Source organism: Nocardia arseniciresistens (assembly GCF_046764875.1).
In the GTDB taxonomy this organism is placed as follows: Bacteria; Actinomycetota; Actinomycetes; order Mycobacteriales; family Mycobacteriaceae; genus Nocardia; species Nocardia arseniciresistens.
Genome location: NZ_JBKORD010000023.1, coordinates 57,672 through 115,342 on the forward strand (window position 1 = coordinate 57,672; position 57,671 = coordinate 115,342).

Genomic DNA, 57,671 nt, shown 5'->3' on the forward strand with positions numbered 1-57,671 from the left:
GTCGTTAGGATCTTGCGGTGACCGCGCTTGGCGACATCTTCGAGCCTGGATCGCCGGACGGCCGAACCTATGCCGTGCTGGTGCATCATCCGCGATCGAGCCTGTCCGATATCGCGAGCTATCTGGGTGTGCCCGCCGATGTGGCCGAAGCCTCGCTGAAGGTGCTCGCCGACCTCGACGCCGCCGAATACCTCATCGGCTCCGACGGGGAACCACTGTGGGATGCGCACGCCCCGGAGTCGTTGTCGGAGGCCGAGGCTCGACGCAGGCAGCAGGACATCAACCACATGCACGCTGCCGCATCGCGCCTGAGCGAAACCTTCCGGTCGGTGCGGCGCTCGCCCCGCGCCAACGGTTCGGTTGTGCCGGTATTCGAGCGGCTGGAGATGCTTGCCGACTTCGAGGAGATGCAGAGCGCGGCGCGCAGTAGCGTGAAGGTGATCGAGCGCGGCCCCTATCTCAGTGACATGGAACGCGAGCAGCAGCTGTTCCAGCTCAAGCGGGCCAGGATGGGCGAGGGCATCCGCTACCAAACCCTGTACCAGGACACCATCTATCAGGATTCGGAGCGGCTGCGGCACGCGCTGACAACCAATGCCAGTGGGGCGCAGGCGCGGACGCTGCCCGAGCCGCCGTTCAAACTGATCATCAGCGATGACGAACGCGCCAGCCTGGTGCTGCACGCCGACGAGCGGCGACCGGACCCGATGGGTTTGCGCATCACCGGCTCCGCGGCATTGCGGATGGCGATCAAGACATTCGATGTGCTGTGGTCACTGGCCGCGCCGATCTCGGTGAACCCGGCCGCCGATGAACTCGACGAAAAGGACAAGGCGATCCTGACCCTGATGGGCCTCGGCGCGACCGACGACACCATCGCGCGCAGGCTCGGAATGTCGCGGCGTACCGTGGTGCGCCGCACCGCCCGATTGCTGGAGCGGCTCGGTGCGAGCACGCGTTTTCAGGCCGGTGTTCAGGCGACCCGTCGCGGCTGGCTGTGAAGTGACAGTCTGCGGCGCGCGCCTACACTTGTTGCGTTGCTCGGGCGCACTCGCCCGGAACGACGACCTCGAACTGGGCTTTGGAGATAGTTGGGCCGTATGGCCCAGCTTGACGCGATAGGTGAATGCACTCGAATGGATACTGCTCGGCGTTCTGTTCGTGGAAACCGCCGCCGGAGGTCGGGGGCGTCGCTTTTCGGGCAGCTGCTGACAGCGGCGGTCGAGTCGGCGGCGGACTCGGTGGCGATCCGATTCAATCCGACCGGTGATCCGGCCGACCAGCGCGAGCTCACCTACCGTGAGCTGGACCATGAGTCCTCGCGGCTGGCACGTGAATTGATCGATCGCGGTGCCGGTCCAGGGGATCTGGTGGCCATCGCGATCACTCGCTGCGTGGAATCGGTGCTCGCGGTGTGGGCCGTCGCCAAGACCGGCGCGGCCTATGTGCCTATCGATCCGGCGTATCCGGCGGACCGGATCGCGCACATATTGTCCGACTCCCAGGTCGTTTTCGGGCTCACTACCCAGGCGCATCGCGCGGGCCTCGGGCGATCGGTCTACTGGATCGAACTCGACGATCCTGTGGTCGCCGAACGGTTCGCCGTCCGGCCCGAGCACCCGATCTCCTACGCCGAACGGGTCCGGCCACTCGTCGAAACGCATCCCGCCTACGTCATCTACACCTCGGGCTCGACCGGGCTGCCGAAGGGCGTGGTTGTCACCCACACCGGTCTGTCCGGGTTGGTCTCCGCGCAGTGTGAGCGTTACGGGGTGACCGAGGAGTCCCGTGTCGCCCAGCTGAGCTCGCCGAGCTTCGATTTTTCCCTGATGGAGATGCTGTTCGCCTTCTCATCGGGGGCCACCCTCGTCATCGTGCCTCCGAAGGTGTTCGGCGGCACCGAGCTTGCCGATTCGGTCCGCCGCGAGCGCATCACCCATCTGTTGATCGCACCGGCCGCGCTGGAGTCGGTCGAGCCGACCGACCTCGATGATCTGCGGTTTGTCGTAGTCGGCGGCGAGGAGGTCGATCCCGACCTCGTCGGCCGCTGGGCCACCGGCGACCGTGAAATATTGAATGCTTACGGCCCCACCGAGGCCACGCTCATGATCGCCACCACCGAGCCGATGCGGCCACGAGCCGACGTCACCATCGGTGCGGCCATTCCCGGGGTGGACGCGTTCGTGCTGGATTCGCTACTGCGCCCGGTCCCCTCAGGCGCGGTCGGTGAGCTGTACCTTTCCGGGGCTGCGCTGGCGCAGGGCTATCTCGGGCGGCAAGGGCTGACCGCGGAACGTTTCGTCGCGAGCCCTTTCTCCGCGGATACCGGTCACGCGGGCGGTCGGCTCTATCGCACCGGCGACCTGGTCCGGTGGGACGACTCCGACGATGTCTTCGTTCTCGACGAAATTCCGCTCACCCCGGTGGGGGAGCTGGACGGAGACGTGTGGCCGGAAACGGTGTCCGCGGCCGAACAGTTCCGCGCACCGGACACTCGGGCTACGGGACCAGTGATCGGCTCGCTGCCGCGTCCCGATCGGATCCCGTTGTCGTATGCGCAGCAAAGGATGTGGTTCCTGAACCGCTTCGATCCGGCGAGTGCGGTCGACAACATCCCGGTCGCGGTGCGACTGTCGGGCAGGCTCGATATCGACGCGCTGCGTGCCGCGGTGGGCGATCTCGTCGAACGGCACGAGTCGCTGCGCACGATCTATCCCGATGTCGACGGTGCAGGCTCACAGGTCGTGCTGCCGGTCGAGGATGCGCGGGCGACCCCGGAACTCGTTGTCCAGCAGGTCGCCGGGTTCGATCTGCCCCGCTCCGTCACCGAGGCCGTAGTCGATAGCTTCGATGTGACCACCGCGCCGCCGGTGCGGCTGCGGCTGTTCCAGAGCGGCGAATCCGAGCACGTGCTGGTGTGCGTTGTCCACCACATCGCGGGCGACGGGTTCTCGATGCGGCCGTTGACCAGGGACCTGATGGCCGCGTACGCGATTCGGACGCAAGGCGGCGATCCGGACCGGCCGCCGCTGGCAGCGCAGTACGCCGACTACACGATCTGGCAACGGACGGTCCTCGGCAGCGAGGACGACGCGAATTCCCTGCTGGCCGCGCAGATCGCGTACTGGCAGCACGAATTGGACGCGCTGCCGGACCAACTGGACTTGCCGGTGGACCGGCCGCGCCCGGTGGTCGCCACCAACAGCGGCGCCGTCCTCGCCTTCGAAATCGATGCCGAGGTGCACGAGTCACTGCGCGTCCTTGCGCAACAGCACAATTCGACGTTGTTCATGGTGGTGCATGCCGCGCTGGCGGTGCTGTTGGCGCGGCTGTCCGGTACCAGGGACATTGCGATCGGTACACCGGTCGGCGGGCGTGGTGAGCCCGCTCTCGATGACTTGGTCGGCCTGTTCGCCAATACCGTTGTGCTGCGCGCCGATATCAACCCCGACAGCAGCTTCGATCAAGTGCTTCGCGAGGTCCGGCACACCGATGTGCAGAGCTTCGGCCATGCCGATGTGCCGTTCGAACGACTGGTGGAGTTGCTCGACCCGATTCGATCCACCGCGCGTCATCCGCTGTTCCAGGTGATGCTCACCTTCCAGGACCTGGAGTGGCCGACGCTGGAGCTGCCCGGCCTCACCGTGTCGGGCATGGAGCTGGCGATACCGCGCGCGAAGTTCGACCTACAGCTGGAAGTGGTCGAGGACCTCGACCTCGACGGCGTCGCGCAGGGCATTTCGGCGCTGTTCACTTATGCGACGGACCTGTTCGACGCGGCGACGGTGCAGGACTTCGCCGACCGCTTCCGCAAGATCCTCGCCGCGGTGGCCGCCGATTCCGCCACGATCGTCGGCGATATCGACGTGTACGCGCCGGGCGAACACCAACTGGTACTGCACGAGTGGAATACCCTCGGCGTGCGGGTGCCCGAGGTGACGCTGGTCGATCTCATCGCCATGCAGGTACGGCAGCGGCCGAACGCCGTCGCCGTGCGTTTCGGTGAAACCACGCTCACCTTCGGTGAGTTGCAACGCCGCGCGAACCGGGTGGCGCGGGCATTGATCGCCCGCGGCGCAGGGCCGGAATCGCTGGTGGCCGTTGCGGTTGGGCGGACCGAAGACCTACCGGTCGCCCTGCTCGCCGTGCTTACCAGCGGCGCGGGGTACCTGCCCATCGATACCACCTATCCGGTGCGGCGGCTGGAGTTCATGCTCGCCGACGCGGCACCGGTGTGCGTGCTCAGCACCGCGAGCGAGTGGGAGGCCTTGCCCCCCGTTGACATTCCGGTCGTGCTGTTGGACGAGGCCGCCGAATTCTCCGACACCAGAATCACCGATGCCGCTCGGCTCGCGCCGCTGCGCCCCGACAATCTGGCCTACGTCATCTACACCTCCGGCTCGACGGGCGAGCCGAAGGGCGTCGGTGTCGCGCACCGCAACGTCCTGGAACTGTTCGCCAACACACAGCTGCTTTTCGAGTTCGACGAGACCGACGTATGGACGCTGTTGCACTCCTTCGCCTTCGACTTCTCGGTGTGGGAGCTGTGGTGCGCGTTGGCCAATGGCGGCTCGGTGGTGGTGGTCGACGACTTCACCTCGCGTGCTCCGCAACAGTTCCGCGAGTTGCTTATGCGCGAACGTGTCACCGTGCTCAACCAGACGCCCTCGGCGTTCTATCAGCTCGTCGAGGCCGATCGCGCCGCGCACGCCGCCGACGCGGGCAAGCTGGCGCTGCGCTATGTGGTATTCGGCGGCGAGGCACTGGATCTGCGCCAGCTGCAACCTTGGTACGAGCGGCACTCGATGAACGAGCCGTGGTTGGTGAACATGTACGGCATCACCGAAACCACGGTGCATGTGTCGTTCCTGTCGCTCGATGAGCAGCTCGTCGACAACGCCGCGAGTGTGATCGGGCGCGCGCTGCCCGGCCTGGACGCCTACGTCCTCGACAGCCGGTTGCACCCCGCGCCGGTCGGAGTGGCCGGGGAAATCTATGTGGCGGGCGCTCAGCTGTCGCGGGGATATCTAGCCAGGCCGGGGCTAGCGGCGACCCGATTCGTCGCGAATCCGTTCGGCGCGCCCGGATCTCGGATGTATCGCAGTGGCGATATCGGCCGCTGGGTCGGCTTCGGCGGCGCGGCGAGCCTGGAGTACGTGGGGCGCGGTGATCAGCAGGTGCAGTTGGGCGGGTTGCGCATCGAGCTCGGCGAGATCGAATCCGCGCTGCTGCGCTGTACGGGAGTGAGTCAGGCCGCTGTGCTCGTGCACTCCGACGAGCACACGGGTGATCGGCTCATCGGATACGTCGTGCCCGCGTCGTCCGAGGACGGCGACACGGTGCTCGATCCGGTCGGGCTACGCACTCAGGTCGCCGAATTCCTCACCGGCTATATGGTTCCCGACGCGTTCGAGATCATCGAGGCGCTGCCGCTCACACCCAATGGCAAGCTCGACCGCAAGGCACTGCACGCGAGCACCGCCGGCACGCTCGCGGCCCGCATCGTGCCCGGCGCCGAGGCGGACAGCGCGGCAAGGCCGCCACTGGGGCGCGCGGCAAGGCCCGACCGTATTCCGCTGTCGCTGGCGCAGCAGCGGATGTGGGCCCTGAATCGGGTCGATCCGAACTCGCTCGCCTACAACATCCCGATGGCGATCAGGTTGACCGGTGCGCTGGATGTTTCCGCGCTGCGCTACGCCATCGGCGACGTGCTCGAGCGGCACGAGTCGCTGCGTACCCGCTACCCGGCGGATGGTCCCGGTGGGGCGGCCTATCAGGAGATCTTGCCTGTCGACCAGGTGCTGCCCGGTGGCCTCGCGGTAGAGGTCACCGCAGACCCGGTCGCCAGGCTCACCGAAATGATGTCCACCGGATTCGATGTGACAGAGCAGGTTCCGGTGCGGGCACTGCTGCTGAATGTCACCGCCGCGGTCCGCCGCGCCGGTTCCGCGGAGGTACATCTACTCGTCCTTGTCGTGCACAACATCACCGCCGATGGCGCATCGATGGCGCCACTGTCGCGGGATCTGATGATTGCCTATCTCGCACGCATTCACGGCAATTCGCCGAGCTGGCGACCGCTGGAGGTGCACTACGCGGACTTCGCGATCTGGCAGCGCGCGGTCATCGGCGACGATGACGACGAGAACTCGATCGCCGCAAAGCAATTGGCGTACTGGCGCGAACAGCTCGACGGATTGTCCGGCGAATCGGTACTGCCGCTGGACCGTCCGAGGTCTGCCGCGCCGTCCACGCGGGGCGCGTCGACCGCGATCCGGGTGCCCGCTGTCGTACACGAAGGTCTCGTGCGCATTGCGCGAGAACAGCATTCGACATTGTTCATGGTCGTGCACGCGGCGCTGGCCGTGCTGCTCGCGCGATTGTCCGGAGGCTCCGATGTCACGGTCGGCACGCCGTTCGCCGGACGGGCCGAACGCGCACTCGACGATCTGGTCGGCACGTTCGTCAATTCGTTGACACTGCGCGCGGCCGTGCCGTCCGGTATCGGTTTCGCCGATCTTGTCGAGCAGGTCAGGGAGACCGATCTTTCGGCGTTCGCCAACGCGGACATCCCGTTCGAACGGGTCATCGAGGAGACCGTTCGCGAGCGCGCCGCGGGACATCCTCCGCTGTTCCAGGTGGCGCTGTCGTTCGAGGACACCGAGCCGCCGACGCTGGAACTGCCGGGGTTGACGGTGACGGGGTTGGACGCGGGCACGGTGACCGCGAAGTTCGATCTCCAGCTCATCGTCGAACCGCGCCATGGCGGCGACGGATCTCCGGAGGAGATTGTCGCGGTATTCGCCTATGCGACAGATATTTTCGACCACGCCACGGTGCAGGCCTTCGGGCGGCGCTTCGAACGCATCCTCGCCGCCGTCGTGGCCGACCCGCAGGTATGCGTCGGCGATATCGACATTCTCGACGCGCAGGAGCGTCACCGGGTGCAGGCGGGTCCCGCCGTGACCGATGGCGAAGGCGCCGAGAATTCCGCGTCGACCGCGCGGATAGCCCCGACCCAATTGCTGGCCGTCGCGGTGGAATCCGATCCGTTCGGGCCCGCGGTGGTATCCGGCGAGGCCGAACTGTCCTACCAGGACCTCGATGCCCGCTCTTCCCGACTGGCCAGGATATTGATCGGGCACGGCTGCGGACCTGGCTCGGGAGTCGCGGTGCGCCTCGACCGAGGTAGCGCCGCCGCGACCACCATCTGGGCGGTGTTGAAGGTGGGTGCCGCACTGGTCCCGCTGGGGGCGACGGATTCGGCGCTGCCGGACGAGCCGGTGCTGAAGGTGGGCATCTGTGCGGCCAGCGAGGTCGAGCCCGGGGATGTCGCGCCGAGCGGTGCCATCGACTGGCTGCTGCTCGACGACCCGGGCGTCGCCGCGCAAATCGGCCTCCAATCAGCCAAACCCGTGACCTATGCGAACCGGACGAGGACACTGCGCGGTGACGATCCCGCGATCGTGCTCCCCGACACCGGCGAGACACTGACCTACGACGAACTGGCGATCGCGGCGGAACGGCTGGTCGCCCGCGCCGGGCTCACCTTCGAATCGCGTACCTTCCGGCACGGCCGCCAGGAATCGATGGCCGCGCTGCTCGAACTGGTTGCCACGGGCGCGGTCGGCGCCTCGGTGGTTGTCGCAGCCGAGACAGCGCAGCTCGAGTTGCCCGCCCTGTTGGCCGAGGAATGGGTCACGCACCTGTTCACCGACACCGCGGGGATCGCCGCCGTGGAGCTGGTCGAACCGGGAGACCTGCAGGTCGTGGTGCTCGACGACGGTGCGGCTCGCACGATGCTCGTCGCGGACAAGTCGGTCGAGGTGCTCGCTTTGCCCGATCTGCTCCGGTAGTCGGCCCGAATTTTCCTCCGCGACCCCATAATGTAGCGGTGTTATTTCGAGTGACCTGCGAGCAGCCGCAAGAGAGTCGTTATTTCGGGCGACCTGCAAGCAGTCGCTAGTGCGTCCCCTACGGCAGCGGTTGCCTGGCCCGTCGAGAGCTCAGGCGAGGTAGCGGTTGCCGTGCCCCCGGCGATGTCTCGGCAGGCGCTGTGGCGGGGAGGCATGTTCGTGTGAATAGGTAAGGTGAGCTGCTTCATGTTTCGCGTGGTCGGACAACATCGCAACGAGACATGGACAGCGGTGCACGTATGACGCGCACCGCCAGAGTCCGGCCCGCAAGGACCAGCAGGGCGCGCGCCACCACGTTGCCGCAGTTGATCGCGGCTGCGGTGGAAGCGAATCCGGCGGGCACCGCCATCGTGTGCGCCGACGCGACCAGCAGATCCGTCGCGCTGAGCTACGCGGAACTCGACGAGCGCTCGACCAGGCTCGCGCGGCTGCTCATCGAGCGGGGTATCGGCCCAGAAGACCTGGTCGCGATCGCCATGGCGCGGTCATTGCATTCGGTGCTCGCGGTGTGGGCGGTCGCCAAGACCGGAGCCGGATTCGTTCCGGTTGACCCGAACTATTCGGCGGAGTGGGTAGCGCACCTGGTCGGCGATTGCGGTGTGAGCTTCGGGCTGACCGTTGCCTCGGTCGGCGACGACTTGCCCAACCTGGCCGAGTGGCTGGTGCTCGACACACCGAGCACGGCACGGCTGTTGGAGGAGTATCCGGCGGACCTGATCACCTATCAGGATCGGGTGCGCCCGCTGCATCCGGAACATCCCGCGTATGTCATCTACACCTCGGGTGCCACCGGCACACCGAAGGGCGTTGTCGTCACACACGCCGGTCTCGGGCTCCTCTGCGATGAGCAGCGCGCCCGCTATCGCGTCACGCGCACCGCGCGCACCCTGCATTTCGCGTCCCCGTCGTTCGACGCGTCGGTACTCGAGCTGCTGCTGGCACTCGGCGGCGCCGCGACCATGGTGGTGGTTGCGCCGACGGTTCTCGGCGGCGCGGACCTGGCGACCGTGCTGCGCAGAGAAGCTGTGACCCACGCGTTCGTCACGCCCGCGGCATTGGACTCGGTAGATCCAGCGGGCCTCGACGAACTGGCCGTGGTGATCGTCGGCGGCGACGTCTGTCCGCAGGAGCTGGTGCGGCGCTGGGTGGTTCCGGTCGGCAACGACGGTGCGGTGCGGGAGTTCTTCAATGCCTACGGTCTCACCGAAGCCACGGTGGCGGCCACTATCAGCGAGCCACTGCTGCCGGATGTGCCGGTAACTGTTGGTGCGCCGATCCGCGGCGTCACCGCCTATGTGCTCAACGATCGGCTACAGCCGGTGCCCGATCGGGTGATCGGCGAACTGTATATCGCGGGAGCGCAATTGGCTCGCGGCTACCACGACCGGCCCGCGCTCACCGCCGCACGCTTCGTGGCCAATCCGTTCGACCCCGGCGGCGGCAGGCTCTACCGCACCGGCGATCTGGTGCGCCGTACACCCACCGGTGAGCTGGAGTACTCGGGTCGCAACGACCCCCACGGGGTCGCGCGGGTCGGTCTGGACGACGACGTCTTCGTTCTCGGCGACAATTCCCTGCTCGCCACCGAGGTGACTACGGGATCGGCCGCCGAGGTGGAGCAGCATGGCGATGTCGGCGTGCAATACGCGGACACCAGTATCCGGCAGCGCGAGCTGCTCGGCGCGGAAACCGATTCGGACAGTGCGATTTCGGCGCAGGCCGGATACTGGCGCGGCGCCCTGGCCGGGCTGCCCGCCGAGTTGAACCTGCCCGCCGACCGCGCCCGTCCCTCGGTGCGGACCTTCGCGGGCGGCACCACGGATTTCGCGGTCGACGCGCAGGTATACGCCGGATTGCTCCAGCTCGCCAGCGAACACGATGCGACCATGTTCATGGTGGTGCACGCCGCGCTCGCGGTGTTGCTCGCCAGGCTGTCGGGCACCGACGACATCGCCATCGGCACCACGGTGGCGGGGCGCGGCGAGGCCGAACTCGACGACATGATCGGCATGTTCGTCAATACGCTGGTGCTGCGTACGCAGGTGCTGGGCGAGCTCACCTTCGGTGAGCTGCTCGTGCGGACCAAAGACACCGACCTGGAAGCGTTCGCGCACGCCGACCTGCCTTTCGAGCGTCTGGTCGAGCTGCTCGACCCGCCGCGCTCGACCGCGCGCCATCCGCTGTTCCAGGTGGCCCTGTCGTTCCTCGATGGTCCGGACAGCAGCTTCGAACTGCCGGGACTGAGCATCCAGCCTGTCGATTCCGACATGACCACGGCGTCCTATGATCTGTCGCTGAGCATCGGGGCGGTGGGTGAGGTCGCCGAAGGCGCCGGTTTGCGTGGCGAATTCGCCTTCGCGCGTGATCTTTTCGACGACGCGACGGTGCGCGTATTCGCCAAGCGCTTCACCCGGTTGCTCGCCGCGATCGCCACCACGCCGCAGATCCCGGTCGGCGACCTGCCGCTGCTCGACGCCGCCGAAAGCGCGCTGCTGACCGGTCAGCGCCGGGACCAGGTGATGGCCACCGGTCTGCTGCCCGACTTGCTGACGCGTACCGTTCGCGCCGATCAGGACGCCATCGCCGTTCGGCACGATGGTCGCTCGGTGACCTATCGCGAACTCGACGAATACTCTTCGCGGCTGGCGCGGGTGCTGATCGATCGCGGTGTCGGCCCGGAGAAACTTGTCGCGCTGGCCTTCCCGCGTTCCTACGACATGATCGCCATGGTCTGGGCGGTGGCCAAAGCCGGCGGCGCGTATGTGCCGATCGACCCGAGCTATCCCGAGGAACAGATTCGGCACATGGTGACCGACTCCGGTGCGCTCGTCGGCTTCACCGCCGCGCGGTACGCCGATGAGCTGCCCGGTCGCGGTTGGCTGGTGCTCGACGATCCCGGCACCCAGGCGGTGGTGTCCGCGTACGCGTCCGATCCGGTCACCGACTCCGACCGGCTCGCGTCGTTGCTGCCGCGGCATCCGGCCTACGTCATCTACACCTCGGGCTCGACCGGTATGCCCAAGGGGGTCACCGTCACCCACGCCGGGCTCGGCGGTCTGATCGACTACGCCACGGAGATATTCGAGGTCGCACCGCAGCACCGGTTCCTGCACCTGTGCTCGCCGAGCTTCGACCCCTCGATACTGGAATGGCTGTGCGCCTTCCACACCGGCGCGACGCTGGTAATCGTGCCGCCGACGGTCGTCGCGGGCCAGGAGCTCACCGAACTGCTGCGCGCCGAACGGGTCACCCACGCGATATTCACGCCCGCGCTGCTGGGGACGGTCGATCCCGCGGGGTTGTCCGAGCTCGAATTCCTGTGCGTCGGTGGCGATGTGACCACACCGGAACTGGTGGCCGAGTGGCAGCCGGGGCGTCGGTATATCAATGGATACGGGCCGCTCGAGGCGACGGTCGCGGTGTCCTACGGCGATCTGAACCCGCAGCGGCACATCACGATCGGCAAACCGGTCCACGGAATGTCGCTGCTGGTGCTGGATTCGCGTTTGAATCCGGTGCCGCCCGGTGTGGCCGGTGAGCTGTATGTGGCCGGTGACGCGCTGGCCCGCGGCTACCACAACCGCACCGGGTTGACGGCGGATCGCTTCGTCGCCGATCCATGGGGCGCTCCTGGTGCGCGGATGTACCGCACCGGGGATGTGGTGCGGTGGTATGCCGAACCGGGGCAGCGGGCGGGCAATGCCGCTGTGCCATCGGTGGATTGGGAACTCGACTTGGTCGGGCGCTCGGACTTCCGCATCCTGCCGCCGAACATGGTGCCCTCGGCGATCGTGGTGCTCGACGCGATTGCGCCGACCCCGGTCGGCGAGCTCGACCGCGACGCGCTGCCCGAGCCCGAATACCGTGCGCCCTCGACCCCGCGGGAAGAGATTGTCGCCGACCCCTCGGTCGAGGTGCCGGAAGTGGCTGTCGCACCGGCGGTCCCGCCGATGCACCGGGTCGATGAGGCGTCGGAGGATATCGCGGCGCTCGAGGACGAAGTTCCCGAAGTCGGCGTCGCGCCCGTAGTTATGACAGCGCCCGGTCCGGAGCAGGCCCCGGAAGCACGTGCCGCAGCCGAGTTCGAAGGGTCGGAAATTGTCGTTGCGCAGGTGCCTACGGCCGCGCCGCGTGTCGAACAGGCACCGTATACGGCAGCCGCGCCCGCATACGTGGTGCCGCCACCGCAGCCCGCGGACGAGCCAGACTACGCGGCGGGTCCGCTGCCGTTGACCCCGAATGCGGTGCGGTTGCTGGAGGCCGGGGTCGAGGTGCGGGCGATTGTGATCGACGTACCGTCGACTTGTCCCGCGGAGGCCGTGCAGGCGGCGGTCGACACTGTGCTCGAACAGCATCCGATGCTGTGGGTCCGGCTGCACAAGGGTGAGCGGTCCGGCGCGCCGGTATTCGAGATACCGGCCGCGACCGAGCGGTACGACGAGGCGTTCCTACAGTTGGATCGGACGAACGCGGAGACGGCGCCGCCATTGGACGACGTCGTGCGCGAAGTAGCCACGGAGTTGGATCCCGCGCTCGGCCGCAATATTCGTTTCGTCCTGGTACGTGGGCCGGACGCCGCGACGCTGGTGGTGGTGGCCAATGGTCTTGTGGTGGACGACGCTTCATGGCGCACCATCATCGACAAGCTGTCGGCCGCGTGGTGGCGTGGCAGGCACGCCACCCCGGCGGTGCCGGAGTCGGGTCTGCGCGAGCTGCTCGACGCGCTGTCACGACGTTCCGAGGGCATGCATGTCATCGATGAAATGACCTGGTGGCAGGACACTTTGGGGGCGGTGCCCGCCACCCTCAATCCCGCGGGCGGCTCGAATCCGGGATCGCGACGCCGGGTATCACTGACCATCACGGCCGAGGGCACCGCGGCCGTCGCCGCGGCTGCGGCGGCATATCAGGCCGGGGTCGACGAGGTGCTGCTGACCGCGGTGGCTCTCGCGCTTGTCACCGCCGCCGGTGAAACGGTCACTCGCACCATCGGCCCGGTGATCAGGCTGGCGGCCGACGCGCGCTGGGTGACTCCCACAGACACCATCGTCGGCGGCTTCACCACGGACTACCCGCTCCCGCTGCGGCTGGACGGTATCGACGTGGCGGACGCGCTCGTCGGCGGACCGGCAGCGGGCGTCGCGATCGCACAGATCAGCGAACTGTGCAGGTCGGCGCCCGCGCGCGGCGTCGGCTACGGAGTACTGCGCTACCTGAACGCCCAAACCGGCGCTCGTCTGCGCGGGCTGCCCAGGGGCCGTTTCGCACTCCGATATCGCGATCTTCGCCCGGCAAGAGTGCATAGCGAGGCGCCGGCAGGTGACCTACTGCTCGACCTCACCGCCGACGCGACCGCCGAAGGCCTACTGATCCGGTTCGACTACGCCGCCGACGTGTTCGGTGGTGACGAGGTGAAGACCTTCGCCGAGCACTGGATCCGCGCGTTGGGCGGGCTGGCCGAGCACGGACAGCAGCTGCTCGGTGGGTGAATAGAGCCTGCGTCGGCCGGTCCGGGATGAGCATGATTGGCCAGGTCAGGCATGATGGGGCAACATTGCAGTAACGATGGCCCTGTTGTCACGACTACATGGGCCGTATGGTCGGCGTGGTGCCGAACCGTGGATACCTGGCGGCCTGGGGAAAGCCCAACCGCAATCTCGATACGAAGTGAAGGTGTGAAATTGATCCGTCGACATTCCCGGCGCCGCGGTACGCGGGCCGCCGCGATGATCGCGGCAACCGCTGTTCTCGCGGGTGCCATGTCCGGATTCGGCACATCCACAGCGACGGCTGACCCGATCATGGATTCGAAGGCGCTGCTCGGCAACCCGATCGCGCCGGACGGCTCGAAGATCACGAAGGCCGAATACAAGGACGAGCGCAGCATTCGCTTGACCGTGTACTCGGCGGCGATGGACCGGAGCTTCCCGGTCGACGTGCAGCGCCCCGCAGATGCCTCGGTGCCTCGGCCGACCCTGTATCTACTCAACGGCGCCGGTGCCGGTGAGGACGACGCGTCGTGGGTCGCCCAGACCGACGCACTGCAGTTCCTCAGCGACAAGAACGTCAACGTCGTGCAGCCCATCGGTGGCAAGTGGAGCTACTACACGGATTGGATCAATGACGACCCGGCGCTCGGCCGTAACAAGTGGAAGACCTTCTTCACCGAGGAGCTGCCGCCGCTGATCGACGGCGCGCTGGGTGCCAACGGTGTCAATGCCATTGCGGGCCTATCGACTTCGGGTACCACCGTGCTGGCACTTCCGATCGCGAAGCCGGGTCTGTTCAAGGCCGCCGCCGCCTATAGCGGTTGCGCGCAGACCAGCGACCCGGTCGGCTCGGAGTTCGTGAAGCTGACCGTGGAGACCTGGGGCGGCGCCGATGTCGAAAACATGTGGGGCCCGATTGGCTCGCCGGAGTGGACGGCCAACGACCCGTATGTGAACGCGGCGGGTCTGCGCGGTGTCGACCTCTACATCTCGACCGGCAACGGCCTGCCCGGCCAGTACGACCAGCTGAACAACCCGTACGCGCTGCCGGGTTCCTTCGGTCTCGCCAACCAGATCCTCATCGGCGGCGTGATCGAGGCGGGCACCAACTACTGCACGCACAATCTCCAGGGCAGGCTGCACGAGCTGGGTATCCCCGCGACGTTCAACTTCCGTAACTCCGGCACCCACTCGTGGGGCTACTGGAACGACGAACTGCACGCATCCTGGCCGACCCTGGCCAAGGGCCTCGGCATCTAAAGCTCACTGACCTGGTCTGATTCCTATCGACCGCCCTGTTGCACCTCCGGTGCGACCAGGGCGGTCGAATTTTTTTATATGCAGACCAACGAAAAAGTTCGGTTACCCGTAAAATTCTGTTCTGTGAGTACAACCCTGGCCGAATCGGCGCGCAACGCGTCGAGTCGGGCGAGATCTGTCAGTGTCTTGCTCGGTCCGGCATTCGTAGCTGCCATCGCCTATGTCGACCCCGGCAATGTGGCGTCGAATATCAGCGCGGGCGCGCAATTCGGATACCTACTCGTCTGGGTCATCGTCATGGCCAACGTGATGGCGGGGCTGGTGCAGTTCCTGTCCGCGAAGCTGGGGTTGGTCACCGGCATGTCGCTACCCGAAGCCGTGCGGGAGAAGGCGAGTCGCCCGGTGCGGCTCGCGTATTGGGGCCAGGCGGAGACCGTCGCGATGGCAACCGACCTCGCCGAGGTCGTCGGCGGCGCGATCGCGCTGAAGTTGCTGTTCGGGCTGCCGCTCGTGGTCGGTGGCGTGATTACCGGTGTGGTCTCGATGGGTCTGCTGCTTGTCCAGGACCGTCGCGGGCAGAAGCCGTTCGAGCGGGTCATCACCGGTCTGCTCGCCATCATCGCCATCGGCTTCCTTGCCAGCGTGGTGATCTCGCCGCCGTCGGTGTCAGGCACGGTCGGTGGCCTGCTGCCGCGCTTCCAGGGCAGCGAGAGCGTGCTGCTCGCGGCGGCCATGATCGGTGCGACGGTGATGCCGCACGCGGTGTACCTGCATTCCGGGCTGGCCAGGGACCGGCACGGTCACCCGGAACCCGGCCCGTTTCGGGTCCGCCTGTTGCGCGTCACCAAGTACGACGTCGGACTCGCCATGGTGCTTGCGGGCACCGTCAACCTGGCGATGCTGCTGATGGCCGCGAATACCCTGCGTGGTCGCGAGAATGTCGACACCCTGGAGGGCGCTCACGCCGCCGTCGGTGACGCGCTCGGTCCCGTCGCCGCACTGCTGCTCGCGATCGGCCTGCTGGCCTCTGGCCTCGCCTCGACGTCCGTCGGCGCCTACGCGGGCGCGATGATCATGGAAGGGCTATTGCGCCGCAAGATTCCGCTGCTGGCCCGTCGCGTTGTCACCTTGATCCCCGCGATCACCATCCTCGCGGTAGGTGTCGACCCCACTCGCGCCCTGATCATCTCGCAGGTGGTGCTTTCCTTCGGTATTCCGTTCGCGCTGATCCCTCTGGTCCGCTTCACCAGCGACCGCATCCTCATGGGCGCGGATGTCAACCATCGGGTGACGACATCACTCGCCTGGCTGGTCGCGATCATCATCAGCCTTCTCAACGTGGCGCTGATCTATCTGACCATCACCGGGTAGCCAGCGGCTTATGCCCAATTCTCGATCCAGTACTTCCAGATCAGCGGCGCGTAGGCGGCCAGCGGCGGCACCTTGATTTCGCTTCCGCTCAGCGCCGATGTGGTGCGACGGCAGTCGAACCAGCTGGCGAATTCGCTGTGCTCCAACATATCTCGTGGAACGCCGACGTGGGGGAGCAGCCAGCTCGCGCCAGGAACCCGCAGCACCATGTCCAATGTGCGTTTGGGCATCACTTCGACCAGGTGGGGCGCGCCGGCCTCGTCGGCGAACAGGTTGAGCGCCTCGACGGCACTCTGTCTGCGCGGATCGACGAGGTGATAGGTCGTCGTTGTCGAACCAGGCTGGTGGGCGAGGTAATCCAGGGCGCGAGCGACGAAGTCCACCGGCACCATATTGGTTTCGCCCAGCTTCGGCACCAGCACCGGCAGGATCCTCGGCAGCTGCCCGGCCATTCTGAGCAGCCGGAAGAAGTAATAGGGCCCGTCGATCCGGTCGATCTCGCCGGTTTGGGAGTGGCCGAGCACGATCGGCGGCCGATAGATCCGCCAGTTCAGTGCGGACTCGCGCACGATCCGCTCGGCCTCGAACTTGGCCCGCTGCAGCGGCGTCGTCAGCACCTGGCCCTCGTCGAACATGTCCTCGGTGAAAAGGCCCTCGAACGAGCCTGCCACCTCTACCGTCGAGACATGATGCAGCAGACCGACTTTCAAGTCCTCCGCGACATCGACCAGGTGCCGGGTACCGTCGCCGCGCTCGGTCACGTCGTAGCTGGAGGCCAGGTGGAAGACCTGGTCGATCGTTCCGCGATGCTCGCCGAGCCACGTCGGGTCGATACCGAGCCCGTCGGCGCCGAGGTCGCCGCGGACCGGCCGCACCCGATCCCCACCGTCCCACTGGCGGGCACAGCAGGCGTACCGGGCGGCCGAGTCGTCGCCCGGCCGGACCAACACATGGATATCGCCCTCGCGTTCGAGCAGTTCGGGGATCAGAAACCTACCGATGAACCCCGTTGCCCCGGTGACCAGGTAAGCCATAGCCGATGAACATATCTTATGCGCTCAAACGCCGAAGACCGGCTTGCGTTTTGTGAGCATGGCGGTTGCGCCTTCGATGAAATCGAGAGATTGCAGCAGCTCGGTCTGGCCGGACTTTTCGGCTGCCAGCGAGGCGTCGAGCTGGGTCAGCGTGGCCGCGTTGAGTGCCTTCTTGGTGAGTTCGAGCGCGCGGCGCGGACCTGCGGCGATCTTCGCCGCCGCGGCCTCGACCTTCGCGTCCAGTTCGTCCTCGGCGACCACCGCGGTGAACAGTCCGGCAGCCTTGGCCTGCGGGGCGGGCAGCCGTTCGCCGAGCAGTGCCATCTCCGCCGCGAGCGGGCGTCCCGCGGCCGCGGCGACCATCGTTGCGGCGCCGCCGTCGGGCATCAGGCCGATATTGATGAAGGCGAGCAGCAGGTAGGACTCGGTGCTCGCATAGACGAGGTCGGCGGCGAGCGCGATGCCGACACCGACCCCCGCGGCCGCGCCCTTGACCCGTGCGATGACCGGAATCGGCGCGTCCACAATGGCTTTCACGAGTCGATTGGCCGCGTCCATCACCTGGTCGGAGGTGATGCCGCGCTGCGCCTCCGCGGCGGTCGCCGCCAGATCAGCGCCGGTGCAGAAGTCGGATCCCTCGCCGGTCAGTACGATTACTCGCACCGAGGAATCCTCGGCGGCGGCGAGGAAGGTATCGCCGAGGGCGACCATCGTGTCGTAGTCGACGGCGTTCTTGCGCTTGGGCTTGGTGATGGTGACCCGGAGCACCCTGCCGTCGTTGACGGCGGAGAAGCCCGCGGGAGTAGTCGCGGAATCGGGGTTGCTCATGTGGTGCTCCTCTTTCGAGCGATCTGCTACGGGGTGCCACGAATAATGGTTAACTTTGCGAATTGTGGTTAACTTAGGTTGATTTGTCCGGCGCTGTCAACCAGCAGCGCCGCCCGAGAACGGAGAGGTCCATGGTCGCGGAACGCAGCGAGGTCGAACTCGCTCCCGCGCCACCCGATGCCGGCAAGTCGGTGCGGCGGCGTCCGAAGGATCGCAAGGTGCAGATCATCCGGGCGGCCGCGCGCGCGTTCAGCGACCGCGGGTACTACCCGGTCGGTGTCGACGAGATCGCGGCCGAGGTCGGGATCTCGGGGCCCGCGCTGTATCGACATTTCCGCAACAAGTACGCGCTGCTCGTCGCGGCCGCGGAGGAAGGCGCACGGCACCTGCTGAACGTCGCCCTGGCCGCGGACGATCCACAGCTCGATCCCGCACAGCGGCTGGACGCCTTGATCAGGGCGATGAGCGAGCACACCATCGAGATTCGGCGCGAGGCCGGACTGTATCGCTGGGAGCGCCGCTACCTGGAGCGTGCGGATCGGATCCGGATTCGGAAGATCTACGACGACCTCAACGCGACGGTCGCGGCGCCGATCGCGCAACTGCGGCCGAGCGCGCCACCGGAGGATGTGGCGATGCTCGCGGCAGCCGTGCTCAGCGCGATCGCCAGCGTCTCCGCGCACCGCACCGCGTTGTCCACCACACGACTGCTGCCGCTGCTGCACGACATGTGCTGGTCGATCCTGCGCGCCGAGCTGCCACCCGCGCCGGGGCAGCCCGATCCGGGGCCGGTCACCCGAGGCCTTCCCGTCACTTCGAAACGTGAACAGCTGCTCACCGAGGCGATCCGGATCTTCGGCAGACAGGGCTACCACGAGGCCAGTATCGAGGAGATCGGCGCGGCCGTCGGTATCAACGCCTCCAGTGTGTACCGGTACTTCACCAGCAAGGCCGACCTGCTGGCCGCGGCCTTCCATCGCACCGGTGACCGGGTCGCCATCGCGATCACCGAGGCGCTCGCCGAGGCGACAAGCCGACCTGACGCGGTCCGACGCATCGCATACCGCCAGGCTCGGCTCACCTTCTCGATGCCGGAGATCATGCCGGTCTACTACGCCGAGTTCAGTAATCTGCCGCAGGCCGAGCAGCACAAGCTGCGGGCCATTCAGCGCCAGAACGTCCTCGAATGGGCCAATCTACTCGACGGTGACGCGGTCGAGGCCCGCTTCCGGGTACACGCCGCCATCGGCCAGGTGATCGATGTCGGCAGGCTGACCAAGTTCGACTCCCGTCCCGAACAACTGGCCCGGGTCTGCGCGCTGATGGAAGCGGTGCTCCTCGGCGCGAGCTGACTCGACCCCATCAGCCGCGAGCTGAGTCAGCCCATCCTGCGGTGGCGCAGTCGGAAGATGGCCTTGGCCAGGCGTAGATCGCGAGGATGGCGGTCGAAGGTGGACAGGTTCACCGGTGCTCGGTAGCGCTTGGTGGCGACCGCCAACGTCCTGCTGAACTCGCGCAGCCCCTGGTCGCCGTGATGGTGGCCCTGGCCGTATTCCCCGACTCCGCCGATCGGCAGCGCGGGGATCGCGCCGTAGGTGGTCGAAGAATTGATAGTCACAACGCCGACCCGCAGTTGTTCGGCGAACGCCTCGACGCCGTGCACGTCGCGAGTGAACATCGAGACCGCGACACCGTTGCCGACCGCGTTTATCCGCCGCACGGCCTCGTCGACATTCGCCACCTTGTTCACGATCAGTACCGGCCCGATGCCTTCGCTGGTGATCGCGACGCTCTCCTCCGGCACGTCGGTGAGCACGATGGGCTCGATGTAGGGCTCTCGGATGGAGTCCATCCCGCCGACCACTGCCTTGCCGCCGCGAGCGAGCGCGTCACGAACCTGTTTGCGCACCACATCGACCTGGGACTCCAGAATCATCGGGCCGTAGGACGCGCGCTTGTCCGCGCCGGGTCGCAACCGCCGCGCCTGATCGGCCACCAGCTCGAGGAACCGGTCATAGACCGAGCTCGCGACATAGGCACGTTGAATACCAGTGGCATTCTGGCCCGCGTTGGCCATGGCGCCGAATACCGCCGCCTCCGCGGCGTCCTCCAGCTTCGCGTCGACGTGGACGATCATGGCGCCCTTGCCGTTCCGCTCGACGACGACCGGCGTCATCGTCTGCGCGCAGAGCGAGATCACCTCACGCGCACCCGCGTCCGAGCCCGCGTAGGCGATCTTGTCCACCTTCGTTCGACACAGCGCGGCCGCGGTCCCGTGGTCGCCGGTGACCACTTGCAGCACAGGTTGATTCGGTGCGAGCCGCGACCAACTCTCGGCCAGCCAGACGCCGACGCCGGTGGTGAGCTCGTTCGGTTTGAACACCACGGTGTTGCCCGCGGCCATCGCGTAGGCGATCGAGCCCATCGGGGTGAGCACCGGGTTGTTCCATGGTCCGAGCACACCGACGACGCCGAGCGGCAGGTAACCGACCGACGCGCGCTGGTTGCGGGTCAGCCAGGTGGATCCGAGCCGATGCCTGCCGAGCACGCGGGTGGCATTGCGTGCCGCCCAATCCAGATTCTCGATGGCGAGCATCACCTCGATCGCGGCGTCCGCCTCCGGTTTTCCGGTCTCCTCGCACAGGATCTCGACCAATTCGCCTGCCCGCCTGGCGATGCTGCGTTTCCAATCGAGCAGCCAGCGTTTACGTCCGCTGAATCCCAGTTCGGCCCACCATTTTTCGGCTGAGCGCGCGGCGCGCACAGTGCGGTTCAACTCGCCAGGGCTCATTACGGCGTAGTTGCCGACGACTTCGCCGGTGCGCGGGTCGAAGGATGTCAGCACGTTCGATCGGCCCGATCGCTGCGCGGTCTCGGCCATGGTCAACTCCCGCGGTCGCAAGCGGTCCGGCACAGACGCTTTGGGGAGAAGCTGCGCTGCCGCCGGTGAAAAAGTTCGTAATGTGTTCCCCCGATTAGCAGACTATGGTCGCCGCGGCGGCCCGACAAGGCGTTACCGCCGCCCCAGCACTGCCCAAGACGGCCTGGACCGGCATCGCTCCAGCGTTGAGCCGATCGGCCAGCGCGAATGTGAGCAAGCACACACTTCGATGCGCCGGCCTGTTGGGACCGCGCTGGCGACCGTTCGCGGATCGACCTGCCGGTAACATCACGCCAGGCGGTACGGATCACCAACCCGGACGTACTTATGCGTGCGCCTGGCGACCTGGTCGCCCCCGGCCGATAGTGGAGAGTTGATGCCGAGCTTGAACCAAGCAGATTCACACCCTGACGATGCCGTGTCCGGCACCAGCGAGGTCCGCGACGTCGAGTACGCGGTCATCGTGGACGATGTCCGGAAATCGTTCGGTGAGGTGCACGCGCTGCAAGGTGTCAGCTTCCGCGCCGAGCAGGGGAGCGTTCTCGGCATTCTCGGTCCGAACGGCGCGGGCAAGACCACCGCGGTGAAGATCTTGTCCACGCTGCTGCGCCCGGACTCCGGCACGGCGACCATCGCGGGGTACGACGTCCGCAAGGACCCGGCCGGGGTGCGCCGATCGATCATGATGACCGGTCAATACGCCGCGCTCGACGAAAACCTGTCCGGCCGCGAGAACCTCGAACTGTTCGGCCGCCTGATGGGGCTGGGCAAAGCGGCCGCCCGCAAGCGCGCCGACGTGCTGCTGGAGGAATTCGACCTGGTCGGTGCGGGCCGCAGGCCGGTACACGGCTATTCCGGCGGTATGCGTCGCCGGGTCGACATCGCCTGCGGTCTTGTGGTGCGGCCGGAGGTGGTGTTCCTCGACGAGCCGACCACCGGCCTCGACCCGCGCAGCCGCCAGGGTGTCTGGGATCTGGTGACCGCGCTACAGAACCAGGGCATCACGGTGCTGCTGACCACCCAGTACCTCGAGGAAGCCGATGTGCTCAGCGACAACATCATCGTCATCGACAAGGGCATGGTGATCGCCGAGGGCACCGCCGACGAGCTCAAGGCGAAGACCGGCGGCAGTTACTGCGAGGTCGTTCCTCTCGACCCGAAGCGGCTGAACAACGCCGCTGTCGCGCTCGGTGATCTGGTTCCCGCCACAGTGCTCGCCGAAATCAACGGCGGCGACCGGATCTCCATTCCGGCGCCCGAAGGCGCTGCCACCCTCACCGAGGCGCTGCGCAGGCTCGACTCCGCGGGGATCGAGCTGGCCGACATCGCGCTGCGGCGGCCCTCCCTCGATGACGTCTTCCTCTCCATCACCGGCCACACGGGTGGTGCGGCGTGACCGCTTCCACCGCCGAGCGCGCCCTCGACATCGACGCGGCGGCGCTGTTCGCCGAGCTACCCACGGCACGGCGGTCGTCGTTCGGGCAGTGGCGTTCGCTGACCGGCCGGATCGTCAAGACGATGGCAACAAAGGGTGAGTTGATCGTCGCGATCATCACCCCGCTGGTATTCACCATCGGTTTCTATCTGCCGCTGCGCTACGTGATGAAGTTCCAGGGCATCGACTACGCGCAGTTCGTGATGCCGATCATCGTGTTGCAGACCATGGCATTCACCATGATGTCGAACGCGCAGCTCGCCGCATTCGAGTCGTTGACCGGATTCACCACTCGGTTGCAAACCATGCCGATCGGCAAGCTTGTCCCGTTGACGGCGCGGATCTGCGCGGGGATGGTCCGTTCGGTCACCTCGTTGACCGCGGCGCTGATCTTCGGTCACATCATCGGCTTCCGTTTCGTCGCAGGCTTCGGCCAGGCCGTGCTGTTCTGTGTGTTCTCGCTGGCGATCGGGACCGTGCTCGCGATCGGCGCGGACACGCTCGGCATCCTCACCAAGAACCCGGAATCGCTGAGCCAGGCACTGACACTGCCGACCCTGATCTTCGGCATGCTCTCGTGCGGGTTCGTCCCGGAACGCAGCTTCCCGGAGTGGATTCAGCCGTTCGTGCGCAACCAGCCGATCTCCCAGTTCTCCTTCGCGCTGCGCGATATGGCCCATGGCGGGGTCACCTGGCAGGTGCTGTGGGTGCCATTGGCCTGGGTGAGCGGGCTGGCGATCGCGTTCGTCCCATTGGCGGTCTGGGCGAGTGTGAGGCGGCCATGAGTTCAGCAGAGGCAACCATGACCCATCCCGTCACCGAGGACATCGAACCGGCGGGCAACTCCCCGCTTCCCGTGGTGACCGCGCAATCCGAACGCGCGTTGAGCACCTGGCTGGCTCACAGCGTGATCCAGTGCAAGCGATTGCTGCTGACCTGGGTGCGTGACCCGTCGACGACCATTCAGACGCTGCTCTATCCGGCGCTGACGCTGCTGATGTTCCGTGTCGTGCTCGGTAATTCGATCACCGCGGCCACCGGTATTCCGAGCATCTACGGTCAGGTCGCGATGATCACACTGATCGCGGCGATGACCGGCGCCGTTGTCAGCGCGCTCGGCGTCAAGCGGGAAAAGGCGACCGGCCTGCTCGGTCGCTTCTGGACCATGCCGGTGCACCGGGCGGCGGGGCTGACCGGTCGGATCCTCGCCGAGGCCGTCCGCATCTTCTTCAGCACCCTGTTCGTGATCGCGGTCGGCTTCGCCATCGGCTTCCGCTTCGGACAGGGTCCGCTCGCGGCCATCGCACTGATCAGCATTCCGGTGCTGTTCGGTATCGGGTTCGCCGTCCTGGTCACCGCGCTGGCGACGATCACCGAAGGCACCTTGCTCATCAGCCTCATCGGCATCTTCAATACCCTGCTGATGTTCTTCAACACCGGCTTCGTCCCGGTCTTCGCCTACCCGGTCTGGCTACAGAGCACGGTCGAGAATCAGCCCATGAGCTGTGCCGTCGATGCGATGCGCGGCCTCTCCTATGGCGGGCCGGTGGCCGAACCCCTCACGAAGAGCCTCGCCTGGACCATCGGCCTTATCGTGGTCTTCGCCTACCCCGCCATTCGCGGTTACCGCCGCGCCGCCGAAACCGGTCGCTGATCCAGCAAGCAGTCGCTAGCTGATCCTTTCGAGCGACCTGCAAGCAGTCGCTAGCTGATCCTTTCGAGCGACCTGCAAGCAGTCGCTAGCGGATCCTTTCGAGCGACCTGCAAGCAGTCGCTAGCGGATCCTTTCGAGCGACCTGCAAGCAGTCGCTAGCGGCGCACATGCCGTTCTGCACCTCGCGGCGACTCGGTGAATGGGTACTCGACCCAGCGGTTTCGATGGGTCCACCCCACCAGGTCGTAGCGCCAGTGGAAGGGCCAGGTGTGCGCGACGGTGTTGAACAGGACGGCGCCGAGCGCGGTGTAGTCGGCGTGCGCCGAGAGCAGCGCGCGTTGGCCGCGTGGTGCCGCGGTGAAGAAGGCGTCGAACATGGAGATGGACTGTTCGGTGCTCAGGCGGCCGAGGCCGAATAGTCCGCGCGTGCGCATCCAGTAGGTCAGGCGGGCCTGCCACGGCCATAGCGCGGCGATGGGGTCGCGGCCCTGCTGGAGTGCGGCTATCGCGGTGTCGACGAGGGCAAGGGAGTCGGCGACGCTGTAACCGGTGCACGGGTGCATCATGCCGCCACGGGAACCGAACGGGATCGCTTGCGCCGTACCCTTTTTCGGCGGCGGCCGCTGATCGAGCGGGTAATGCGCGGCCTCGTTCGGCTCGGTGCCGGTGAGCGTGATGCCGTGCGCGGCAAGCCGGTTCAGCGTGCGCTTGCGCAATTCATGCTGTGGCATACCGCCGCGCAGGCCGAGGCTGGTTTCCTCGAAGATCACGGTGCCGTCGCCGAGCGGGACGGCATAGAGGAACGACGGCGGCTCGTCGGGGCTCGCGCCGTTCTCCGGCCGCCAATCCAGCAGCAGCCCTTCGCCTTCGGCGACCATCGGCGCCGCGGTCTCGGCGTCGACGAAGATGCCGTGCGCGCTCGCGGCCCGGCGCCGCCCGAGCGCGGGCAGCCCACGCGTGTCGAAAACCGTTGCTGCCCTGAGGATTGTGCCGTCGGCGAGCTCGACCTCATGTGCGTCGAGCCTGGTGGCTCGTGCCGCGATCACGGTGGCGTCGTCGAGCGGCAGTGCGTCGCGCAGTCCGGTTTTGGACAACACGCAGTAGGGGCGTTCGATGCGATGCTCGGTGCTGGTCCATACGGTCGGCGCGGCGATCCTGGTGGCAATCGCGCTCGGGGGCAGCCAGTCCGGCAGTTCATCGACCCAGCAGGAGTAGGTGGGCATCCACAGCCGGTCGGGCCGCGGATCGACCGCGGTGACCCGCAGTCCGGCCAACATCGCCCGGTGTGCCAGTGCGCGGCCGGTCGGGCCGAGCCCGACAACGCAGAGATCGACTTCCTGGACCGCGCTGACACTCATACCGGCATTCAAACCCCGGGACCACGCCGATGCAACTGTCTGCGACACCGGTCACCGTACTTTTTCGAGGCGGCCGCCACCGCCGGCCGCACCTGCTACTTCGGGGTGATCCAGGTGGTGATGTCGGCGTGTACGACCTCGAGGCCGTTCTTGTCGTAGATCGACACGGGCACGATCAGGTCCTGCCCCTCGGTGATCGTGGCGAAGTCCGGGAGTTCGGGGAGCTTCGCGACCGCGCGCAAGCCGGTCTCGGCCTTGGCCAGATACTGCACGTTCATCGCCTTCGGGATCCAGCGGTGGGTGCCCGGCACCGTCGCCTCGCTCAGCATTCCCATCGCCACCTCGGCCAGGTTGCACGCCGCGATGGCGTGGTAGGTGCCGAGGTGGTTGTGGATGCCGAACCACTTCGGCGAGGTCACCTCGCACAGGCCCGGCTCCAGCCGCACCACGCTCGGCAGCACTGTGCCGAAGTACGGCACCCTTGCGACCATGCCGAGGGAGAACAGGGCGTGGCCCAGCCGGTTGTCGGGTAGTTTCTTCCAGCCGCGGTAGGTGGCGGTCTCTTTCGTCATACCCACATCTTACTCATAAGTAAGTTCTATCGCGGTAGCGTGCCGAGCTGCCGTTTTGGTGGCGCGATTGCCGCGGGGGCGCGCCCGGGATCCTGGCTCTGACCTGCGTTGGGGGCGGGCGAAGCCGTCGAGCGGGGGGTGGATTTGAAGTCGAAGGGGGCATCGGGCATACTGTTCGGGTTGCCTTGCACCGGGCCATCCCTGCTCTACGGGTTGTGGCGGGTGGCAAGGCGTGTAGTACCCAATCGTGTACCTCGCTGGCTTCCAGCGTGGGTACGTCCGGGACACTGTTCCGAAGCCTGAGGCGAATTTCGATTCCTGGGCAGAAGAATGAGCGGATGGGCGACACGCCCGACCGCGTGGACCGGAGAACCATGACAGATGAACAGCGGCGAGGACCGGGCGTGGCTCGGTCGTGTTCTCTTGCGGGACGTCTTCGTGTGTTCGGGCTGTGCAAATTGAGGGTGGTACGGAAGCCAGCTTCCGGATCACGAAGGAAAAGCGGAGAAAAGGACACTTAGCGTGGCGGGACAGAAGATCCGCATCAGGCTCAAGGCCTACGACCACGAAGCGATCGACGCGTCAGCGCGCAAGATCGTGGAAACGGTGACCCGCACCGGGGCCCGTGTCGTCGGGCCGGTGCCGTTGCCGACCGAGAAGAACGTGTACTGCGTCATCCGTTCGCCGCACAAGTACAAGGACTCGCGCGAGCACTTCGAGATGCGTACGCACAAGCGACTGATCGACATCCTCGACCCGACGCCGAAGACGGTTGACGCGCTTATGCGCATCGACCTGCCGGCCAGCGTCGACGTCAACATTCAGTGACGGGGACTCGAGACATGACTGATAACAAGAACAGGCCAGCGGCCGGCATCCTGGGCACCAAGCTCGGTATGACCCAGGTGTTCGACGACAAGAACCGCGTCGTTCCCGTGACCGTCATCAAGGCCGGACCGAACGTCATCACCCAGATTCGCACCGTGGAGCGGGACGGCTACAGCGCCGTCCAGGTCGCCTTCGGCGCCATCGACCCGCGCAAGGTGAACAAGCCGGTCTCCGGTCAGTTCGCCAAGGCCGGTGTCACCCCGCGTCGCCACGTCGCCGAAATCCGCGTTGCGGATGCTTCCACCTTCGAGGTCGGCCAGGAGCTGACTGCCGAGGTGTTCGAAGAGGGCGCGTACGTGGACGTGACCGGCACCAGCAAGGGCAAGGGCTTCGCGGGCACCATGAAGCGTCACGGCTTCGCCGGTCAGGGCGCCTCGCACGGCGCGCAGGCCGTGCACCGCCGCCCTGGCTCCATCGGTGGTTGCGCGACCCCTGGTCGCGTGTTCAAGGGCATGCGGATGTCGGGCCGGATGGGCAATGACCGCGTCACCACGCAGAACCTTTCGGTTCACAAGGTGGACGCCGAGAACGGCCTGCTGCTGATCAAGGGAGCGATCCCGGGTCGTCGCGGCAACGTTGTCGTCGTCAAGAGCGCCGTGAAGGGTGGTGCACACGCATGACCAGCCTCGAAAAGAAGGCCAACCTCACGCTGCCGGTGAAAGAACTGGGCGGCAAGACAAATGGCACCGTCGAGCTCCCCGCGGAGATCTTCGACGCGACCGCCAACATCTCGCTGATGCACCAGGTCGTCGTCGCGCAGCTTGCCGCGGCCCGTCAGGGCACGCACTCCACCAAGACCCGCGGTGAAGTCCGCGGCGGTGGCAAGAAGCCGTACCGGCAGAAGGGCACCGGCCGCGCCCGTCAGGGCTCGACCCGCGCGCCTCAGTTCGTCGGTGGTGGCGTCGTGCACGGCCCGCAGCCGCGCGACTACAGCCAGCGCACCCCCAAGAAGATGATCCGCGCAGCACTGCGTGGCGCACTTTCGGACCGGGCGCGTAACGAGCGCATCCACGTGATCACCGAGCTGGTTACCGGGCAGGCCCCGTCGACCAAGGTGGCCAAGAGCTTCCTCGCGGAGATCTCGGACCGCAAGAAGTTCCTCCTCGTCCTCGGACGTGAGGATCTCGCGGCTTGGAAGAGTGTGCAAAACCTGGAGTTCGTGCACCCGATCGCGCCGGATCAGCTCAACACCTACGACGTGCTGGAAAGTGACGAAGTGGTGTTCAGCGTCGAGGCCTTGAATGCCTTCGTGCATGGCCCGGCCGAAGCCGAACAGGATGCACAGGAGGAGAGCAAGTGACCACCATCGCCGACCCCCGCGACATCCTGCTGGCGCCGGTCATCTCGGAGAAGTCCTACGGACTTATCGAGGAAGGCACCTACACCTTCATCGTGCACCCGGACTCCAACAAGACGCAGATCAAGATTGCCGTCGAGAAGGTCTTCGGTGTCACGGTCACGAGCGTCAACACCGCCAACCGTCAGGGCAAGCGCAAGCGGACCCGCTTCGGTTACGGCAAGCGCAAGAACACCAAGCGCGCGCTCGTGACCATCTCGGCCGACAGCAAGCCCATCGAGATCTTCGGAGGCCCGGTCGCGTAAGCGCCTGGGACTCCAGAAAGAAGAGAAGAACTCATGGCAATCCGTAAATACAAGCCGACAACACCCGGTCGCCGTGGCTCGTCCGTCTCGGACTTCGCCGAAATCACTCGGTCGACCCCTGAGAAGTCGCTGATTCGCCCGCTGCACAGCAAGGGTGGTCGTAATGCGCACGGTCGCATCACCACTCGGCACCGCGGTGGCGGCCACAAGCGCGCCTACCGTCTGATCGACTTCCGTCGACTGGACAAGGACGGCGTGCCGGCGAAGGTCGCTCACATCGAGTACGACCCGAACCGGACCGCCAACATCGCGCTGCTGCACTACGCGGACGGCGAGAAGCGCTACATCCTGGCGCCGAAGGGCATCGCGCAGGGCACCCCGATCGAGTCCGGCCCCACCGCCGACATCAAGCCGGGTAACAACCTGCCGTTGCGCAACATCCCGACCGGTACCACGATTCACAACGTGGAACTGCGTCCGGGCGGCGGCGCCAAGATGGCTCGCTCGGCCGGTGCCAGCATCCAGCTGCTCGGTAAGGAAGGCCCCTACGCCACGCTGCGTATGCCCTCCGGTGAAATCCGTCGCGTCGACGTGCGCTGCCGCGCATCGGTCGGCGAGGTCGGCAACGCCGAGCAGTCGAACATCAACTGGGGCAAGGCCGGCCGTATGCGCTGGAAGGGTCGCCGCCCAACCGTCCGTGGTGTCGTCATGAACCCGGTCGACCACCCACACGGTGGTGGTGAGGGTAAGACCTCCGGTGGTCGCCACCCGGTCAGCCCGTGGGGACAGCCGGAAGGCCGCACCCGCAAGCCCAACCGTCCGAGCGACAAGCTCATCGTCCGCCGCCGCCGCACCGGCAAGAACAAGCGATAACCAGGAGGGAGTAGAAGATGCCACGCAGTCTTAAGAAGGGCCCGTTCGTCGACGATCACCTCCTCGCGAAGGTGGACGTTCAGAACGAGAAGGGCACGAAGCAGGTCATCAAGACCTGGTCGCGTCGCTCCACGATCATCCCCGATTTCATCGGCCACACTTTCGCCGTCCACGACGGTCGCAAGCATGTCCCGGTGTTCGTATCGGACAACATGGTCGGGCACAAGCTCGGTGAGTTTGCGCCGACGCGCACGTTCAGGAGCCACGTCAAGGACGACCGGAAGAGCAAGCGGCGATGACCACTGAGACTCAGAATCCGACGGCTCGCGCGACCGCTAAGCACGTTCGCGTGACCCCGATGAAGGCTCGTCGCGTTGTGGACCTGGTCCGCGGCAAGCGAGTCGAGGACGCACTGGCGATCCTGAAGTTCGCGCCGCAAGCCGCGAGCGAGCCGGTTGCCAAGGTCGTGGCGAGTGCCGCGGCGAATGCCGAGAACAACCTCGGCCTCAACCCGGCCACGCTCGTTATCTCGACGGCTTTCGTCGACGAGGGCGCGACCATGAAGCGGTTCCAGCCGCGTGCACAGGGTCGGGCCTTCCGGATCCGGAAGCGCACCAGCCACATCACCATCGAGGTCGAGAGCGTTCCCACCGCCGGTGGATCCACTCGTAACCGCCGGAAGGGAGGGGCAAAGTAAATGGGACAGAAAATTAACCCCCATGGCTTCCGCCTCGGCATTACCACCGACTGGAAGTCGCGTTGGTACGCGGACAAGCAGTACGCGGAATACGTGAAGGAAGACGTCCAGATCCGCAAGCTCCTCGCCACTGGCATGGAGCGGGCAGGTATCTCGAAGGTGGAGATCGAGCGCACCCGTGACCGGGTTCGCGTCGACATCCACACCGCGCGTCCAGGCATCGTCATCGGTCGCCGCGGCGCCGAGGCCGACCGCATCCGTGCGGAGCTGGAGAAGCTCACCAAGAAGCAGGTGCAGCTGAACATCCTCGAGGTGAAGAACGCCGAGTCGGATGCGCAGCTCGTTGCCCAGGGTGTGGCCGAGCAGCTGTCCAACCGTGTGGCGTTCCGTCGTGCGATGCGCAAGGCCATCCAGTCGGCCATGCGTTCGCCGAACGTCAAGGGCATCCGTGTGCAGTGCTCGGGCCGCCTCGGTGGCGCCGAAATGTCGCGCTCGGAGTTCTACCGTGAGGGTCGGGTTCCGCTGCACACGCTGCGTGCGGACATCGACTACGGCCTGTACGAGGCCAAGACCACCTTCGGTCGCATCGGTGTGAAGGTCTGGATCTACAAGGGCGACATCGTCGGTGGCAAGCGTGAGGTCACGGCTTCGGCCGCGCCCGCAGCCGGTGACCGCCGCGAGCGTCGTGAGCGGCCGAGCCGCCCGCGTCGTTCCGGTTCCGCCGGCACCACCGCGACCAGCACTGAGGCCGGGCGTGCAGCCACCGCCACTGCGGTTGCGGACGCTCCGGCAGAAAAGCAGGAGGGCTGACGCATGTTGATGCCTCGGAAGGTCAAGCACCGGAAGCAGCATCACCCGGGTCGTTCCGGAATGGCAAAGGGCGGCACCTCGGTCGCGTTCGGTGAATACGGCATCCAGGCTCTCGAGCCCGCCTACGTCACCAACCGGCAGATCGAGTCGGCTCGTATCGCGATGACCCGCCACATCAAGCGTGGCGGCAAGATCTGGATCAACATCTACCCGGATCGCCCACTCACCAAGAAGCCTGCCGAGACCCGCATGGGTTCCGGTAAGGGTTCGCCGGAGTGGTGGATCGCGAACGTCAAGCCCGGTCGCGTGATGTTCGAAATGAGTTACCCCAACGAGGAGACCGCTCGCGAGGCCCTGCGCCGCGCGATGCACAAGCTCCCGATGAAGTGCAGGATCGTCACGAGGGAGGAGCAGTTCTGATGGCTACCGGAACACCGGCCGCAGAGCTCCGCGAGCTCACTGAAGAGGAGCTTGTCGCCCGCCTGCGTGAGTCGAAGGAAGAGCTGTTCAACCTGCGCTTCCAGATGGCGACGGGTCAGCTCGACAACAACCGTCGGCTGCGCGTCGTTCGTCACGAGATCGCGCGCGTCTACACGGTCATGCGTGAGCGCGAGCTCGGCCTGGCCACGGCACCCGCTGGCAAGGGAGATGCGGCATGAGTGAGAACACGGAAGAGCGCAACAGCCGCAAGGTACGTAGTGGCTACGTTGTGTCGGACAAGATGAACAAGACGATTGTCGTCGAGCTGGAAGACCGTCACCGGCACAAGCTCTACGGCAAGATCATTCGCACCACCTCCAAGGTGAAGGCGCATGACGAGAACGAGACCGCCGCTGTCGGCGATCACGTTCAGCTGATGGAGACCCGTCCGCTGTCGGCCACCAAGCGCTGGCGTCTGGTCGAGGTCCTCGAGAAGGCCAAGTAACCGTAAGGTCAGCCTCATCTCGAAAAACTGAGTTCACAAAGTCGAAGGCCCGCTTCCCTTTTGGGAGGCGGGCCTTCGTCGTTTGTCCGGAGTCGCGTATATCCGTCCGACGACAGCGGAAGTTCATGTTAGGACTTGCGTTATACGTATACATCTACTTATAGTGAGTCCCGACGCGATGTAGTCGGCAACTGGGTCGGCATCGTCGGGGAAAGCGGTAGATCAACCAGCGGCGGGCCGACGGGGGCCGTGGCCAGTGCTTCGATGCATATTTGCGCATCCATTGATGAATTGAGGAACCATGTCCACCGATGAACGCGAGCTGATCAGCGACGAGAGTGCTTCAAGCGCCGAGCGTCCGGCGGAAACCGGCATCGACATGAGCAAGGGCGCTTCGGGGGAGTTTCACGAGGTACTTGTGAAGGTCGGCCCGGGCGGAGTTCGCAGGCAGCGGTTCTTCGGCAGGGCCATCGGTGAATCGCGGCAGTTCACCAAGGTCGGCATCCAGACCGTTCGGGTTTGGGTGAGTCGCAAGGGCAAGTTCGTGGTGCAAGTGCGGCGGTCGGAGTGGGCAGACCTCAGCGAGATGACGAACCTGATCAAGGACTGGAAGAACTGGCGTACCACGCTCGGCACCGACGATTTCGGCTGGGGTGACTACACCGTAGACGTGCTGGATTCGGTCGAGGAGTTGCGCGACCGGGTGCCCGAGCGGATCTATCGCGCACTTGCCGACGCCGCGGGCAAACCGTACACCGAGGACATCAACGCCTGAGCCTGGAATTCGTTCCTCGCCTGGCTCTTCCTATTACGAAAGGCATTCTCTCCCATGTTCGCTCGACTGGGGCGCGTTGTCGTCCACAACCCGTGGAAGGTGATCGGCGCCTGGCTGCTCATCGCGATCGCGGTGGTGCTCTCGGCGCCGAAACTCACCTCGACCACCGATCAATCGGCGTTCCTGCCATCGCATTACGAGTCGATCCAGGCGATGGAATTGCAGCAGAAAGCATTTCCGCAGAGCGCGGCGCCCGCGGCGATCATCGTCTTCGAACGGGCCGACAACGCACCGTTGACCGAGGGTGATTCAACCGAAATCGCCTCGGCCGCAGCGAAACTCACTGAAACAAATATCAATGGTGTCACCGGGATGCAGGTTGTTCCGCCCTCGGAGAACCGGTTGATCCAGATCATCGCGGTACAGATGACCAAGGTCACCAACCCGTCGGACAAGACGCAGAGCGATGCCGTCAAGGAGCTGCGCGACGACCTGAAAAAGCAGGTGGAAGGCACTGACCTGAAAGCGGGTATCACCGGTCAGGCGGCGCAGATGCTGGACCAGACCGAGTCCAGCGAGAAGGGCATGGCGATCATCGGCGTTGCCACGATCGTGTTGATCCTGGTGCTCTTGCTGATCATCTTCCGCAGCCCGGTGATCGCGCTGCTCCCCATCGTTGTCATCGGCGCGATCTCCAGCACCGTCAATGGACTGATTGCCATGGTCAGCAAGGCTTTCGACCTCGAGATGGACACGTCGGTGACCGCGATCCTCCTGGTCGTGCTGTTCGGCGTCGGCACCGACTACATCCTGTTCCTGATGTTCCGCTACCGGGAGCGGCTGCGTGCGGGCGAAGACCCGAAGACCGCCATGGTCAGCGCCGTCACCAAGGTCGGCGAGGCCATCACCTCGGCGGCGGCCGCGGTGATCATCGCGTTCATGGCGCTGACCCTGTCCAGCCTCGGCATGTTCCGTGCGCTCGGTCCGGCATTGGCGATCGCGGTCGCCGTGGCACTGCTGGCCGGACTCACCCTGGTGCCCGCCGTTGTTTCGCTGCTCGGCACGAAGGTGTTCTGGCCGTCCAAGGCATGGAAGGTGGAGCCGAAGAGCGCTCGCTTCGCTGCGGTCGGTGCCGCACTCGGTCGGCGGCCCGGTGCGTTCGCGGTCGCATCGGGTGGTGTGCTTGTCGCGCTGGGTGTGGTGGCGTTCGGCTTCAATCCGACTTTCGATCTGAGTTCGGGCTCGACGTCGGACGCATCCGAATCCACGGTCTACAGCAAGGAATTGCTCAAGGGGATGCCTGCGGGCGCTACCCAACCCTCGGATGTTCTTCTGAACTCGCCGGGCGGGCAGCTGACAACTGAGCAGCTCACGACCTATCGTGCCGCGCTGGTCGGCGTACCAGGAGTGGGTCAGGTGGGGGAGCCCCGAGTGTCGAATGACCAGGCGAGCGCCGAATTTCAGGTGACGCTCAACTCCGTGCCCGAATCGGATGCGGCGCTCGAGACGGTCCGTGGTCCACTGCGCGATGTCGCGCATGCGGCGGCACCGGCTGGAACAACTGCTGCCGTTGGCGGGATGACCTCGGTGTTCGTCGACTTCCAGGATGCGATGAACCACGACTACGCGATCGTGTTCCCGGTGGCGGCGGTCCTGATCATGATCGTGCTCGCATTGCTGCTGCGCAGTCTGGTGGCGCCGTGGTATCTGATGGCGTCGGTGTTCCTGGGATTCGCCGCCACTCTCGGTGCCGCCGTGTTGGTGTTCCAGAACATTCAGGGCAATTCCGGTCTGATGTTCACGATCCCGCTGATCATGTATCTGTTCGTCGTCGCACTGGGCACGGACTACAACATCCTGATGGTCGCGCGGTTGCGCGAGGAGGCCCGTGCGGGTCGCGACCCGAAAGAGGCTGCCGCGCTTGCCCTTCGGCATACCGGTCCGACGGTCGCGGCCGCCGGTGTGATCCTGGCGGGAACATTCGCGTCGATGATGCTGGCGGGCAACAACGTGCTCTCCCAGATGGGCTTCGCCATCTCGGTCGGCATCGGGATCGCCGCCTTCGTGATGGCCATGTTCTTCACCCCGGCCGTCACCGCGTTGATCGGCCGCCGTGCCTGGTGGCCGGGTCACGGCGATCGTGGTGCGACACAGAACGGTGCGAGCCGGTCGTCCGCCGTTGACTACGCCCCGCGTCGCGACGAAGCCCAAAAGGCTCCGGCTGGTGGTGGTTGGTCGAACACCAGGGAGTGACGCCAGTCGTCGTGCACGAAAGGCCGTCCGCTCGGAACATCCGAGCGGACGGCCTCCCCTGTTGGCGATGCAAGCAGATGCAGGACGGTCGCCGCTTGTCGAACTGGGTTGGTCCAATACCGCCGAATGGCGTAGGTACTCGCGCACGAAAAGGCGGTCAGCTCGCAAGTTCCGAGCCGAGCGGCCCCTTCGTCTCAGCTGACGGCGTACGGGCGGCGGACCTTGCGGGCGGATTCGAGTACGCGGGCGACTGCGGCGCGTGACAGGCCGACCTCGTTGCCGATACTGGTCGGGGTCCAGGATTGGTCGGCGAAGATGAGGATTTCGGCGAGCTGCTCGACCGGGAGCGCGGAGAGGCCGCGTTCGGCGATTTCCCTTGCTACCGCCCACACCTCGACGTCGTCGAGCTCGGCGACCATGTCGTCGCTCTCGGACAGGATGGTGTCGGCGGCGAGGGCCTGCACGGCTTCGTTGATCACATCGACCGAATTGCGACGCTCACTGTCCAGCTGCTCGGCGCTCGCGCTGGGATCGATGGCGTTGGGTGGCTGCTGATTCCGGAGTTCGGCTTGGACGGGCAGCTGTTCGGTCCAGGGGCGTTGGCTGTTCGCGCGGGATTCGGTGTGGTCGCGTGGCTGCGGGCTCTCGTTGTTCCCGCCGCGCTCTGTGGGTTCGTGCGACTCCGGTTTGTGTCTGTCGGAGGGAGCATCGGCGGACGGTTGGTGCTCGGCCCCGTTGGAGTTCGGCTGAGTCTCGAGGTTCGACCCAGCGTTGGGCTTTGATTGGACTTTGGACTTCGACCGGGTCTTGGAATTCGATTGAGCGGCGGTCGTTCCCGCGTGCGCTGTGCCGTTGCGCCGAGTGAGCGGGACCGCGCGCAGCGGATAACCGATCGACGGCTCGGCGGGTGTCGCGCCATTGCGGCCGCTCGGTTCGGTGATGTCGGCCGAACTCTGCGCGGGCACCGGATTGATGATCGCCTCGATATCGCGTGCCGCGAGCAATTCCAATAGGTCCGTCGGCTCTTCCCGTGGGATGGCGGTGACAGGGGCGGCGGTGTCGACTCGGTGGCTCGGCGCAACGTTGGGCAGATCGTTCGACTCGACCACCGGCGCACTGTCGATCAACAGTGCGTAGCGGCCGGATACCCAAGCGTGTAGCCAGATCACGACGCCGACCATGACCGGTGCGATGGCGTATTCGGCGGCGCGACCAAGCGCGCCCGAGGCCATATGCGGGCCCGCGTTCAGTGCGATGGTGGTGCCGAGCAGCGCGGCCTCGAAGAAGATGACCTTGCCTCTGGCGAGTTCACGGCCCCACCGGGCGGCGGTCGTCGCGGCAACCATGATGGTGATGATCGGGATCGAGATCATCGCCTCGATGCCATAGCTCAACCAATACAGCGGGTCGGACATGTCACCGCTCGGTACCAGGTTGTGCTGCACGTTCACTCCGGCCCACACCATGCCGAGCACCACGATCGCGATCAGCGCACGCGACGACCATTCGGCGCGCCGGTACAGCTGAGCAAGGCGCGCATCCTGATTCGACACCCGCCGCCGCGCCGCGAGCGCACGCCGGTGCCAGCGCGCGTCGGCATCGTCGGCCTTCCTGATGGCGGCGGCGGTGCGCCGATCGCGCTCCTCCGCCGCGAGCTCGTCCTCGACCGCCCGCCGACGCTGCCCGCGCCGCTGGGTCCGAACCCATTCCGCGAGTTCTCGTTCCGCCGCGATCTCCGCATCCGACAGCACCGCCAAAAGCGCCGCGTCGTGTTGCAACGGCAACTTCCCGCGCGCGGCAGCGACTTGCTGTGCCAATACGGCAATTTCGGAACTGGCGAATTCGGAATTATCGGTCGACGGTCCGTCGCGCATCGCGAGCCTTCCCGGGAGCAGGTGTCAGAACGTGAGACCTACTTGCTCGAACATATGTGTGATCGCAGTGAGATTAAACCGTCATCTCTGCGAGGTCAATGCCGACGCTCGAACAAGTGCTCGAATCGAAGAATGCCGAGAAATATAGCGATTCAGCTCAGCGTCGTATGCCAGACGATGGCGGCGGCGAGGGCGCCGGCACCGTTGACCGACCAATGCAGGGCGATCGGTGCGAGGAGGCTGCCGCTGCGGCGGCGCAGCCAGGTGAAGACCATGCCCGCGACGGCGGTCGCCACGACGGCGAGCAGGATGCCGATGATCTGGCCCGCGACGCCACCGCCGACGAATCCGCTCAGTCCTCGGTTGCTGGAGGTAAGGCCGAGTGAGGAGGCGATATGCCACATTCCGAACAACAGCGACCCCGCGGCGAAAACACCTCTCGCGCCGTAGACGCGATCGAGGGTGCCGTGCAGGACGCCACGAAATGCCAGTTCCTCGGGGATCACTGTTTGCAGCGGGATCACGATCATCGACGCGACCAGTGCACCAGAAATGGTGGCGTAGCGGTCGGCGAGGAAAAACGGGCGCGTCATCGGCAGTATCGCGCCGATCGCGACGACGGCGAGCACAAGTCCGACCGCGCCGAGCGCGTAGACAGTGCCACGGCGCCAGTGGCGTGGCGAGAGGCCGAGCTCGGACCAGCCGAGTCCGCGACGTCGAACCAGCGCGAGCAGTACGACCGCGGCGATCGGGACGGTCACGATGCTGGCCCACGCCGTGGTGAAGTGAGCGATCAGATTGGTGCCTGCCAGGACGACCACGACCACAGCCACATCGATATAGGCATGCAGTTTGTGGCGGGGCGGGGCCGCTTCCTCGAGGTCCTGTTGAAGCATCTCGCCCAGTCTACGTATCCACCTGGCCCTGGGAAGGCATGGTGACCAACGGCGCAAGTCGCTAGCGGCCCCAGTTGTCCCGCTCGTGCCAGGCTTGCAGGCTGCGGGTGGTTTCGAAGCGGCGCGGGGCACCGCTGATCGGATCGGTGAACTCGAGCGACGCGGCGAGCAACTGTAGTGGCCTGGTGAAATCATCCACCGGCTTGTCCGTGATTGCCGGGTAGAAATCGTCGCCGAGGATCGGGATGCCGAGACCGTTCATATGCAGCCGTAGCTGGTGGGTGCGGCCGGTCAGCGGGCGCAGCCGATAGCGGCCGAGCCCGTCGCGGTGCTCCAGCAGGTCGATCCGCGTTTCGGCATTGGGCTCACCGGCCACTTCTTGCGCGACGAGCACCTGCTTTTCCTTGATGATGCGGCTGCGAACCGTGCGCGGCAGCTCCAGTTCGGGATCGAACGGCGCGATCGCCTCATACTCCTTGCGGACGGTGCGCTTGTGGAACATCGTCTGGTACGCCCCGCGCCGTGCCGGATCGACGATGAACAGAATCAGCCCCGCTGTGACGCGATCGAGCCGATGCGCGGGTACCAGGTCGGGCAGGTCGAGCTCGCGGCGCAGCCGGACCAACGCGGTCTGGAGGATGTGCCTGCCACGGGGAATGGTCGCGAGGAAGTGTGGTTTGTCGACCACGAGCAGGTCGTCGTCGCGATGCACGATGGAGATATCGAAGGGCACCGTTGTCTCGTCCGGCAGGTCGCGGTGAAACCACACCGCGCCACCGGGGACAAACGGCGCGTCGGGTGCGAGCGGCCCCTCGAGATCGACGATGCCGCCTTCGCGCAGCAGTTGGTCGATTCTGGCCACGGGAACTCGGGGCAGCCGATCGACCAGATGGTCACGAACGGTCGCCCACTCGCCCTCCTCCGGCATCCGGAGGCGGGCCGGATCCAGGCCGTGCCGCTTGGGCAACGGCGGCTGCTGCCGCCTTCTCATCGGACCTAACAGTAGTCGGGCCGCCCCATCGACCGGGACGGCGATGGGTCAGAATCCGCGCAGCCGGTCCGGCCGGACCCGGACGGCGACGGAGTACTCGGCGAAGAACTCTTCCTCGGTCATCGAGATATCGACGAGTCCCTCCGTGTACTTCTCGACGTAGGCGGTGATCTCCTCCGCGGACGCGCCGGATTCGTCGACCCGCGCGGTGCCGGCGAGGATGACGACCTCGCCGCCGGTTTCGGTGGCGTTGAGGTTCAGCGAGACCCGGGGGTTGCGCGCGATATTGCGCAGCTTGGGCTTGCCCGCCTGGCTGAAGAAGAGAAATTCCTCGCCGTCCCAGCGGAACCAGACGGGGTTCGGTTGCGGGGTTCCGCTGGCACCGACGGTGGTCAGCCAGACGGTTTGTTCGCTGTCGAGCCGGGCGGCGACTTTCGCGCCGAATGTGGTGCTGGTATCGACGATTGGTTCGGAGCGATCGGATTCCGTTGTGGTCATGCCGGTGGCCAACGTCGCCGCACTGTTGTCGATTCCCCTGGGCCACGGTTGCCGTCCTTGTCGAGCAAGGGCCTTCCATCGGGGGCCTGCGGTGACAGGTTGATAACTTAGCCTTACCTATCTTCGGAGCATTTCTTGTGTGAAGATGGGTGCCGATTCCGGCTAGATGCCCCACGAAGGTCGAGAGGCGAGACATATGACGGTGGAGGTCGAGCCACTACCGGTGGCGGAGACGGGGAACCGAGCGCCGCAGGCGGTGCGGAAAGAGCGCAAACAGCACGAGGCGGCGGCGCGCAAGGAGATCCTCGCGCCGGTCCGGCGAACGCTGACACTCGCGAGCATCATCGTGGCCATCGCCTCGGTGTGCACCGTGGCGCCGTTCATTCTGATCGTCGAGGCGTGCGGGGAACTGCTCGCGGATGTGGTCGACACCGATCGGGTGTGGCGGCTGCTGCTCATCGCCGTTGTCGTGCTCATCGCGCGTGGCCTGATGCAGGCCGCCGCGCTGACCTGGTCGCATCTGGTGGATGCGAACTATCAACTCACGCTGCGCAGGTTGCTCGCGGCCAAGCTGACGCGGGTCCCGCTCGGCTGGTTCGGCGAGCGGTCCTCCGGCGAGGTGAAGAAGTATCTACAGGACGATGTCGAGGCGCTGCACTATTTGGTTGCGCACGCGCGACTGGAATTCGTCGGCGCGCTGACCGTCCCGCTGGTCACCCTCGGCTACCTGGTCACCGTGGATCTACGGCTCACCCTGGTGCTGCTCATCCCGCTGATCGCCTACGCGGTGCTGTTCAGCAGGATGATGGATCAGGACGGCCGCGACCGGATGGCCGTCTACAACCGGTGGGAGCGCCGCACCCAGGACGCCGCCATCGAGTTCGTCGACGGCATCCAGGTGGTCCGCGCGTTCGGCCAGGCAGGCAAGGCGCACACCGTGTTCCAGGAGGCGGTGAACGGCCAAGCCAAGAGCCTCGACCGATTGAAGACCCCGATCATCCGGGTGCAATCGGCCTCCGACATGGTGGTCGCTCCGGTCTTCGTAATGCTGGTCGTCGTTATCGGCGGGCTGGCCGCGGTCGGCCTGGAATGGGTTGCGCCGCTCGACGTGCTGCCATTCCTGCTGGTCGGACTGGGGCTCGGCAGCTCGTTGCTCGGTCTCGGCTACGGCTCTCAGGCGCTGCGTGCGGCGGGCGCCGCCGCGGTGCGGCTGTACGAACTGCAACAGACACCCGAATTGAGTTCGGGGGCATCGGAGTCGAGCGACGACGAGCCGAAACCCGCCGGTGTGGTCCGCTTCGAGGGCGTCACCTTCGGCTACCGCACCGACCATGAGGTATTGCGCGGCATCGATCTCGAGCTCGAGCCGGGCACCCTCACCGCCCTTGTCGGCCCGTCCGGATCCGGCAAGTCGACCCTCGCCAAATTACTGCCCCGCTTCTACGACGTCGGTGCGGGACGAATCACCATCGCGGGCAGGGATATCCGCGACTACTCCTCCGACGAGCTGTATCGCACTGTGGGATTCGTGTTCCAGGACGTCCGATTGATACGCGGCACGGTGCGCGAGAATCTTCGACTGGCCCGGCCCGATGCCGATGACGCCACCATGGAACGCGCGGCGCGCGCGGCACAGATCCACGACCGCATCCTGGCGTTGCCGCGCGGCTACGACTCCGAGATCGGTGTCGACGCGACATTGTCCGGCGGTGAGGCGCAACGACTTTCGATAGCAAGGGCACTACTGGCCGATACCCCGGTGCTCGTGCTCGACGAGGCGACCGCCTTCGCCGACCCGGAATCGGAGGCGGCCGTTCAGGATGCGCTTGCCGTGCTTGTCGCCGGGCGCACCGTGCTCGTCATCGCGCATCGCCTGCACACCATTACCGGAGTCGATCGAATTCTGGTGCTGGAGAACGGGACCCTGGTCGAGCAGGGTGATCACCGCGGCTTGGTCGCCGCGGGTGGCACCTACCAGCGGCTATGGGAAATCAACGAGGCGGCGCTCGGCGCTATCGCGCTTGTCGAGAATGCCGCTGCCAACGAGGGGACACGATGATTCGCAAGGTTCTCGGACTCGTCCCCGGCGAGCTCACCCATCTGACACCGAAGCTGCTCGCCGCCATCATCGCCCAGGCGCTGAGCCAAGCCGCGGCCTATCTCCTGTTGGTGCCGGTACTGGAGGCGTTGTTCGACAACGATCTCGGCCGGGCGTGGTTCTGGGCGCTGTGGATGCTCGCCGCCGTGGCCGCCGTGGTGGTCTTCGGCTATCTACAGGCCGCGATCGGCCTGCGCATCGGCGTCGGCATGCAGCGCGGACTGCAAACCAGGCTCGGCGACCATCTCAACGCGCTGCCGCTCGGCTGGTTCGAGACGCACAGCGCGGGACCGCTGTCACGGATCGTCGTCGAGAACGTGCGCGAGATCCAGGGATTGATCGCCTACCTGCTGACCAAGGTGCTCACCAGCATCCTGGTGCCGCTCGGCGTCGCGCTCGGAATGCTGTTCATCGACTGGCGGATCTCGGTGGCCATGTTGCTCGCCGCACCGGTGCTTTTCCTGATCAACAGCGCGGCGAACCGGGCGTACTCCGGTGCCGACGAGCGGATGCACGCGGCGGCGGCCGAAGCCGATTCGCGGGTGGTCGAATTCGCGCAGGCGCAGCCGGTGCTGCGGTCCTTCGGTGCGGTCGGGCCGGGCAATAGGGCCCTCGACGACGCACTTGCGCGACAGCGTTCGGCCATCTCCCGGCTGATGTTCGCGACGGTGCCAGGTCTGATCGTGTTCGGTCTGTTCGTTCAGGCGGTCTTCCTGGTCCTGGTCTACATCGCAGTGGGCAGGGTGACCGACGGTGCTGTGTCGGCGGCCGCGGCGATCGCATTGATCGCGGTGAGCTCCCGGTTCATCGAACCGCTCAACCAGGCCGCACAGCTCGGCAACGCGTTGCGATCAGCGGCGGCAGCGGCCGACCGTGTCACCGGTCTGCTCGCGGAACCGCTACTGCCGGAGGCGAATACGCCGGTCGAGCCTGGTGCGCCCTCGGTCGTCTTCGATGACGTCTCATTCGGGTACCTGCCCGGTGCGCCGGTGGTGTCCAACCTGACGTTCTCCGTGCCCGCCGGTACCACGACAGCCGTCGTCGGCCCGAGCGGTGCGGGCAAAACGACGCTACTGCGGCTGGTGGCCAGGTTCTACGATGTCGACTCGGGTCGAGTCGCGGTCGGCGAACACGACGTGCGTGCGCAGCCCTCGGAGACATTGCTGAACCAGCTTTCGCTGGTCTTCCAGAACGTCTATCTGTTCAATCAGTCGGTGGCGGACAACATTCGGATCGGTCGCCCCGACGCCACCGACGCCGAGTTGCGCCGCGCCGCGACGGCGGCGAACGTGGACGAGATCGTCGACCGGCTCCCCGACGGCTTCGACACCGCGGTCGGTGAGGGCGGCGCCACGCTGTCCGGTGGTGAGCGGCAACGGGTTTCGATCGCGAGGGCGCTGCTCGAGGACGCCCCGATCGTCCTGCTCGACGAGGCGACAAGCGCGCTCGACCCGCACAGCGAGGCGGTCGTCGTGCGTGGCGTGCACGAGCTCACCCGCGACAAGACAGTGATCGTCGTCGCGCACCGTCTCGCGACCATCGCCCACGCCGACCAGATCCTCTTCCTCGACGGCGGCCGCATCGTCGAACGCGGCACGCACACCGAGCTTTTGGCGCACAACGGCCGCTATGCCGACTTCTGGAACGAACGCTCCCGCGCATCGGGCTGGCGGCTGGAACCGGCTCCGGTATGAACGACCGACCGGCCCCGTCGTCTCGGTGACGACGGGGCCGGTCGGCTAGCGTGCGTCTCCCAATGCTTGTTGCGCAGGATAGAAGCGGGCCATTCTTGTCGGTGCCTGGTGGGATGCTTCTGCTGTGGTGCGGCACACGTCATGAGGACGGTGTGTACCGATCTCACCGATCGGGAGACACGCTTTATTTCCAGTAGGCCCGTGACTTGATCGCGGTCTTGGGCAGCGCGTGCGTTCTCTCGAGCGTCTTGACGATCGAGCGCGTGGTGTGTCCATCGCAGGCCACCCAGGCGTAAGTGTTTTCGGCGCAGTCGATTTCCTGGGCCTGCTCACGCAGCAGCCTGCCGTCGTCGATGCGCTGCACCCAGGTCACCTGATGATGTGGCTTGTTGCGGACGGGTAGCGCAGGATCGGATTCGTACTGCCATTCCAGCCACACTTTTGCCGGGACGTCGCTGATCGCGTCGAGCAGCGAATTGATCGCGGGCAGCGAGGCGGTGTCGCCGAAGATGACGAACTCGCTCGGCAGTGGATCGGGCAGTTCGAAATCCGAGCCGAGCACCGAGACGTCGATTTCGTCACCGACGGCGGCCTTTTGCGCCCACATCGAGGCGGGTCCGTGGTGCACGGCGAACTCGATCGAGAAGGTGTCGCCGGTCGGGTCCGGATCCACGAGGGTGTAGCCGCGCTGATGTTCCTTGTCGCCGTTGGGGATCCACAGTCGAACCCACTGGGTGGGGTGGACGGGATGATCGGCGAGCAGGCCCCCCGCGGTGAAGCCGAGTCGTAGGAATTTGTCGGTGATGTATTCGGTCGAGGTGACCGTCAGCCGATAGTCCTCGGCGCGCCACGCTTTCAGCATCAAGCCTTCGAATCCTCTACCCATGTTACTAAGGTTAGCCTAAGATCACTCGAGAGTTGAATGTGGCGTGGCACACATGACATGGATATGGCAATGGCCCCCGAATTCGGGGGCCATTGCCGTTGTGGCGCGGGGTGTTACACCGTGCAGGGCAGCATCGCGACGCTCGCCACAGTGCACTCGGCCTCACGGGTGAGCTTCCAGGTGCCGTCGATCTGCTTCCAGGAGATCTCGAAGAACCAGGGGTCGTAGCCGTCGATGGAGGTCTTCAGCTGCGCGGTGAGCTGATTGCCCGACACCGAGACCGGGCCGAGCACATCCCAGCGGAAGCTCGGCGGCGCGGCGGCCATCACGGTGCCGACCTGGTTGACGAGGCCGATGCCCGCATCGCCCGCTTCGAGCTCGGCGGCACGGGCCGAGCGTGAGGCGCCGGTGTTCAGAACCAGCTGCAGCTTGGCCTTCAGCTCGCCGACTCCGGGAGCCTCGGCGCGCATCGGCGTGCCGATCGGCGCGGCTGCGGCCGGGGTCGCGACGGTGCCGAAGGTGCCGACAAGCGCGGTCGCGGCGAGCGCGAAGGCCGCGGCCGCGAGGCGCGCGACCGGCTTCTTTCTGGTGCTGATCATCTCTTCATCCATTCGTTCGTCGGTGCGGGTTCCCAGGCTCGGGCACTGGCACTACCCTGCAATATAAGGTAAGCCTATGCAAAGAAGATAGCGGCCTGGGTGCGGCAGATCACCGCGGGAAATCGAGTAGAGGAGAACCGGTGGAAACGCTTCTGGTGGTCGGAGCTGGACCGAAAGCCCTTGCGGTGGCGGCAAAAGCGCACGTGCTGCGGCAGCTCGGCCTGCCCGCGCCGCGGGTCGTCGTCGTCGAGGCGCACACGGTCGGCGGTAACTGGCTGCCGAGTGGTGGCTGGACCGACGGGCAGCATCGCCTCGGCACGAGTCCGGAAAAGGACGTCGGCTTCCCGTATCACTCCACCTGGTCGCGCGGGCACAACCGGGAGATCGACGCGGCCATGACGGCCTATAGCTGGACCTCGTTCCTCGTCGAGAACGGCACCTACGCCGAATGGGTCGACCGCGGCCGACCGAGCCCGCACCACCATGTCTGGGCCAAATACCTGCAATGGGTCGCCCGTGCCATCGACCTCGACGTGGTGTTCGCAACGGTGCGTTCGGTGGCCGCGGCGGCGGACGGCTGGCTGGTCTCGGTGGCCGACGCAGACGGTCTGATTACTGAAATCGACACGGACGCACTGATGATCACCGGTCCTGGGCGCAGTACCCGGGCGCTGGCCGAGCATCCTCGGGTACTGAGCATCGCCGAGTTCTGGGATCTGGCGGGCAAGCGCGGGCTGCCGGTGTCCTCGCGGGCCGCGGTGATCGGCGGCGGTGAGACGGCGGGCTCGGCCCTGGACGAGCTGGTCCGGCACGACATGCTCACCATCTCGGTGATCTCCCCCAAGGCGACCATCTACACGCGAGGTGAAAGTTATTTCGAGAACTCACTTTTCAGCGACCCGGTCAAGTGGAGCGCGCTGAGTATGGAGGAACGCCGTGATGTCATCCGGCGGACCGACCGCGGCGTGTTCTCGGTGCGGGTGCAGGAGAGCCTGATCGGGGACAACCGCGTACATCACCTCCAGGGCCGGGTGGTGCGGGTGGCCGAGCACGGCGACGGCGTCGCGATGACGCTGCGCAACGAGCGGCGCGCGGACCAGGTGCACGCCTTCGACCTGGTTGTCGACGCCACCGGCGGGCAGCCGCTGTGGTTCCTCGAGCTGTTCGATTCGAACGCGGCCGACCTGCTGGAACTGGCGGTCGGCGGTCCGCTGACCCAGTCGCGCATCGAGGCCTCGATCGGCTACGACCTCGCGGTGTCCGGTCTGGACACGAAGCTCTATCTGCCGAACATGGCCGCGATGGCGCAGGGGCCAGGATTTCCGAATCTCAGCTGCCTCGGCGAACTTTCGGACCGCGTGCTGCGGACCGCTCCGGCCCGTTCAATGGCGGGACCAGGGCGCGCGGCGGCGGCTCGGGTGGCCTGAACTCGGCCGAAAATCAAACAGGCTAGGCTACCCTTAATTCGTCAATAGGTGAGGTTCGGTTCATGCGTATCGTGTCGTTCGGTTTCCAGACCTGGGGTCGTGAGACTCTCCGGGCCCTGATCGAATCGGAGCATGAGGTGGTGCTCTCGGTCACCCACCCGGCCAGTGAGCATTCATACAAGGGGATCTGGTCGGATTCGGTCGAGGAGCTCGCCCGCGAGCACGGCATTCCCGTTCATCTCACCGAGCGGGCCGACGAGACGACCATCGACCTGGTCAAGCGGGCCGAGCCGGACGTCATCGTGGTGAACAGCTGGTACACCTGGATGCCCGCGGAGCTCTACAACCTGCCCGTGCACGGCACCCTGAACCTGCACGATTCATTGCTGCCGAAGTTCACCGGCTTCTCTCCGGTGCTGTGGGCGCTGATCAGCGGCGAATCCGAGACCGGCCTGACCATCCATCGAATGGACGAGGGTCTCGACACCGGCGACATCCTCGTGCAGCGCTCGATTCCCATCGGCCCCAACGACTCCGGCACCGAACTGGTGTTGCGCGGGATGGAGCTGATTCCCGATGCGCTGCGCGAGGCCCTCGGCGCGCTGGAGTCCGGTACCGCCCAGTGGCGGCCACAGCGTAAAGCCGAGCGCACCTACTTTCATAAGCGTTCCGAACGCGACAGCCGGATCGACTGGACCTGGTCAGCGATCGATCTCGAACGCTTCGTGCGCGCGCTCTCGGAGCCGTACCCGCGCGCGTTCACCCACTACCGCGGCGAACGGATCGAGGTGCTCGATGCGGTGCTCTCCGAGGCGCGCTATGGCGGCACGCCCGGCCGGGTCATCGTGCAGGAGGGTGGTGGCGTGGTGGTGGCGGGCCGGGATGCGCATCGGGGACTCGAGCGCGGCTTGGTGATCACGCGCGTGCGCGATGCCAGTGGTGCCGAGCACTCGGGGGCCGAATTCTTCGCTCGCGGTGGCTATCTCACCGATCAGGTTTGAGGTGATGTAGATCGCCTCGGGACGCACTAGATCGCTGGACGTATTAGGGTAGCCTCAGCTAATATCGATCGACGATATCAAGACCACATCAGATAGTGCAGCGAGCCGGGGGGTGTTGTACGCCGCCGATTTCCATGGCGTTTCACGGTGCGATACATAGTGCCGCAAAACGTTCGGCGGAAGCGCAGGAGTCAAGAAATGCCAGCAAATCTCGGTTGGGTACGGCAATTCCACAAGCCAGGCTCCATCGCTGGCGACCGCACGCCGGTCGCTCGAAATGGCGCAACCCGTCCACCCCTATTGATCTGCCCGCATGCGGGCAGCGGTGCCTCCGCTTATCGGGCGTTTTCCAAGGTGCTCAGCGAACACTTCGATGTGTTGATCTTCCAGTACCCGGGTCGTCAGGATCGGGCGCGTGAAGCCGCCGCGTCCACATTGACCGAGCTCGCCGCCGGAGCTTTCGCGGAATTCCGCGGCTCCGAACACAACCGGGGGCTACCGCTCACGGTGTTCGGCCACAGTATGGGCGCGATGGTGGCGTTCGAGCTGGTCAGGGCGGCGGAAGCGGCGGGCATCGATGTCAGGCTGCTCGCTGCTTCCGCGGCGGTCTCACCGGGGCGGGCCGCCGACCTGCCACCCCATCCCACCGACGACGAGCAGATCCTCGACCATCTCTCCAACATCGAAGGCACCGGCGCGGATGTGCTGGCCAGCCGTGAGGTGATGCGGATGGCGCTGCCGGTCGTGAAGGCCGACTACCGAGCCTTCGACGCATACACCTGCCCGGTGGATGTACGAGTGCAGGCCAGGATTCACGTGCTCGGCGGTGCCGAGGATCTGCTCGTCACGCCGCGCGAACTGTATGGCTGGGCCAATCACAGCGACCAGGAGATCGAGGTGACGGTGTTCGACGGCGGGCATTTCTATCTGCACGATAATGCCGCCGGAATCGCCGAATTGCTTGCGCCGGAATTGAATCGCGTCGCATGACCCAGGCCGTGGACCACATTGTCATCTCCGGAATGGCCGTCGAGGCGCCCGGCGGCGTCGAGACGCTTCCGGAATTCTGGTCGGCGCTCGCCGAATCACGTGAACTGATCGGCCCGTTTCCGCGAAATAGGGAATGGCCGATCGAACAATTGCTCGCTCTGCACCGCGCCGAAGGGTGGAGCCGCGTCGCCGACGCCGGTGGGTTCCTGGCCGGGGCAACCGAATTCGATCCGATGTTCTTCGGCATCACACCGCGTGAGGCTGTCTCGATGGACCCGCAGCAGCGAGTCGCGCTGCGGGTGGCATGGCGGGCGCTGGAGAACGCGGGCATAAACCCCGGTGCGTTGGACGGTGCGGACGTCGGCTGCTTCATGGGCGCCTCGATCAACGAATACGGCCCGATCGCCGGCGCGGTCACCGAGTACACCGGCTACCGGGTCACCGGTAGCGCGCTCGGCGCGATCGCCGGACGAATCTCACACAGTCTCGGCCTGATCGGGCCCTCGCTGACCACCGACACCGCGTGCGCGTCCTCGCTCACGGCCTTGCATCTGGCCGCGAATGCGGTGCGAGGTGGTGAATGTGATTGGGCGCTGGCAGGCGGTGTGTGCGTAATGGGTTCGCCTGCCGCCTTTTTCGAGTTCTCGAAGAACAACGCGCTCGCCGTGGACGGACACTGCCGTTCCTACGGCGCTGATGCCACCGGAACACTCTGGGGCGAAGGCGCCGGAGTCGTAATCGTCGAACACGAGTCGCGGGCAAGGGAATTGGGCCATCGAATCTATGGCCGCCTGCTGGCCTCGCGGGTCAACCACAATGGCAAGGGCGCACCGATCGCGGTGCCGAGCACCTCGGCGCAGCAACGGCTGATCGAGAAGACCCTGTCCGCGGCGGGTATTCGCGCCGAGGACATCGGCCTGATCGAAGGACACGGCACTGGAACACCGGTCGGTGATCCGCTGGAGTTGACCGCGCTTGCCAACGCCTACGGTGCGCCCGACCGGGCGACGCCGGGACCGCGCCTCGGTTCGGTGAAATCGAATATGGGTCACGCGCAGGCGGCCTCCGGCATGCTCGGGCTGATCAAGGTGCTGTTGAGCGGGGCCAACGGACAGATCCCGCCGAGCCTGTATGCGGACAACCCGACCACCGAGGTGGATTGGGACGCCACCAGCCTGCGGCTGGCCGCGAAACTCGAACCATGGGAGCCGGTCGACGGCGTCCGTTACGGAGCCGTCTCATCGTTCGGCGTCGCGGGCACCAACGCACACGCGATCCTGGCCATGCCTGTGCTGGAGGACATCAATGCCTGACTATCGGCTGCCGGACGGCGCCATTCCCGTATTGCTGTCATCGGATTCCGTCGACGGTCTGCGTGGCGAAGCCGCCGCGATACTGACCTATCTGGAACATAACCAGCATGTCGTGCCGGATCAGGTGGCGGACATGCTGTTCCGCACGCGGACGGCGAAACGTCGCCGCGCCCTCGCGATGGTGACGACACGTACGGAGCTCATGGACGCGCTGCGTTCGGTCGCCGCCGACACCGAGCACCCAATGGTCGTCTCCACCATCGGGGTCGCCTCCGATCGGCGGATCGGCTTCGTATTCCCCGGTCAGGGTAGCCAGCGACCGGGTATGGGCAAGATGTACTATGCCGCCTCGCCCGCCTTCCGCGCGGCGATCGAGGAATGCGCGGCGATCTTCGAAGACCGCTTCGGGCATGCCGAGCCGCTGCGCTACCTGCTCGGCGATGAGGGGCAGTTCGAGGACTCGGTGCGAGTTGTACAGCCCGCGCTGATGTTCCAGATGTCCGGACTGGCCGCCATGTGGCAGGCGGCGGGCGTCGCTCCCGCGGCGACCATCGGCCACAGCCAGGGTGAGCTCGCCGCCGGTGCGGTGTCGCGGATCATGACACTGCGGGATTCCGTACTGGCGGTTGCCCATCGGGCCATGCTCGTCGACCGGATTTCGCCGCGCGGCTTTTCGATGGCGGTGCTCGGCATGGATCGCGACCAGTGCGAGGCGCTGCTGGCGCGGCATTCCGGATGGGCGGAGCTGTCGGTGGTGAATTCTCCGCACATTCTGGCGATCTCGGGTGACCGCGACACCATCGTCGATATGGTCGCGACCGCGAACGCCAAAGGTCAGTTCGCCAAGGAAATTCGGGTGGCCTACCCGGCGCACACCTCGATCGTCAGCGAATACCGCGATGACCTGGAGGCGGCGCTCAATGACGAGATGAGCGGCCCGAACTTCCTCGAGACCGAGATCCCTTGCTATGGAGCAACCCTCGGCGAGGCAATCGGTCCGCATCTGGCGCACAGCGCGTACTGGTATTGGAATCTGCGCAATCGTGTGCGGTTCGACCGCGCGATCGTCGCGGCCTCCGCCGATGTCGACACCTTCATCGAGATCGCCGAACACCCCATGCTGCAGTTGGCGATCCAGGAAAATATCGGGCTGGTCCCGCACGATCCCGCGCTGCCACCGCGCGACTTCCGGGTCGCGGGTACCTCCCTGCGCACCGCCGTGGGCCTGGGCGAGTTCACCAGGAACCTGGCCACCATAGCGGTGCACGACCTGAACTACCGTTGGGAGGCGCTGCGCGTCGAATCCAACTCGGGTACTGCGCGATTGCCGTTGCGCGACTTCCCGAACACGGTGCTGAGCCGGCAGCAACTGTGGGCGCCGTATCAGTCCGCGCCCACGTCCATCGGCGGACCCGAATCCGGCGACATTGATCAGCGCCCGACGCGGCTTGCTGAGAACTGGGTACGACTCGAGCGCCGATCGCTGGTTGCGCCACGCACCTTGCTTGTCGTCGACCACACCGGGCGTTGCGGCGAACTCGCATCGGCGCTGTGCACCGCGGCCTACAACCATGGGGCGAGCGCGACGGCCTACGACCCGGATAGGCCCGCGGTGACCGCGGACTACGACTCGGTCGTCGTTCTGCTGCCCGAACTTCCGGACATGGACGGGCCCGCCGCTGTCCGCGAGCTCGCCGACTTCTACGCCTCCCGATGGCTGCCCGCCATCGATTCGACCGTCGGGGACTGCTGGCTGCTGACCGTCGGCGGCGAATCGGTAGTCGCCGAAGATCCAGCACCGCATCTGTTCAACGGCGCGGTGTCCGCTGGCTTCCGCTGCATCGGTCTCGAGCACATCGGTACCGCGTTCCGGCATCTCGACCTGGGAGCGGGCGATTCGGATGCACCGCGAGCGGCGGCGATCGTGCGCGCACTGCACACCAAGGACGAGGCGCAACTCGCGTTGCGCGTCGGCGGGCTCTACGCCAAGCGGCTCGAAGTGGATTCCGCGCGCCCGACCGAGGCACCGGATTCCGGGGATCTGGAACACGTGGTCATCGTCGGCGGTACCGGGACCCTCGGCCTGAAGTTCGCCGAGTACCTCGCGGGTCGTGGCGCCGGACGCATCACCCTGCTCAGCCGGTCGGGCGAGACCGAGGCGATCGCCGGCCGATTGCGTGCCGTCCGGGAGATCGGTCACGCCGAAGTCGTCGTCGCCGCCTGCGATGTCAGCGATGAATCCAGCGTCCGCCGACTCGCCGCCGGGCACGCGGATTTACCCGCCACCATGCTCGTGCACGCGGCGGTGAACTATGTGAGCGCGGAACTCGCCGACATCACCACCGAAAAGGTGCTGGAGATGGCGAGCTCGAAGATCATCGGCACCGATCATCTGCTTCGGCTGTTGCCGCTCGCCGATGATTGCCGGGTCATCATCTGCTCCTCTGCGGCAGCCGTATTCGGCGGCAGGGGACAAATCCTCTACGCCACCGTCAACCGGATGCTCGACGTGCTGGCCTGCCGGTTGCGGGCTTCGGGCACGAATGCTGTTGCCGTGCAGTGGGGAATTTGGGATCTCGAAGGACCGCTGCACGCCGTCGGTCTGGACCGGATTACCGCCGCGGGCGGGGTCTCCATGAGCCCACGCGATGCCCTCGCCGTCGGATTCACCGAGCACGCCGAAATCGGTCGTCCCGGAAACCGTCTCGTGATGGCGGCCGATTGGGCGCAGTTGTCCGACATCATCTCGGCGGTCGGCTGGGGTGCGTTGCTCACTGACGTACTGGCACAGCTACAGCAGCCGACGCGAGTGCCGGTGGCTGTCACCGAACCCGTTGACGCGCAGCGGTTCACCGTGTCCGAAGCGGGCGCGGCCGATGTCTCGCTGTCCGACCAGGTGCTGCGGCAGCTGGGCAAGGTGATGGGTACCGAAGGGCTCGACACCATCGACAGTTCGGTGCCGCTGGTCGCCCTCGGCCTCGATTCCCTACAGGCGCTGGACTTCCGTAAGCGAGTGCAGGCCGAACTGAACCGCGATCTCCCGGTGGCGGCCATCCTGGGCGGCGCGTCGTTGGACGACGTCGTACGCCTGATGGCCGGCAGCAACGTCTAGGCGAGGATGTCATGTCGAACAACGAGATCACCAGCGTGCTCGACCGCCGCAAGGCGTTGCTGCGCCAGCGACTTGCCGAACGCGGCCTGGCCACAGCACAACCCGCCGCCGCACCGGTCCCACGCGCGACGCCGGGGGAGCGCTACCCGCTCTCGGCAGGCCAGCGTCGCATGTGGTTCCTGCAAACCCGCGACCCCGAGGACACCACACTCAATGTCTGTGTCGCCTACCGCCTGACCGGTGCGCTCGACCAGGCGCGGCTGCGCGATGCGGTCGCGACCGTGGTCGGCCGCCACGATGTGTTGCGGACCACCTACGGCCTCGGCGAGGACGGTGATCCTTACCAGATCGTGCGCGCGGATCTCGAACTGCCCTGGTACGCGGACGATCTCACCGAGCTGCCCGAATCCGGCAGACCTCGCCGGCTGGAGGTGCTCGCGCGCAGGGAGTTCGGTCGCCCGTTCGATCTGGCTACCGAATCACCACTGCGAATCACGCTGGTGCGCACCGCCGCCGAAGAATTCGCGCTCATCCTGGTCGCACATCACATTTGCTGGGACGACGATTCCTGGGCCGTGTTCTTCGCCGAACTCAACACTGCCTATCGAGGCGAAGCGACCGCCGCCGCGCCGAGCGCGCAGTTCATCGATGTCGCGGTCCTCGGCGACACCGCCGCCGAGGATGACGCCGAGCAGATCGAGTTCTGGCGCGATACTTTGCGCCCGCTCCCCGAGGCGCTCGAGCTGCCGGGCACAGCAATCGCAGGTGCCACCGGACCCAAGCAGGCCGATCGCTGCACGGTTGCGCTGCCGGGTGAGCTGGTCGGCCGCGTAGAAGCATTCGCGCGCACCCACGGTGCGACACCGTTCATGGTCTGGCTCGCCGCCTACGATGCCGTGATCCACCGTTACACCGCGGCTACGGATTTCCTGGTCTCGGTTCCGATCACGGTGCGCCGCGACCCCGCGGCGCGAACGCTCATCGGTTACTTCGGCAACACTCTGCTGCTGCGGGCGACGATCGGCGCGACCGACTCGTTCGCGGATTTCACCGAGACCATCCGTGACACCTGCCTCGGCGCGTTCGCCCACCAGGATGTCGGTATCGATCGGGTTGTCCGAGAGGCGAATCCGGACCGGGTCGGCGGCCGTGACGGACTGGAACAGTTGGTGAGCCTCGGCTTCAGCGTGCGCAAGAGCGCCGAAGGCTTCGCAATGGAAGCCGTCGCAGCCACCCAACTGGATCTCGGCACCCAGGTGGCGCAGGTTCCGTTGGGTGTCACCGTGGTGACGGCGGACGACGGCGCGTATCTCGAGGCGGAGTATCGGACCGCGGACCTGGAATACGCACTGGTGGAACAGCTGCTCGGGCACTACGTGCAGCTTCTGGACAGCGCACTGGCCACACCGGAGCGCAGGCTCGGTGAGATCGATATGCTCGGCGCCGCCGACCGCGCCGAGATTATCGGGCTGTCGCACGGTGCGATCGTCGAGGCCGCGCCGAGCACCATGGTCGCGCTGTTCGAGGACCGTGTCGGGGCGAGCCCGGATGCGCTGGCGATTGTCGCCGGCGACTGCTTGCAGGTCGCTCGAAACAACACCGCGCCAGGTGCGCGCGGCACCGCCGACATCGAACTGAGCTATGCGGCACTGAACCGGCGCGCGAATCGGCTGGCGCACTGGCTGATCGGTCAGGGCATCGGTGCCGAAGACATTGTCGGACTGCGATTGTCGAACTCCGTGGAGTTCGTCGTCGCGGTCCTCGCAGTGCTCAAGTCCGGTGCCGCCTACCTTCCGATCGATCCGGCGTACCCGGACGATCGCATCGACTACCTGGTCGAGGACGCCGCACCGCGCCTGGTCCTCGGCCAGATGGAGCTGGATGCCGCCGAGTCTGTGGCGGCGGAGCTGTCCGAGGCCGACCCCGGCGACCTCGACCGGGTGCGACCACTGCTGCCGGACAATCTCGCGTACGTCATCTACACCTCCGGCTCCACCGGGAAGCCCAAGGGCGTCCCGGTATCCCACGCGGCGATTACCGAGCACCTGGATGGTTTCGTGGCGGAATGGAATATGACGGCCGAAGATCGGCTGTTGCAGTCCTCCTCGGTGAGTTTCGACGCCTCGTTGCTCGACATCTTCGTGACTCTGACCCTCGGCGCCCGGCTGGTGATCCCGAAACCGGACGCCTTCCGCGACATTCCCTACGTCGCCGAGCTGATCACCCGCTGCGGCGTCACCGTGCTGCACATGGTCCCCTCGATGCTGAGCACCTTCCTGCTGCTGCCCGAGGTGAGCGAATGGCGTGCGCTGCGCCATGTTCCCGTCGGTGGCGAGGCGCTGCCCGGCGAGGTCGCCGATAAGTTCGCGGGTGTCTTCGATGCCGAACTGCGAAACCACTACGGACCCACCGAGGCCGTGGTCTGCGCGACCCATATGTCGGTGGAGGGCCCGCAGGGCACCAGGATCGTGCCGATCGGCGTGCCCAACCAGAACGTCACCGTGTATCTGCTCGACGAAGCGCTGCAACTGGTGCCGACCGGCGTTGTCGGTGAGATCTACCTCGGCGGTGCGCAACTGGCGCGCGGCTACCTGAATCGGCGTGGCCTGACCGCGGAGCGGTTCGTCGCCGACCCGTTCGCGCCGGGTGCACGGCTGTACCGCACCGGAGATCTGGCGCGGCGCAACAGCAATGGCGAGATCGAATTCGTCGGAAGGGCCGACGAGCAGGTCAAGGTGCGCGGCTTCCGCATCGAGCTCGGCGAGGTCGAGGCGGCTATCGCGTCCTACCCGGGTGTCGGGCACTGCGTCGTGATCGCGGTGGCCGACAAAGCCATCGGTGCGATGCTGGCCGCATACATCGTTCCCGCGAACGGTCTTTCGGAATCCGCGCTCAATCTCGAGGACGTGCGCGCACACGCCGCGGCCACCCTGCCGGAGTACATGGTGCCCGGCGCCTTCGCCGTCATCGACGAGATCCCGCTGACCGTGCACGGCAAACTGGATCGGCGCGCACTGCCCGACCCGGAGCGCGCCGCCACGCAGCGCTACCGGGAACCCGGCACCGCCACCGAGATTCGACTCGCCGAACTGTTCGGCCAGATCTTCGGCCGTGCGCAGATCGGCGCGGACGACTCCTTCTTCGAGCTCGGCGGGCACTCGCTGCTCGCCACCCGCCTCGTGGTGCAGATCCGCACCGAATTCGGTGTCGAGATCGATGTCCGTGCCCCCTTCGACACTCCCACGGTGGCCGGCCTCGCCGCGTTGATCGAGGCCGCTCCGTCACGTGTCGGCACGGTCGTGCCCGCGCTCGCGAAACGGGAACGGCCCGAACATGTTCCGCTGTCCTTCTCCCAACTCGCGCTGTGGTTCCAGCGCAAGCTGGAGGGGCCGAGCGCGATCGGCAACATTCCGTTCGCGGTCCGCGTCGACGGCCCACTGGATGTATCGGCACTGCGCGCTGCCCTCGGCGACGTGGTGGCGAGGCACGAGGTGCTGCGCACCGTGTTCCCGGAGAGCGGCGGTGTGCCCTATCAGTCGGTGCGGCAGGCGGGACCGATCGAGGTCGAGGTCACCGTGCTCGACGATCCGGATCGGCTGCGCGCCGAGCTGGCCGAAGCCGGACGGTACTGCTTCGCGGTGGACACCGAGCTGCTGATTCGCCCACAGGTCTTCGTGCTGGACAGGCACACCCATGTGCTGTCGCTACTCGTGCACCACCTGGTCGCCGACCACTGGTCGTTCCGCACGATTCTCGACGACCTGGCCGCCGCGTATCGAGCACGCATCGCAGGTGCCGCACCGCAGTGGTCCGCGCTGGAAATCCAGTACGCGGACTATGCGCTGTGGCAGCGCGAGGTGGTCGATTCGCTCGGCGGGCAGATCGACTACTGGCGTAGCGCCCTGGCTGGTCTGCCGGATGAGGTCGACGTCGCGCTCGACCGGCCGCGCCCCGCCGTGCTCGGCAAGAACGGGCACGTGGTGCCGTTCGCGGTGCCGGCCGCGCTGCGCGGCAGGCTGAAGGCGCTCGCCGAATCGGCAGGAGCGAGTGAATTCATGCTCTACCAGGCGGCGGTGGCGACACTCCTGCACAAACTCGGTGCGGGCGTGGATATTCCGCTCGGCACACCTATCGCGGGCCGCGTCGATCCTGCCGCGGCCGAGTTGGTCGGGCTGCTGGCCAACATGGTGGTGCTGCGCAACGACGTGTCCGGAGATCCCACGCTGCGCACGGTGCTCGAGCGCGCCCGTGATGTCGCGCTCGGCGCCTACAGCAACCAGGACATCCCGATCGAACGCCTGGTCGACGCGCTCAACCCGCCGCGATCGCGTGCGCGCAATCCGCTGTTCCAGACGATGATGCATTTCCGCGAGGAGAACTGGGACGGCGCCGACCACGGCTTCGATCCGCACACCTCGCTGACGGTGCTGCCACTGGACTTCGATGTCTCGCTACTCGACCTGAGCATCAACTTCTTCGCAGGTCCGGACGGCGGTTTCGACGCGAGCATCATCGTCAACACCGACCTGTACGAGCCCGCCACCGGGAAGCTGTTCGCGCAAAGGATGCTTCGGGTGCTGACCGCCTTCGCGGAACGGCCCGACGGCACACTCGGCGAGCTCGACATCCTGCCCGCCGACGAGCGGCAGCGGGTGCTCGATGAATGGGCCACCGGTGTGGAGCTTTCCTGGGTGCCCGGTATTGCCGAGCTGATCCGGCGTGGCCGCGGTATCCCCGCCGAACGAGCAGCGCTGCGCTGCGGCACCGAATTCCTGACCTACGGTGCGCTGTTCGATCGGCTCGATCGCCACACCGTGGCAAGCGCGGCGAGCACGGCATCGGTCTCGGGTGTGCTCCGCCGAGTCAGCGCATTGGACACCGCCGCGGAAACCGGTGTACCGATCGAGTTCTCGCGCCGAGACGGAACAACGATGACGCTCGACCCGGCCGCGATCGCGGCCGCGGTAGCCGACCGCAGGGCCGTCGCCGCGGATCGGCGGGCCGAATCTCTCGACCGGGCAACCGGATCCGCGGCCGATATTCGTCTGCTCGCCGCGCCGTGGTCGAGTAGCGAGGTCGATGTCGAACTGATCGCCGCGTTGGCCGACGGTGCGACGCTGATCCTCGCGACCGAGGCACAGCGACAGGACCCGGTCGCTCTCGTCGAGCTGATCGCCGAACACCGGGTCACCCATGTGGTCGCCGATCCGGACACACTCGCCAGGTTCGTGCACACCGGTGTCTCGATGCTGCCGACGGTACGCAGCTGGGAAGTCACCGGAACATCGTGGCCCGCTGCGCTTCCCGATCTGCTGCCCGCGTTGTCCTCGGGTTCGATCGCCACGTTCGACTATCGGATTCCCGAATACGCGGGCGTGGTCGCTCGCGGTGCGGTCGACGGCAACGGCCGCGCGCGTCCCATTCCGGGAGCCATGGTGCTGCTGCTGGATGAGACGTTGCGGCCGGTGCCGCCCGGCGTCCTCGGTGACGTCTATGTGGGCGGCGTCGGCCTCGTATCCGCAATCGCCGACGATGCGGCGGCCGCGCACATAGACGATCCGTACGCGCGGGCCCCGGGGTCGCGGCTGTTCCGAACCGGCGAACGCGCACGGTGGGACACCGCAGGTCGACTCGCGTTCACGAGCTCCGCGGTGTCGGCCTCGCGGCAGGA

At 66.2% G+C, this 57,671-nt stretch carries 40 protein-coding genes and 1 pseudogene (1 of these 41 only partly in view); 30 read left to right on the forward strand and 11 right to left on the reverse strand.

The features are described 5' to 3' along the window. The first annotated feature begins 17 nt into the window (after positions 1-17). The 5 genes and pseudogenes from ACLMAJ_RS33530 to ACLMAJ_RS33550 all read left to right on the forward strand — a co-directional run bounded on the left by ACLMAJ_RS33530 (position 18) and on the right by ACLMAJ_RS33550 (position 16,036). Positions 18-1,001 (forward strand): DNA-binding response regulator, encoded by a 984-nt coding sequence (locus ACLMAJ_RS33530; protein WP_412017909.1) that lies wholly within the window; start codon positions 18-20, stop codon positions 999-1,001. 135 nt (positions 1,002-1,136) lie between these two features. After that, positions 1,137-7,856 carry an amino acid adenylation domain-containing protein gene (locus ACLMAJ_RS33535; protein WP_412017910.1) on the forward strand — a complete coding sequence of 2,240 codons (6,720 nt, stop codon included), beginning with the start codon at positions 1,137-1,139 and terminating at the stop codon, positions 7,854-7,856. Positions 7,857-8,209: 353 nt separating this feature from the next. Further along, positions 8,210-13,405, forward strand: a pseudogene (locus ACLMAJ_RS33540) (amino acid adenylation domain-containing protein); the annotation flags it as partial. 237 nt (positions 13,406-13,642) lie between these two features. Further along, complete coding sequence (locus tag ACLMAJ_RS33545; protein WP_412017961.1) at positions 13,643-14,665, forward strand: alpha/beta hydrolase; 1,023 nt, start codon at positions 13,643-13,645, stop codon at positions 14,663-14,665. A gap of 78 nt (positions 14,666-14,743) precedes the next feature. Beyond that, positions 14,744-16,036, forward strand: a complete 1,293-nt coding sequence (locus tag ACLMAJ_RS33550) for an Nramp family divalent metal transporter (RefSeq protein ID WP_412017912.1) — start codon at positions 14,744-14,746, stop codon at positions 16,034-16,036. A gap of 8 nt (positions 16,037-16,044) precedes the next feature. Here the strand turns inward: ACLMAJ_RS33550 and ACLMAJ_RS33555 are convergent, their stop codons facing one another. After that, positions 16,045-17,070: an SDR family oxidoreductase gene (locus ACLMAJ_RS33555; protein WP_412017913.1), complete on the reverse strand. Its 1,026-nt coding sequence runs from the start codon at positions 17,068-17,070 to the stop codon at positions 16,045-16,047. A 24-nt stretch (positions 17,071-17,094) separates the two neighbouring features. Further along, complete coding sequence (locus tag ACLMAJ_RS33560) at positions 17,095-17,898, reverse strand: enoyl-CoA hydratase-related protein (protein ID WP_412017914.1); 804 nt, start codon at positions 17,896-17,898, stop codon at positions 17,095-17,097. A 131-nt stretch (positions 17,899-18,029) separates the two neighbouring features. On the opposite strand from ACLMAJ_RS33560, the gene ACLMAJ_RS33565 reads away from it, so the two are divergent. Beyond that, entirely contained in the window at positions 18,030-19,250 is a 1,221-nt protein-coding gene (locus tag ACLMAJ_RS33565) for a TetR/AcrR family transcriptional regulator (RefSeq protein ID WP_412017915.1), read from the forward strand. Between the two features lie 26 nt (positions 19,251-19,276). On the opposite strand, the gene ACLMAJ_RS33570 is transcribed toward ACLMAJ_RS33565, so the two are convergent. Then, a complete protein-coding gene (locus ACLMAJ_RS33570) occupies positions 19,277-20,779 on the reverse strand; it encodes an aldehyde dehydrogenase family protein (protein ID WP_412017916.1) in 1,503 nt (500 codons plus the stop codon). A gap of 376 nt (positions 20,780-21,155) precedes the next feature. On the opposite strand from ACLMAJ_RS33570, the gene ACLMAJ_RS33575 reads away from it, so the two are divergent. From ACLMAJ_RS33575 to ACLMAJ_RS33585, 3 genes are read left to right on the forward strand one after another with little or no spacing between them, the layout of a single operon-like run. Next, a complete protein-coding gene (locus ACLMAJ_RS33575; RefSeq protein ID WP_412017917.1) occupies positions 21,156-22,175 on the forward strand; it encodes an ATP-binding cassette domain-containing protein in 1,020 nt (339 codons plus the stop codon). After that, entirely contained in the window at positions 22,172-22,999 is an 828-nt protein-coding gene (locus ACLMAJ_RS33580) for an ABC transporter permease (RefSeq protein ID WP_412017918.1), read from the forward strand. Before ACLMAJ_RS33575 ends, ACLMAJ_RS33580 begins: the two co-directional genes overlap by 4 nt. 17 nt (positions 23,000-23,016) lie before the next feature. Next, positions 23,017-23,868: an ABC transporter permease gene (locus ACLMAJ_RS33585; RefSeq protein ID WP_412017962.1), complete on the forward strand. Its 852-nt coding sequence runs from the start codon at positions 23,017-23,019 to the stop codon at positions 23,866-23,868. A 155-nt stretch (positions 23,869-24,023) separates the two neighbouring features. Here the strand turns inward: ACLMAJ_RS33585 and ACLMAJ_RS33590 are convergent, their stop codons facing one another. Then, positions 24,024-25,226, reverse strand: a complete 1,203-nt coding sequence (locus ACLMAJ_RS33590; protein ID WP_412017919.1) for a lycopene cyclase family protein — start codon at positions 25,224-25,226, stop codon at positions 24,024-24,026. Between the two features lie 95 nt (positions 25,227-25,321). Then, positions 25,322-25,798: a hotdog fold domain-containing protein gene (locus tag ACLMAJ_RS33595; RefSeq protein WP_412017920.1), complete on the reverse strand. Its 477-nt coding sequence runs from the start codon at positions 25,796-25,798 to the stop codon at positions 25,322-25,324. A 522-nt stretch (positions 25,799-26,320) separates the two neighbouring features. Here ACLMAJ_RS33595 and rpsJ point away from each other — a divergent pair. From rpsJ to ACLMAJ_RS33660, 13 genes are all read left to right on the forward strand, one after another. Continuing rightward, positions 26,321-26,626, forward strand: coding sequence for a 30S ribosomal protein S10 (gene rpsJ / locus ACLMAJ_RS33600; RefSeq protein ID WP_003938093.1), 306 nt, complete (start codon positions 26,321-26,323; stop codon positions 26,624-26,626). A 14-nt stretch (positions 26,627-26,640) separates the two neighbouring features. Further along, positions 26,641-27,306 (forward strand): 50S ribosomal protein L3, encoded by a 666-nt coding sequence (gene rplC / locus ACLMAJ_RS33605; protein ID WP_412017921.1) that lies wholly within the window; start codon positions 26,641-26,643, stop codon positions 27,304-27,306. After that, entirely contained in the window at positions 27,303-27,986 is a 684-nt protein-coding gene (gene rplD, locus ACLMAJ_RS33610; protein ID WP_412017922.1) for a 50S ribosomal protein L4, read from the forward strand. Before rplC ends, rplD begins: the two co-directional genes overlap by 4 nt. Then, entirely contained in the window at positions 27,983-28,288 is a 306-nt protein-coding gene (gene rplW / locus ACLMAJ_RS33615; RefSeq protein WP_040731336.1) for a 50S ribosomal protein L23, read from the forward strand. The genes rplD and rplW overlap by 4 nt, the downstream gene beginning before the upstream one ends. A gap of 33 nt (positions 28,289-28,321) precedes the next feature. Further along, on the forward strand, positions 28,322-29,161 hold the full coding sequence (gene rplB, locus ACLMAJ_RS33620; protein ID WP_412017923.1) for a 50S ribosomal protein L2: 840 nt from the start codon (positions 28,322-28,324) through the stop codon (positions 29,159-29,161). Between the two features lie 17 nt (positions 29,162-29,178). Beyond that, positions 29,179-29,460: a 30S ribosomal protein S19 gene (gene rpsS / locus ACLMAJ_RS33625; protein WP_364903870.1), complete on the forward strand. Its 282-nt coding sequence runs from the start codon at positions 29,179-29,181 to the stop codon at positions 29,458-29,460. After that, on the forward strand, positions 29,457-29,858 hold the full coding sequence (rplV, locus tag ACLMAJ_RS33630) for a 50S ribosomal protein L22 (protein WP_328409152.1): 402 nt from the start codon (positions 29,457-29,459) through the stop codon (positions 29,856-29,858). Before rpsS ends, rplV begins: the two co-directional genes overlap by 4 nt. Next, the gene (gene rpsC / locus ACLMAJ_RS33635; protein ID WP_328409153.1) at positions 29,859-30,668 is read left to right on the forward strand and encodes a 30S ribosomal protein S3; all 810 of its coding nucleotides are present in this window, start codon (positions 29,859-29,861) and stop codon (positions 30,666-30,668) included. A 3-nt stretch (positions 30,669-30,671) separates the two neighbouring features. Next, positions 30,672-31,088 carry a 50S ribosomal protein L16 gene (gene rplP / locus ACLMAJ_RS33640; RefSeq protein WP_067519522.1) on the forward strand — a complete coding sequence of 139 codons (417 nt, stop codon included), beginning with the start codon at positions 30,672-30,674 and terminating at the stop codon, positions 31,086-31,088. After that, positions 31,088-31,327, forward strand: a complete 240-nt coding sequence (rpmC, locus tag ACLMAJ_RS33645; protein ID WP_412017924.1) for a 50S ribosomal protein L29 — start codon at positions 31,088-31,090, stop codon at positions 31,325-31,327. Before rplP ends, rpmC begins: the two co-directional genes overlap by 1 nt. Next, positions 31,324-31,593, forward strand: a complete 270-nt coding sequence (gene rpsQ / locus ACLMAJ_RS33650) for a 30S ribosomal protein S17 (RefSeq protein WP_412017925.1) — start codon at positions 31,324-31,326, stop codon at positions 31,591-31,593. The genes rpmC and rpsQ overlap by 4 nt, the downstream gene beginning before the upstream one ends. 301 nt (positions 31,594-31,894) lie before the next feature. Beyond that, positions 31,895-32,368, forward strand: a complete 474-nt coding sequence (locus ACLMAJ_RS33655; RefSeq protein WP_412017926.1) for an EXLDI protein — start codon at positions 31,895-31,897, stop codon at positions 32,366-32,368. 54 nt (positions 32,369-32,422) lie between these two features. Further along, positions 32,423-34,621, forward strand: coding sequence for an MMPL family transporter (locus ACLMAJ_RS33660; protein WP_412017927.1), 2,199 nt, complete (start codon positions 32,423-32,425; stop codon positions 34,619-34,621). A 194-nt stretch (positions 34,622-34,815) separates the two neighbouring features. On the opposite strand, the gene ACLMAJ_RS33665 is transcribed toward ACLMAJ_RS33660, so the two are convergent. The 4 genes from ACLMAJ_RS33665 to ACLMAJ_RS33680 all read right to left on the reverse strand — a co-directional run bounded on the left by ACLMAJ_RS33665 (position 34,816) and on the right by ACLMAJ_RS33680 (position 38,880). Further along, positions 34,816-36,495: a hypothetical protein gene (locus ACLMAJ_RS33665; RefSeq protein WP_412017928.1), complete on the reverse strand. Its 1,680-nt coding sequence runs from the start codon at positions 36,493-36,495 to the stop codon at positions 34,816-34,818. A gap of 152 nt (positions 36,496-36,647) precedes the next feature. Further along, complete coding sequence (locus ACLMAJ_RS33670; RefSeq protein WP_412017929.1) at positions 36,648-37,391, reverse strand: CPBP family intramembrane glutamic endopeptidase; 744 nt, start codon at positions 37,389-37,391, stop codon at positions 36,648-36,650. 61 nt (positions 37,392-37,452) lie between these two features. Beyond that, complete coding sequence (locus ACLMAJ_RS33675; RefSeq protein ID WP_412017930.1) at positions 37,453-38,382, reverse strand: RluA family pseudouridine synthase; 930 nt, start codon at positions 38,380-38,382, stop codon at positions 37,453-37,455. Between the two features lie 48 nt (positions 38,383-38,430). Then, entirely contained in the window at positions 38,431-38,880 is a 450-nt protein-coding gene (locus tag ACLMAJ_RS33680; protein ID WP_412017931.1) for a TIGR03667 family PPOX class F420-dependent oxidoreductase, read from the reverse strand. Positions 38,881-39,076: 196 nt separating this feature from the next. On the opposite strand from ACLMAJ_RS33680, the gene ACLMAJ_RS33685 reads away from it, so the two are divergent. After that, positions 39,077-40,939, forward strand: coding sequence for an ABC transporter ATP-binding protein (locus ACLMAJ_RS33685; RefSeq protein WP_412017932.1), 1,863 nt, complete (start codon positions 39,077-39,079; stop codon positions 40,937-40,939). Then, entirely contained in the window at positions 40,936-42,672 is a 1,737-nt protein-coding gene (locus ACLMAJ_RS33690; RefSeq protein WP_412017933.1) for an ABC transporter ATP-binding protein, read from the forward strand. Before ACLMAJ_RS33685 ends, ACLMAJ_RS33690 begins: the two co-directional genes overlap by 4 nt. A 184-nt stretch (positions 42,673-42,856) precedes the next feature. Here ACLMAJ_RS33690 and ACLMAJ_RS33695 read toward each other — a convergent pair whose 3' ends face one another. Beyond that, a complete protein-coding gene (locus tag ACLMAJ_RS33695; protein ID WP_412017934.1) occupies positions 42,857-43,558 on the reverse strand; it encodes a siderophore-interacting protein in 702 nt (233 codons plus the stop codon). A 113-nt stretch (positions 43,559-43,671) separates the two neighbouring features. Then, complete coding sequence (locus ACLMAJ_RS33700; protein ID WP_412017935.1) at positions 43,672-44,157, reverse strand: MTB12 C-terminal domain-containing protein; 486 nt, start codon at positions 44,155-44,157, stop codon at positions 43,672-43,674. Between the two features lie 140 nt (positions 44,158-44,297). Here ACLMAJ_RS33700 and ACLMAJ_RS33705 point away from each other — a divergent pair, with 140 nt between their 5' ends. The 6 genes from ACLMAJ_RS33705 to ACLMAJ_RS33730 form a co-directional block, all read left to right on the forward strand. Further along, positions 44,298-45,584, forward strand: a complete 1,287-nt coding sequence (locus ACLMAJ_RS33705) for a SidA/IucD/PvdA family monooxygenase (protein WP_412017936.1) — start codon at positions 44,298-44,300, stop codon at positions 45,582-45,584. Between the two features lie 62 nt (positions 45,585-45,646). Continuing rightward, a complete protein-coding gene (locus tag ACLMAJ_RS33710) occupies positions 45,647-46,585 on the forward strand; it encodes a methionyl-tRNA formyltransferase (protein WP_412017937.1) in 939 nt (312 codons plus the stop codon). 198 nt (positions 46,586-46,783) lie between these two features. Beyond that, complete coding sequence (locus tag ACLMAJ_RS33715) at positions 46,784-47,575, forward strand: thioesterase II family protein (RefSeq protein WP_412017938.1); 792 nt, start codon at positions 46,784-46,786, stop codon at positions 47,573-47,575. Continuing rightward, on the forward strand, positions 47,572-48,888 hold the full coding sequence (locus ACLMAJ_RS33720; protein WP_412017939.1) for a beta-ketoacyl [acyl carrier protein] synthase domain-containing protein: 1,317 nt from the start codon (positions 47,572-47,574) through the stop codon (positions 48,886-48,888). Before ACLMAJ_RS33715 ends, ACLMAJ_RS33720 begins: the two co-directional genes overlap by 4 nt. Next, positions 48,881-52,000 carry a nocobactin polyketide synthase NbtC gene (nbtC, locus tag ACLMAJ_RS33725; RefSeq protein WP_412017940.1) on the forward strand — a complete coding sequence of 1,040 codons (3,120 nt, stop codon included), beginning with the start codon at positions 48,881-48,883 and terminating at the stop codon, positions 51,998-52,000. Before ACLMAJ_RS33720 ends, nbtC begins: the two co-directional genes overlap by 8 nt. An 11-nt stretch (positions 52,001-52,011) precedes the next feature. Continuing rightward, a protein-coding gene (locus ACLMAJ_RS33730; RefSeq protein ID WP_412017941.1) for an amino acid adenylation domain-containing protein crosses the window boundary here: on the forward strand, positions 52,012-57,671 show its 5' portion. The gene runs 442 nt beyond the window's last position; 5,660 of the gene's 6,102 nt are visible here — the first part of the coding sequence; its start codon is at positions 52,012-52,014; its stop codon lies off the right edge, out of view.

Coding starts and splice junctions, on each gene's coding strand:
- rplP (WP_067519522.1), top strand. CDS start 30,672: ATGTTGATGCCTCGGAAGGTCAAGCACCGGAAGCAGCATCACCCGGGT.
- ACLMAJ_RS33690 (WP_412017933.1), top strand. CDS start 40,936: ATGATTCGCAAGGTTCTCGGACTCGTCCCCGGCGAGCTCACCCATCTG.
- ACLMAJ_RS33715 (WP_412017938.1), top strand. CDS start 46,784: ATGCCAGCAAATCTCGGTTGGGTACGGCAATTCCACAAGCCAGGCTCC.
- ACLMAJ_RS33575 (WP_412017917.1), top strand. CDS start 21,156: ATGCCGAGCTTGAACCAAGCAGATTCACACCCTGACGATGCCGTGTCC.
- ACLMAJ_RS33670 (WP_412017929.1), bottom strand. CDS start 37,391: ATGCTTCAACAGGACCTCGAGGAAGCGGCCCCGCCCCGCCACAAACTG.
- nbtC (WP_412017940.1), top strand. CDS start 48,881: ATGCCTGACTATCGGCTGCCGGACGGCGCCATTCCCGTATTGCTGTCA.
- ACLMAJ_RS33570 (WP_412017916.1), bottom strand. CDS start 20,779: ATGGCCGAGACCGCGCAGCGATCGGGCCGATCGAACGTGCTGACATCC.
- ACLMAJ_RS33595 (WP_412017920.1), bottom strand. CDS start 25,798: ATGACGAAAGAGACCGCCACCTACCGCGGCTGGAAGAAACTACCCGAC.
- ACLMAJ_RS33555 (WP_412017913.1), bottom strand. CDS start 17,070: ATGGCTTACCTGGTCACCGGGGCAACGGGGTTCATCGGTAGGTTTCTG.
- ACLMAJ_RS33545 (WP_412017961.1), top strand. CDS start 13,643: ATGATCGCGGCAACCGCTGTTCTCGCGGGTGCCATGTCCGGATTCGGC.
- ACLMAJ_RS33710 (WP_412017937.1), top strand. CDS start 45,647: ATGCGTATCGTGTCGTTCGGTTTCCAGACCTGGGGTCGTGAGACTCTC.
- ACLMAJ_RS33565 (WP_412017915.1), top strand. CDS start 18,030: ATGGTCGCGGAACGCAGCGAGGTCGAACTCGCTCCCGCGCCACCCGAT.
- ACLMAJ_RS33685 (WP_412017932.1), top strand. CDS start 39,077: ATGACGGTGGAGGTCGAGCCACTACCGGTGGCGGAGACGGGGAACCGA.
- ACLMAJ_RS33695 (WP_412017934.1), bottom strand. CDS start 43,558: ATGGGTAGAGGATTCGAAGGCTTGATGCTGAAAGCGTGGCGCGCCGAG.
- ACLMAJ_RS33700 (WP_412017935.1), bottom strand. CDS start 44,157: ATGATCAGCACCAGAAAGAAGCCGGTCGCGCGCCTCGCGGCCGCGGCC.
- ACLMAJ_RS33720 (WP_412017939.1), top strand. CDS start 47,572: ATGACCCAGGCCGTGGACCACATTGTCATCTCCGGAATGGCCGTCGAG.
- ACLMAJ_RS33655 (WP_412017926.1), top strand. CDS start 31,895: ATGTCCACCGATGAACGCGAGCTGATCAGCGACGAGAGTGCTTCAAGC.
- rplC (WP_412017921.1), top strand. CDS start 26,641: ATGACTGATAACAAGAACAGGCCAGCGGCCGGCATCCTGGGCACCAAG.
- rplV (WP_328409152.1), top strand. CDS start 29,457: ATGACCACTGAGACTCAGAATCCGACGGCTCGCGCGACCGCTAAGCAC.
- ACLMAJ_RS33535 (WP_412017910.1), top strand. CDS start 1,137: ATGGATACTGCTCGGCGTTCTGTTCGTGGAAACCGCCGCCGGAGGTCG.
- ACLMAJ_RS33680 (WP_412017931.1), bottom strand. CDS start 38,880: ATGACCACAACGGAATCCGATCGCTCCGAACCAATCGTCGATACCAGC.
- ACLMAJ_RS33675 (WP_412017930.1), bottom strand. CDS start 38,382: ATGAGAAGGCGGCAGCAGCCGCCGTTGCCCAAGCGGCACGGCCTGGAT.
- ACLMAJ_RS33560 (WP_412017914.1), bottom strand. CDS start 17,898: ATGAGCAACCCCGATTCCGCGACTACTCCCGCGGGCTTCTCCGCCGTC.
- rpmC (WP_412017924.1), top strand. CDS start 31,088: ATGGCTACCGGAACACCGGCCGCAGAGCTCCGCGAGCTCACTGAAGAG.
- ACLMAJ_RS33585 (WP_412017962.1), top strand. CDS start 23,017: ATGACCCATCCCGTCACCGAGGACATCGAACCGGCGGGCAACTCCCCG.
- ACLMAJ_RS33590 (WP_412017919.1), bottom strand. CDS start 25,226: ATGAGTGTCAGCGCGGTCCAGGAAGTCGATCTCTGCGTTGTCGGGCTC.
- ACLMAJ_RS33660 (WP_412017927.1), top strand. CDS start 32,423: ATGTTCGCTCGACTGGGGCGCGTTGTCGTCCACAACCCGTGGAAGGTG.
- rpsC (WP_328409153.1), top strand. CDS start 29,859: ATGGGACAGAAAATTAACCCCCATGGCTTCCGCCTCGGCATTACCACC.
- rpsQ (WP_412017925.1), top strand. CDS start 31,324: ATGAGTGAGAACACGGAAGAGCGCAACAGCCGCAAGGTACGTAGTGGC.
- rpsS (WP_364903870.1), top strand. CDS start 29,179: ATGCCACGCAGTCTTAAGAAGGGCCCGTTCGTCGACGATCACCTCCTC.
- ACLMAJ_RS33665 (WP_412017928.1), bottom strand. CDS start 36,495: ATGCGCGACGGACCGTCGACCGATAATTCCGAATTCGCCAGTTCCGAA.
- rplB (WP_412017923.1), top strand. CDS start 28,322: ATGGCAATCCGTAAATACAAGCCGACAACACCCGGTCGCCGTGGCTCG.
- ACLMAJ_RS33550 (WP_412017912.1), top strand. CDS start 14,744: ATGCAGACCAACGAAAAAGTTCGGTTACCCGTAAAATTCTGTTCTGTG.
- rplD (WP_412017922.1), top strand. CDS start 27,303: ATGACCAGCCTCGAAAAGAAGGCCAACCTCACGCTGCCGGTGAAAGAA.